We start from the raw sequence: 57671 nt of genomic DNA on the forward strand, positions 1-57671 counted from the left end.
AATAGCCCAGGCCGAAGCGGCCGCCGCCGCCGTGCGAGCCGACCTCGCGGCGGCCGTTCTGCTCGGCGATGACGGTGAGGGACAGGCGCACCAGCGGGCGCACGTCGGCGGCCAGGGTGCCGTCGGCGCGGGCCACCAGCACCACGTCCCACTCGCTGGCCAGGCCGGCCATGACCTGCACGACGCGCGGGTCCTTGGCGCGGGCCATCTTCTCGGCCTTCTCGAGCAGTTTCACCTTGGCGGTGCTGTCCAGGGTGGCGATGGGGTCGAGCCCGGGGTAGAGGGCGCGGCTGGCCGCGACCTTGCGCGCCGGCACCTTGACCCGGCCCTTGCCGGCGGCCGCGCCGATCGCGCGCACGGTGCGCGCGGCGTCCAGCAGCGAGGCCTCGGAGATGTCGTCGGAATAGGCGAAGGCGGTCTTCTCGCCGCTGACCGCGCGCACGCCCACGCCCTGGTCGATGCTGAAGCTGCCGGTCTTGACGATGCCCTCCTCCAGGCTCCAGCCCTCGCTGCGGGTGTACTGGAAGTACAGGTCGGCGTCGTCGACGCGGTGGCTGCGGATCTCGGCCAGCGCGCGCGCGAGGTGGGACTCGTCCAGGCCGAAAGGCTCCAGCAGCAGGCCGCGGGCGGTGGCCAGGCGTTCGAGGGTGGGTTCGCGAGAGATCATCGGGTGATTCCAGGAAGGTTCGGGGCCGCGACACGCGCGGCATGGCCTCAAGTCTGCACGAGGCGCTTGGAACGTGCGATCGACATGAGGATGCCCAGCGCCAGGCCCAGGGTGACCATGGCCGTTCCGCCGTAGCTGATGAAGGGCAAGGGCACCCCCACCACCGGCAGGATGCCGCTGACCATGCCCATGTTCACGAAGGCATAGGTGAAGAAGATCATGGTCACCGCCCCGGCCAGCAGCCGCGAGAACAGCGACGAGGCCTCCAGCGCGATGGTGAAGCTGCGCAGGATCAGGAAGATGAAGCCGGCGATCAGCAGCAGGTTGCCCACCAGCCCGAACTCCTCGGAGTAGGCGGCGAAGATGAAGTCGGTGGTGCGCTCGGGGATGAACTCCAGGTGGGTCTGCGTGCCCTGCATGAAGCCCTTGCCGAAGAGGCCGCCCGAGCCGATGGCGATCATGCCCTGGATGATGTGGAAGCCCTTGCCCAGGGGGTCGCGGGTCGGGTCCAGCAGGGTGCACACGCGCTGCTGCTGGTAGTCGTGCAGCAGCGGCCAGTCCACGCCCGGCGCGCACAGCTGCGGCTCGAACACCACCAGCAGCAGGATGCCCACGCCGCCCAGGACCACCGGCGGGATGATCAGCTTCCAGGGCAGGCCGGCGAAGAAGATCACCGACAGGCCGGCCGCCATCACCAGCAGCGAGGTGCCCAGGTCCGGCTGCTTCATGATCAGGCCCACCGGCACCGCCAGCAGCACGCCGGCGATGAGGAAGTCGAGCGGGCGCATCTGGCCCTCGCGCTTCTGGAACCACCAGGCCAGCATCAGCGGCAGGCCGATCTTGAGGATCTCGCTGGGCTGGATCACGACGCCCACGTTGACCCAGCGCCGGGCGCCCTTCTTGGTGATGCCGAACAGGGCCACGGCGATCAGCAGCGCCACCCCGATGAGGTAGATCGGCACGGCCAGGGTCATCAGGCGCTGCGGCGGCACCTGCGCCACCACGAACAGGATGAACCCGGCGATCAGCATGTTGCGGCCGTGGTCCATGAAGCGCGTGCCATGGTCGAAGCCGGAGGAAAACATGGTGACCAGCCCGGCGCACGCCAGCAGGAAGATGGCGAAGGCGAGCGGGCCGTCGAACCCCTCCAGCAAGGGCGCGGCGCGCCGCCAGAGCGGGGGTTTCTCGAACACGGCGGACATAAGCCGAAATTATCGCCGCTGGCATGATCGCCCCCATGACCTTCCACCCCCCGGGGCCTTCGCCCCAGCCGCCCGTGACGCATTTGCTGTACCTGCACGGTTTCCGCTCCTCGCCGCGCTCGGCCAAGGCGGTGAAGGTGGCGCAGCGGATCGCGCAGCGCCACCCCGGCGTCACGTGGTGGTGCCCGCAGATGCCGCCCTCCCCGCGCGAGGCGATGGCGCAGGTGATGGCGGGCATCGCCGGCTGGCCGCGCGCCACCCTGGGCGTGATCGGCTCCTCACTCGGCGGCTTCTATGCCACCTGCGTGGCCGAGGCCACCGGCTGCCGCGCCGTGGTGCTCAACCCCGCGGTCGACCCGGCACGCGACCTGGCGAAGTACATCGGTGAGCAGACCGCCTGGCACGACCCGGCCGAGCGCTTCTTCTTCGAGCCGCGATTCGTCGATGAACTGCGCGCCCTCACGCCGGGGCCGGGCGTGGGGGCCCCACTCACGCGCCTGGAGCGCTACTTCGCCGTCATCGCCCGGGGCGACGAGGTGCTGGACTGGCGCGAGATGGCGGCCCGCTACGCCGGCGCCCGCATCAAGCTGCTGCCGGCCGGCGACCATGCCCTGAGCGATTTCGACGACCACATCGACGAGGTCTTCGCCGCCCTCGGCCTGGGGCCGGCCGCCTAGGTGGCCCATGGGACAATCCGTCCCATGTTCGTATTGTTTGAAGAAGCCGGCAAATTCCAGGCCGGCCGGGTGCTGTCCGAGGCCGAGGCCTCGGCGCAGGTGGAGCTGGAGACCGGCAAGCGCGTCAAGGTCAAGGCCGCCCACATCCTGCTGAAGTTCGAGAAGCCCTCGCCCGCCGACCTGGTGGCGCAGGCCCAGGCCGTGGCCCAGGAGATCGAGCTGCAGCTGGCGTGGGAGTTCGCCCCCGAGGAGGAGTTCGGCTTCGCCGACCTCGCGCGTGATTATTTCAGCGCCAACGCCAGCCTCGAGCAGCAGGCCGGCGCCCTGTTCCGGCTGTTCGAGGCGCCGCACTATTTCCGCCGCGCCGGCAAGGGCCGCTTCCGCAAGGCCCCGGCGGAGGTCGTGCAGCAGGCCCTGGCCGCGATCGAGAAGAAGAAGCAGCAGCTGGCTCAGATCGCCGCCTGGGCCGGGGAGCTGGCCGAGGGCCGCTGCCCCGCCCCGATCCGCGAGCAGCTCTATCGCATCCTGTTCAAGCCGGACAAGAACGCGCCCGAGTACAAGGCCGTGGTCGAGGCCGCCCGCAGCACCCACCTGGCGCCGCTGGCGCTGCTGCAGCGGGCCGGTGCGATCGAGTCGGCCTACCAGTTCCACTGGAAGCGCTTCCTGTTCGAGCACTTCCCCAAGGGCACGGGCTTCCCTGCCCTCACGGCCCCCGCGATCACCGAGGACCTGTCGGTGGCCGCCGGCGTGCGGGCCTACTCGATCGACGACTCGCACACCACCGAGATCGACGACGCGCTGTCGGTGCAGGGCCTGGGCTCGGGCACGGTCACCGTCGGCATCCACATCGCGGCGCCGGGCCTGGCGCTGCAGCCGTCCACCCCGGCGGACGCGGTGGCGCGCCAGCGCCTGTCCACCGTCTACATGCCGGGCTACAAGATCACCATGCTGCCGGACGACGTGGTGCAGGCCTACACCCTGCAGGAGGGCCGGGACTGCCCCGCCGTCTCGCTGTACGTGCGTTTCGACGAGGCCACGCTGGAGATCCAGGGCAGCGAGACGAAGCTGGAGCGCGTGCCGATCGTGGCCAACCTGCGCCACGACCAGCTCGATGACAGCGTCACCGAGGCCTGGCTGACGGACCCGGCCCATGCCGGCGACGCCGTGCCGCCGGTGGCGGCGCAGGCGCGCGAGCCGCTGATGTTCCTGTTCCGCCTGGCGCGCGAGCTCAAGGCCCGGCGCGAGGTGGTGCGCGGCAAGCCCGAGACCTTCAACCGGCCCGACTACACCTTCCGCCTGGAAGGCAACGACGGCGCCGAGCCCACCGGCGCGGAGGCCGTGCGCATCGGCGTGCGCCGCCGCGGGGCGCCGCTGGACCTGATCGTGGCCGAGGCCATGATCCTCGCCAACAGCACCTGGGGCCAGTGGCTGGCCGACCTGGGCGTGCCCGGCATCTACCGCAGCCAGGCCAGCCTGGCGCCCGGCATGAAGGTGCGCATGTCGACCAAGGCCGCGCCGCACGCCGGCATCGGCGTGAAGTGCTACGCCTGGAGCACCTCGCCCCTGCGCCGCTACACCGACCTGGTGAACCAGTGGCAGATCATCGCCTGCGCCCGCCACGGCCGCACCGCCGCCCTGGCCGCGCCCTTCAAGCCGAAGGACGCGGAGCTGTTCTCCATCATCTCCGGCTTCGACGCCGCCTACTCCGCGTACAACGCCTACCAGGCCGGCATGGAGCGCTTCTGGACGCTGAAGTACCTGCACCAGAACGGCATCACCGAGCTGGTGGCCACCGTCTTCAAGGAAGGCCTGGTGCGCGCCGACGAGCTGCCCCTGGTGCTGCCGGTGATGGGCGCCAACGGCCTGGCGCGCGGCGCCAAGGTGCGGGTGAAGCTGGGCGAGGTCGACGAGATCGCGCTGGACGTGCACGGCACCGTGATCGAGCGCCTGGACGTGGAGCCCGCCGCCGATGCGGCGCAGGAGGACGCCGAGGACGACGAGGAGGCCGTGGCCGGCCCGATCGCCATCGCGGTGGACGTCAACGAGGCCGAGCCCGCGGCCGATAATCCGGCCTCGTGAAGCTCAAGCCCAAGCTCAGGTCCCTGACCACGCTGCAGGTCTCGCTGGCCGTTTCGGTGGCGGCCCATGCGGCCCTGCTGGCCGTGCGCTTCGTCGACCCCCAGCGCTTCGACCGCATGTTCCAGGACACGCCGCTGGAGGTGATCCTGGTGAATGCCCGCGGCAACGAGAAGGTGGACAAGGCCCAGGCCATCGCCCAGGCCTCGCTGGCCGGCGGCGGCGAGGCCGCGAAGGGCCGCGCCACCTCGCCCCTGCCCGCCTCCGCCCTGACCGAGCTGGGCGACGCGCCGGAGGAAGCGCAAAAGCGCGTGGAGGCGATGCAGCAGCAGCAGCAGATGCTGCTGGCGCAGGTGCGCCAGGCGCTGGCCAGCCTGCCGGTGCCCGACCCGCGCCAGCCCACCGACAACCCCGAGGGCCAGGCGCGCGAGGAAAAGCGCCGCCAGCTGGTCAAGCTGCTGGCCGAGATCGAGCGCCGGATCAACGAGGAAAACGCCCGCCCCAAGCGGCGCTACGTCAGCCCCTCGACGCGCGAGGAGGTCTACGCCGTCTACTACGACGCGCTGCGCCGGCGCATCGAGGACCGCGGCACGCAGAACTTCCCCGAGATGTCCGGCCAGAAGCTGTATGGCGAGCTGACCATGCTGCTCACGGTCAACCACGACGGCCGGGTGCTCGCGGCCGAGATCGTCGAGGGCTCGGGCAACGCCGCGCTGGACCGCCGCGCCCTGGGCATCGCCCGCGCCGCCGGGCCCTTCGGCCGCTTCAGCGACGGCATGCGCCAGCGGGCCGACCAGATCGTGGTGGTCTCGCGCTTCCGCTTCACGCACGACGAGACGCTGGAAACCAAGCTCACCAGCCGCTGACCCCCGGCCCCCCAAAAGAACCGCACAAGACAGACCCGCGAGGAACGACCATGGACCGCTTCTGCGTGATGGGCAACCCGGTGGCGCACAGCAAGTCGCCCTGGATCCACCACCGCTTCGCCGAACTCACCGGCCAGCCGATCGACTACCGCCACCACCTGGTGCCGCTGGACGGCTTCCAGCAGGCGGTGCGCGACTTCCGTGCCCAGGGCGGCCGGGGCTGCAACGTGACGGTGCCCTTCAAGTTCGACGCCTTCGCCGTGCCCGGCGTGCGCCACTCGGCCCGCGCCGAGCTGGCCGGCGCCTGCAACACGCTGAAGTTCGACGGCGAGCAGGCCTTCGCCGACAACACCGACGGGATCGGCCTGGTCCATGACATCACCGTCAACGCCGGCGTGCCCCTGGCCGGCGCGCGGGTGCTGCTGGTGGGCGCCGGCGGCGCGGCCTGCGGCGTGCTCGGCCCCTTCATCGAGGCGCGGCCCGCCGCCATCACCGTCGCCAACCGCACCCTGGACAAGGCCCAGGCCCTGGTCGAGCGCCACGCCGCGCTGGCCGCGGCCCAGGGCGTGCCGCTGCAGGCCTGCGCGCTGGACGACGTGGGCGCGGCCTATGACATCGTGGTCAACGGCACGGCCAGCAGCCTGGGCGGCGCCGAGGCGCCGGTGCCCGCGCGCGTGCTGCGCCCCGGCACGCTGGCGGTGGACATGATGTACGGCCCCGCCGCCGAGCCCTTCCTGGCCTGGGCCCGCGCCCATGGCGCAGTCGGCCGCGACGGCCTGGGCATGCTGGTGGAGCAGGCCGCCGAGTCCTACGCCATCTGGCGCGGCGTGCGCCCGCCCTCCGGGCAGGTGCTGCAGGAGCTGCGGGCCACGCTGGAGGCGGCGGCCGCATGAAGGCGCTGGCGCGCTGGCTGCTCCTGGCGGCGGCCGCCTTCCTGGCGCTGCAGCTGTATTTCGTCGGCCGCATCGCCCTGATGGCGGTGGTCGACCCGCAGTCCACCGCCTTCCAGCGCTCCGAGGCCTGGCGCATCGCCACCGAGAAGGGCCGCCTGCCCTGGCGCCAGCAATGGGTGCCCTACGCGCGGATCTCCGACAACCTCAAGCGCGCCGTCATCGCCGCCGAGGACGACAGCTTCGTCAACCACGAGGGCGTGGACTGGGAGGCGATGGAGAAGGCCTGGCAGAAGAACACCAAGGCCGAGGAGCAGGCCGCGCGCCGGGCCCAGCTCGCGCCCAACCGCGCCCGGCCGCCCAAGGTGGTGGGCGGCTCCACCATCACGCAGCAGCTGGCCAAGAACCTGTTCCTCTCGGGCGAGCGCACCCTGCTGCGCAAGGGCCAGGAGATCGTGCTGACCTTCGCGCTCGAGCGCCTGCTGTCGAAGGAGCGCATCCTGGAGATCTACCTGAACTCGGTGGAATGGGGCGAGGGCGTCTTCGGCGCCGAGGCCGCCGCGCAGCACTACTACCGCAAGCCCGCGGCGCGCCTCACGGCCTACGAGGCGGCGCGGCTGGCGGTGATGCTGCCGCGGCCGCGCTACTTCGAGAAGCTGCCCAACTCCGGTTACCTGGCCAGCCGGGCCTCGGTGATCGTGGGGCGCATGCCGAACGCCGAGCTGCCCTGAGGCAGCCCCGAGGCCGCCCTGAAGCCACCGGGCGGCCAGCCTGAGGCGGCGCCCCCCGGCCGGTGCCGCTCGCCGCCCGGCGAACCCGCCCCCGGTCACGACACGCCGCCCCCCGGCTTCCCCTGCCCCCCGGCCTTGGCAGGCGCCCCGCCGCTGCCCAGCACCGTGGCGACACGGTCCGTGACCGCCTTCATGTCGTACAGCGAGGGCGCCTGCTTCGGCCGCCAGGCCCGCCGCCCCGGCGCCAGCCACCAGCGGGCCTCGTCCAGCCGGAAGGCGTCGCGGGCCACATAGCCGGTCCGCGTCACCTGCCACGACAGCGCCTCGAAAAGGGCCAGGGCCGCGGCCGCGCCCTCACGGGACTCGACGCACCAGCCCGGCTGCGTCGCCGCCTCCCTGCGCTGCAGGGCGGCGATCTCGGCCTCGAGGTCGACCACGCCGAGCGCCCGGGTGGCGGCCGCGCCGCCCCAGCCGTCCTCGTCGTCGATGACGAGCACCGGGTCCTTCTTGCGCTGCAGCAGGGCCACGACCTCCTCGTGCCGGCGGCGCTGGCGCGCCAGGTCGCCGGCGGGCAGCAGCGCCCCCAGCTTGCGCAGCAGCCGGTCGATCGGCAGGTGCAGGATCGCGTCGCGGGCGTCGGCGTCGATCAGCCGCGGCGGGTCGGCGCGGGAGTACCAGGGGCAGCCGCTGGCGGCCACCTGGCGGCCGAAACTCAGGTCGTGGTCGAACGCCGTCACGCCGGCCGCGCCCTCGGCGTCCTGCCAGGCCACGTAGTTGCCCGGGTTCGGGTCGACCTCGCCGATCAGGGTATGCAGCCACTGCAGCCGGGTGAGCTCCCGGCGCAGGCGCGGCGCGCCGTAGTCGATCGCCGCCACGGCCCTGCGGGGCTCGAGCGCGACGGACCCCAGGCCCTTGCGTTCCGCGCGGTGCCCGTTGGTCAGGCTCAGGTGGTCCCGGGCCAGGACGCTCCCCAGCCACCCGAGGTCCTGCGCCAGGGTGGCGAGGGCCTGGGGGCGGCCCCGCAGGCGGGCGAGGTCGGCTGCAGGCAGCGTGAGCTGCAGGGCCCCCCGGACCTCGGGCGACTGGCCCGCCGCGAACGACATCAGCAGGCCCGGGATCGGCTTGCCGCCCTGCTCGCAGGTGGCCAGCGCGGTGAAGGGCAGCAGGTCGAAGCCCAGCGCCCGGTCCACCACGAACGCGGCGACGTTGCGCTCATTGCGCCGGGGCTGCGCCCCGTCGATGCCGGCGAGGCGGAAGGCCTCGGCGACGGCCTCGCCGGCGGGCGATCCGCCCGGAGGGGGCGGCGCCGCGGCCGTCCCGGCGAAGGGCCGGAACACCGCGCCGACGCGCTCGCTGCCGTCGAGGAACTCGATGCGGTAGACCCGGTTGTTCTCCCCCGCGCCCAGCTCACGGACCTGCGTGACGACGCAGGTCTCGTCACCGACCCGCAGCAGGTCCCGGCGCGGGGGCGGGACCTTGCCGGCCGGCGACGGCGGCGGCCGCGGCGGCGCGGCCGCCGGCAGGGACCTGGCTTCGCGCGCGGCCCGGAACGCGGTCCCGGGTCGGGCCGGGTCCTTGGCTTCGGGCTTGGCTTCGGGCTTGGCTTCGGGCTTGGCTTCGGGCTTGGCGTCCGGCTTGGCTTCGGGCTTGGCTTCCGGCTTGGCTTCGGGCCGCTGCGTCACGGTGCGGGGCATCGCGACGGAGGGCCGCGGCAGGCTGGAGGACGGCGGCTGCGGCACGCCGGGGGGGTGGGGCGGCGGCCGGGGCGGCAGCACGCCGGAGGAAGGCGGCTGTGGGCGTGGCACCTCGGGGCGTTGCGGCTGGGGGCGGGGCGCGCCGGAGGACGGCGGCAGGGCGCGGGCTGGCGCGGAAGACTTCATCGAGACCGCTCCCTCAGCCGGACCCTGCCCCGTCCTCCGACCGGGACGACTCGCTGCTGCGGCGCGGGCTGTCCGGGGTCATCGGCGTGGGTTCGCCGGAGCTGGACACGGTGACTTCGCCCGTGACCTGCAGCGCAGCCTGGACCGCACTGCCCTCGGCGCCATGGCCCTGCGCGCCGGCCGGCTGCGGCGGCAGGTGCCAGGTGGCCACGCTGCGCACCAGCGCCCCGCCCTGGCCGATGGGCCCGGCATCCTCCTCGTCCGACGCTTCGCCCGGGAGGCCGTTCGTGCCGGACTCGCCGTTCGCGCCCGGGGTGCGGAAGGCGGACGCCTCGGGTGCCTCGGCGCCGTCGCTGTCCTCCTCCGGATCGCCCAGGTCGCCCAGGTCGCCCAGGTCGCCCAGCGACAGCGGCACGATCAGGCCCGCCTGGGTCGGCGCCAGCCGCTGGCGCACCTCACGCAGCAGTTGCTCCATCTCGGGCTCGGCCCGCGAGTCGAGCAGGGGAATGCGCAGGCGGCCGAGGTAGGCCGAGAGGGACCGCTCCAGCTGCTCCAGGTGGGCCGTGTTGGTCTTCTCGAGGCGCGAGAGCGCGGTCGCGAGGTTGCGCTCGCCGACCACGCCCTTCGCGTCGGCGGGAGCGGCCCGGCACTGGGCCCGGTGCCGGAGGTACGCCACCAGGGCCGCGCGCATCTCGTCGTAGCGCCCGCCGCGGTGGGTGCCGGGCAGGGCGTCGAGCAGGAGCGGCAGGTCGTCCCGGTCGAGGAGGTGGGCCAGCGCCGGGTGGACCTGGCTCGCACCCGCCAGCCCGCCCGCGACGCCGACGCCGACGCCGCCCGCCAACCCGCCCCCGCCGTGCTTCGACTCGGCGACCGCCGCGGACCGGGGGGAGGCCCCGCCCTCCTGCGGTGCGACGCTGACCTGCCAGCGGCCGAACGCCACGTCGGCCTCCCGCGGCGAAGCGGGCGGCGAGGAGGTCGTCAGGGGCGGGTGCTGGGTCGTCGTGCCGGGGCTGCTGGTCGTCGTGCTGGAACTGCTGGTCGTCGACGGCGAAGCCTGCGTGCCCGGGGGACGCACGCCGCGGGGGCTGTGGATCATGGTGTCCTTTCCGGGCGGCGGAGGGCCGCCCGGCGGACTTATAGGACCGTGCGGGGCCGGGCCCGGCAGCTGCCGGCCGATGCCCGGACCACCGGTTCCCCGCGTCAGTCCTGCGGTGCCTTGCGCAGGATCTCGACGACCGGCCGGGTCAGCACCTCGCGCAGCCCCCACCAGCCGGCGGCCAGGGCCAGCAGGGCGCCGGCCGCGCCGCCGGCCAGCGGCACCAGGGGGGAGGCGCGCCACTCGAAGTCGAACGCGTAGCGCGCCAGGGCCCAGCCCACCGCGCTGGCCACCCCGCTCGCCAGCAGGCCCGCCAGCAGTCCCACCCCGGCGAGCTCCGCGCGCTGCACCTGCCGCAGCAGCGAGGCACGGGCGCCGACGGCGCGCATCACCGCGAACTCGCGCGCGCGCTCCTCGCGGGTGGCGGTGACGGCCGCGAACAGCACCACCACGCCCGCCGCCAGGGTGAAGCCGAAGAGGAACTCCACCGCGCGGATCACCTGGTCCAGCACCGACTGCACCTGCGTCAGCGTGGCCGACATGTCCACGCTGGTGATGTTGGGGAAGGCCCGCACCAGGGCGTTGTCGAAGCCGCGCTGCGCCGGGGCCCGGAACGAGGTCATGTAGGTGGACGGCGTGCCCGGCATCTCGGCGACCGGGAACATCACGAAGAAGTTGGCGCGCATCGAGCCCCAGTCCACCTTGCGCAGCGAGGTGATGCGCGACTCGTGCACCAGCCCGCCGATGTCGAAGCGCAGCGTGTCCCCCAGCTGCAGGCCCAGGGTGCGGGCCAGGCCCTCCTCCACGCTGGCGCCATCGCGCTCCTGCGGCACCCAGCGGCCGGCCACCACCGGGTTGTGCGGCGGCTGCGCCGCGCTGTGGGAGAGGTTGAACTCGCGGTCCACCAGGCGGCGCGCGCGGTCCTCGGCGTAGTCATCGGGCGAGACCGCGCGGCCGTTCACCGCGACGAGGCGGCCGCGGATCATGGGGTACCAGTCGTAGCGCGCCACGCCGGCCGACTCGAGCATGGCGCGGAAGGCGGCGGCCTGGTCCGGCTGCACGTTGATCACGAAGCGGTTGGGCGCGTCGGGCGGGGTGGCGCGGCGCCAGCTGTCGACGAGGTCGGTGCGAAGCAGCACCAGCAGCACCAGCGCCAGCAGGCCCACCGCCAGCGCGCTGACCTGCACCACCGCGTAGGCCGGGCGGGCCGAGACCTGGCGCGTGGCCAGCACCAGCCAGCGCGGCGCGGTGGCCTCGTTGACCACCGCGCGCAGCGCCTTCACCGCCACCCAGCCCAGGCCGGCGAACAGCACCACGGCGCCGGCGAAGCCGCCCACCGCGATGGCGCCCAGCTTCAGGTCGCTGCTGGCGGCCAGCAGCAGGGCGGCGAAGCCCGCCACACCCAGGCCCAGCACCGCCAGCGAGGCCGGCTTCAGCCCGCCCACGTCACGGCGGATCACGCGCAGCGGCGGCACCTGCGCCAGCTGCAGCACCGGCGGCAGGCCGAAGGCGGCCAGCAGGGTCAGGCCCATGCCCAGGCCGAAAACGGCGGGCCAGGCGCCCGGCGGCGGCAGGCCGGCGTCGACCAGCCCCGCGAGCAGCCGCACGAAGACGAAGTGCACCGCCCACCCCAGCGCTACGCCCAGCGCGCTGGCGCCCGCCCCGACCACGCCGAACTCGAAGGCGTAGGCCAGCGCGATGGTGCGCTGGCGCAGGCCCAGCACGCGCAGCATGGCGCAGTCATCGAGGTGGCTGGCGGCGAAGCCGCGCGCGGCCAGGGCCACCGCCACCGCGCTCAGGAGCGCGGCGAGCAGGGCCACGAGGTTGAGGAATTTCTGCGCGCGATCGAGCACCTGGCGCATCTCGGGTCGGCCGCTGTCCAGCGACTCCAGCCGCAGGCCGCGCAGGTCCTGCGCCTTGACCTGGGCCTGGGTCCAGTCGGAGAAGCGGCGCACCGCGGCGTCGGGGCCGGTCACGGCCAGGCGGTAGGTCAAGCGGCTGGCCGGCTGCACCAGGCGGGTGGCGGCGAGGTCGGCCTCGCCGATCATCACGCGCGGCGCGAAGCTCATGAAGCCGGCGCCGCGGTCGGGCTCCGTCACCAGGATCCGCGCGATGCGCAGCTTCGCATCGCCGAGCCACAGGGGCTGGCCCACCTGCAGGCCCAGCGCGTCGAGCAGCGGCGCGTCGACCCAGGCCTCGCCCGCGGCGGGCACCTCGCGCGTGGGCTCGGCCGGCGCGTCGGGCGCGGGGGCCACGGTGAGGCGGCCGCGCAGCGGGTAGCCGGGGGGCACGGCCTTGAGGGCGACGAGGCGGCTGGCGCCGCCCTGCGCGTCGTCGGCGCGGGCCATGGTGGGGAAGCTCACCGTGGTGGCGGCCTGCAGGCCCAGCGCCCTCGCCTGCTGCGCGAAGGCCGGCGGCGCCGGCTGGTCGCTGGCGACGACCGCGTCGCCTCCCAGCAGCTGGCGCGCGTCGCGCGCGAGGCCGGCCTGCAGCCGGTCGGCGAAGAAGCCCACCGCGGCCAGCGCGGCGACGGCCAGGGTCACGGCCACGATCACCAGGCGCAGCTCGCCGGCGCGCAGGTCGCGGCGCAGCGTGCGCCAGCCCAGGCGCCAGGAGGAGGTCGAAGTCATGGGACTGAAGGTACCCCAAAAGCAATGGGGGCCGCAGCGGCGGGGGCGGCGCCGTCGGCCTGCGCCAGCGCCCGCCGCAGGCCCTGCGCCAGCGCCTCCAGCCCCGGGCCGGCCATGACCTCCAGGTGGGCGCCCGGCAGCGGCACGACCTCGATCGCGCCGCGCACGCGCGCCTCCCAGCCCAGGCGGGGGCCGGCGGCGAGCTGGCGCAGGTCGGCGTCGCGGGCCTTGAACAGCCACAGCGGGCCCGCCCAGTCACCGGGGTCGTGGCGCGCCTGCAGGCCCATGAAATGGCGGTACAGGGACTCCTCCACCAGCTCCGGCGGCAGCGGCTCGCCGCGCGAGCGCAGGGCCTCGGCCTGGGCGTGGCGGGCCAGCGCCGGGCGGGCCGCCCGCTGGCGGGCGACCCAGGCGCGGGCGTGCTGCCAGGGCCGGCGGCGGGCCAGCCACAGCTTGCGCCAGGGCGCGATCGCGGCGCGCGCGGCGGCGGGCTCGAGGGTGTCGATCATTGCCAGCAGGTCCACGCCCTGGCCCCGGGCCTGCAGCTGCCGCGCCATCGCGAGGGCCACCAGCCCGCCGCCGGAGTAGCCGACGAGGCGGTACGGCCCCCGCGGCGCCACCGCGCGCAGCGCCTCCAGGTACTGGGCCGCCATGGCCTCGATGGACGCCAGCGGGGGCAGGCGGCCGTCCACGCCCTGGGCCTGCAGACCGTACACCGGCTGGTGTGCGCCGAGGCGGTCGGCCAGCGGGCGGAAGTTCAGCACGTGGCCGCCGGCGCCGTGGACGCAGAACAGCGGCGGCCGGGCGGGGTCGCCGGGCCGCAGGGTGACGAGGGGAGACCAGGGCGGCGGGGTGGCGGCGGGTGCGCGTGCCGCATCGCAGGTTGCTGGCGCTACCGGGGCTGCGGCCCCGGCCTGTGCCAGCCGGCGCGCCAGCCCGCCCAGGGTCGGCGCCTCGAACAGGATGGACAGGGGCAGGTCCACCCCGAACTGCCGGCGCAGGCGCGCGAACAGCCGCACCGCGACCAGCGAGTGACCGCCGAGCGTGAAGAAATCGTCGTGCCGCCCGGGATCCGCGACACCGAGCAGGTCGCGCCAGATCGCCGCAATGCCCGACTCCAGCGGGGTGAGGGCGGCGCACGGCGATGCCGGCCCTTCCGACGGGGCAGGCATGCGAGCCGGAACGTCGGCGCGCGAAGCGGCGGCGGGCGCTGTGGGCGCTGTGGGCGCTGTGGGCGCTGTGGGCGCTGTGGGCGCTGTGGGCGCTGTGGGCGATGTGGGCGATGTGGGCGATGTGGGCGATGTGGGCGATGTGGGCGATGTGGGCGATGTGGCGGCCGGGGCGGGGGCGGATGCGCGGCCTGTCCCGGCGTCGGCCGTCGGGAGCTCCTGCGCCGCCTCCCGCGCCGTGGCGATCACGAGCGGCGCGCCGGCCGCGAGCGCGCGCTCGAACAGCGCGGGTGCGTCGCCGGCCCGCAGCCCCTCGCCGAGCCGGGCCCGCAGCATCGAGGCCGGCCGCGCCGCGGGCATCGCCAGCACCGCGGGGTCGACCGCACGCAGGCGCAGGCCCTGCAGCGCGGCCAGGAGCGAGCCGCCGGGCGCGAACAGCCAGGCATCGAACGACGCGTCGCCGCCTGCCCCGGCGCCGCGGAGGCGGACGCGGCACTCGAAGCGCGCCGGCAGCGGGGCCCGCAGGACTGCGCGCTCGAGCGAGACCGGCGCGAACAGGCGGCCCTGGCCGGGCGCCGGCAGCAGGTGCAGCCCGAGGGTGGCGGCGGCGTCGAGCAGCGCCGCGTGGCAGGCGAAGGTGTCGAGGTCGCGGGCGAACGCGGCGGGCAGCGCGAGCCGGCCCTCGGCCGCCCAGGGGCCGAGGCGCTGCGCCTCCAGGCAGTCCCAGCGCGGACCGAAAGCCAGCGCCACATGCCCGCCCTGCGGCGCGCGCCCGGGGACCCAGGGGCCTTCCAGCGGCGGTGGCGGTTCGCCCTCACCCTTGCCCTTGCCCTTGCCCTTGCCCTTGCCCTTGCCCTCGCCCTTGCCCTCGCCCTCGCCCTCGCCCTCGCCCTCGCCCTCGCCCTCGCCCTCGCCCTCGCCCTCGCCCTCGCCCTCGCCCTCGCCCTCGCCCTCGCCCTCGCCCTCGCCAGCGCCCTCGCCAGCGCCAGCGCCCTCGCCAGCGGCAGCGGCAGCGGCATCACCCCCGGGCGCCAGCAGCGCGCGCGCATGGACCCGCCAGCCGGCCTCGCCGGGGCCGCGGCTGCGGGCCTCGAGGGCCAGGCCCTCGCCGGCCGGGCGCAGCAGCACCTGCAGGCGGCGCGGCGCGGCGTCGAACGCCAGCGCGGCGTCGAGCGCGAGCTCGCGCACCGCCAGCGGGCCGGGGCCGCGCAGCGCGGTCCAGGCGGCCCGAGCCACCTCCAGCCATGCCACGCCGGGCAGCACCGGCCGGCCGGCGACCCGGTGCTCGGCCAGCGGCCACAGGCGCGCCGGATCGGGCTGCGACTCGAAGGCGAGGGCCCCCTCCACCGGCTCACGGCGGGCGCCGAGCAGGGGGTGGGTGGCGGCTGGCGGCGGCGGGGCCATCGCCGCCGGCGCGAGGCCCCAGGCGCGCGCCGCCATGCCGGTGTCGGCCCACAGGCCCCAGCGCAGCACCCGCCCGTCGGGCCGGGCGCGGGCGACGGCCTCGGCACAGGCGTTGGCGGCGACGTAGTCCACCTGGCCGGGCGGCGCGAGGTCCACGCTGGTGGAGGAGAACACCGCGAACAGGTCCAGCGGCCGCGGCAGCAGTCGGTGCAGCACCCACGCGCCGCCGGCCTTGCCCGCGAGCAGCCGGTGCATGTCGGCCAGGGGCTTGGTGGCCAGGGGCGCATCGTCCACCTCGCCGGCGGCGTGGAACACACCATGCAGCGTTCCCCAGCGCGCGGCGGCGCCCGCCAGCACCTGCGCCATGCGGGCCGGGTCGGCCACGTCGGCCGCCTCGACCTGCACCTCGCCGCCGTCCCGCGTGATGGCCAGCAGGCGGCGCAGGAGGCGGGCCAGCGGCGCATCGTCGCCACGGGCCGCCAGCACCGCCCACTGCGCCGGCGGCGGCAACGCGCGGCGCGACACCAGCACGAGCCGCGCATGGCAGCGGCGCGCGAGCCAGTGCGCCAGCGCGAGGCCGAGGTCGCCCAGGCCGCCGGTGACGAGGTACACGCCGGCCTCGCGAAGGCCGGCCCCTGCACCTACACCTGCACCTACACCTGCACCTGCACCTGCACCTGCACCTGCACCTGCACCTGCACTGGCACTGGCACCCGCACTGGCACCGGGGACAGCGCCGGGACCGCCGGCCACCGCCCTCGGCGCGGCCAAGCGTTCCCGGCGCGGCGTCCAGCGCTCGCCGTCGCGCCAGCCGGCGAGGGCCGGCCCTTCGACGCGGCCGGAGGCGAGGTCGGAGGCCTCGGCCAGGAGATGGCGCGCCGCACCCGCCGCGCCCGCTGCAGGATCGAGGTCGACCATGCGAGCCCCCAGCCCCGCGACTTCACGCGGCGCGACCCGGGCCGGCCCCAGCGCCAGCGCCTGCAGCGGCGACACGGGGGCCTGGCCCGCCACCGCCTGCGCCCCGGCGGTCGCCACCAGGAGCCGGGGCGGCTGCGCGAGGTCCAGCCACTGCAGGGCGCGCGCGAGCCGCACCGGGCCGTCGAACGCCTCGGCCCGCAACGGCAGCGGCTCCCCGGGCCGGCGCAGCGGCGCAAGGGCTCCGGCATGGACCACGATGTCGGGCAGTCGGCCCTCGGCCTGCAGTGCCTCCAGCACCTGCCGCAGGTCGTCCTCGCCGCCGGGCGCGATGCACCAGTGCGACGGGCCGAGGCGCACGAAGCCCCCGCCGTGATCGGCACGCAGCAGCTCGCGGCCCGGGCCGCGGAAGCGGCGGCCCAGCGCGCGCGCGAGCGAAGGTCCGGCACCGACGAGGAGCCAGCGGCCCCGGGGCGGCACGACGGCGGTCAGGTCCTCGCGCCCCCACCGCTCGGTGGACAGCCGGCTGGGCGGATCCCCCGCGGCGGGAGCGGTCGCGGCAGGCCCACCCGCCGGGGCGCCGCCGGCGGCAGGGGGACCGGCAGGCGTTTCGGCGGCATCGGGATCGGCATCGGCGCCGTCGAAGCCGGGACCGGACGGCTCGACGGGGGCCGGCGGCTCGATCCAGTGCCTCGTCGACTCGAACGCGCAGGTCGGCAGCGGCTGCCGCCGGCGCCGGCCCGTCCCCCCCACCGCTCGCCCGTCGATCGCGACACCGCGGCACCACAGCGCGCCGGCGCTGGCCAACATGACCGGCAGGTCCTCCCCGGGCGCACCTGCCGCACCTGCCGCACCTGCCGCACCTGCCGCACCTGCCGCACCTGCCGCACCTGCCGCACCTGCCGCACCTGCCGCAGCTGATGCACTGGATGCACGGGCCGCGGCCCGCGTGCTGGCGAGCACCTCGCGCGAGCGGCCCGGCCCCTGCGCGCGGGCGAGTGCGGCCAGCCCCTGCCCCGGCCCCACCTCCACCCACACCGCGCCCGGCAGCGAACGCCGCAGCAGCCGCAGCGCGCGGGCGAAGCGCACCGGCTCGCGCAGGTGGCGCGGCCAGTAGCCGGGTGGCAGGGCCTCGCCCGGCCGGACCCAGCAGCCCGTGACGGCGGAGAGGAACGGCCGCTGCGCGGGCCGCGCGGCGAGCGTGCGGGTGAACGCCTCCAGCTGCGGGAGCAGCGGCTCGACCGCGCGCGAATGCGCCGGCGCGCCCACCGGAAGCCAGCGCGCCTCGACGCCCTCGGCCTCGAGCTGCGCCGCCAGACGCGCCAGCGCCGGCCCGGGACCGCTGGCGGTGCACAGCGCGGGCGCGTTGAGGGCAGCGAGGTCCAGCCCCAGCGGCGCGAGGCGGGGCCGCAGCAGGGCCTCGGGCAGGGCCACCGCCAGCAGCCCGCCCGGCGGCGCGGCCTCGAGCAGGCGGCCGCGCAGGCAGGCCAGGGCCAGCGCGTCCTCCAGCGACAGCAGGCCCGCAAGGCAGGCCGCAGCCACCTCGCCCGCGCTGTGGCCGAGGACGGCAGCCGGCTGCACGCCCCAGTGCGCCCACAGGGCCGCCAGCGCGAACTGCAGGACGAACAGTGCGGGCAGCGCGAGGTGCGGCTGCTGCAGCCAGTGGGTCCCCCCTGCGGCCCCGGCACCGCGGCCATCCGCCCCGGGCCCCAGCAGCGCCTCGCGCACCCGCGGCCCGACCTCGGCGGGCAGCGCCCGGCAGCAGGACGCCACGGCCTCGCCGGCGGCCGGCCACGCCAGCAGGTCCAGCGCCGCGCCGGGGAACTGCGCTCCCCCGCCGGGCAGCAGGAAGGCCACGGGCGGGGACGCACCGGCCGGCGCGGCGGAAGCGGCCGGGACCCGCGCCCGCAGCGCCTCGCGCAGTCCCGCCGCGTCGCGCGCGACCAGGGCGACGCGGTGCGGGAAGGCCCGGCGGCCGATGCGGGTGGTGAAGGCCGCGTCGGCCAGCGCGAAGTCGGCCGGCGGGTCGTCCAGGAAGGCGCACCACTTCGCGGCCAGCGCCTGCAGCGAGGCCTCGCTGCGCGCCGACAGCGTGAACAGCTGCCAGGCCAGGGCGGCCTCGGCCGGCGCCTGCGGCGCCTCCTCCAGCACCAGGTGGGCGTTGGTGCCGCCCACGCCCAGCGAATGCACCGCCGCGCGCCGCACGCGCGGGCCGCGGGGCCAGGGGCGCGGCGCCACGGGCACGGTGAACGGCAGGCCCTCGTGCGCCCAGCGCGGGTTGGGCCGCCGGAAATGCAGTTGCGCCGGCCACAGCCCGTGGCGCAGCGCAAGGCAGACCTTGACCAGCGAGGCCGCGCCGGCGGCGGTGTCCAGGTGACCGATGTGCGCCTTCAGCGAGCCGAGCGCGATGGTGCCCGGCGCCGCCGCGCCATAGGCCTGCGCCAGCGCCGCGACCTCGATCGGGTCGCCCACCGCGGTGCCGGTGCCGTGGGCCTCGACCGCGTCGATGTCGGCGGGGCGCAGGCCGGCGACCGCCAGGGCCTCGGCGGCGCAGCGCGCCTGCCCGTCGACGCCGGGCGCCAGGTAGCCGGCCTTGCCACGGCCGTCGTTGTTGACGGCGCTGCCGCGGATCACGGCATGGATGAAGTCGCCATCGGCCAGCGCGTCCTCCAGCCGGCGCAGCACGACGACCGCGACGCCGCTGCCGAAGACGGTGCCCGCCGCGTCGGCATCGAAGGCGCGGCAGCGCCCGTCGGGCGAAAGGATCTCGCCAGGCGCGTGGCGGTAGCCCGCGCGGTGCGGCAGCTCGATGCTGGCGCCGCCGGCCAGGGCCAGGTCGCACTCGCCGGCCAGCAGGGCCTGGCAGGCCAGGTGCACCGCCACCAGCGAGGTGGAGCACGCGGTCTGCACCGCCACGCTGGGGCCGCGCAGGTCCAGCAGGTACGACACGCGCGAGGTGAGGAAGTCCTTGTCGTTGCCGGTGTGCCGCAGCAGGAACAGGCCCATGGACCGCAGCAGCGCCGCGTGGGGCAGCAGGTGGCGCGCGAAATACAGCTGCGCGCCGCAGCCGCCATACACGCCGATGGCGCCGGTCCCGCCGCCGAAGGTCTCGGGCAGGTGGCCCGCATCCTCCAGCGCCTCCCAGGCGCATTCGAGGAAGTGGCGGTGCTGCGGGTCCATCACCGCGGCATCACGCGGCGCCAGGCCGAAGAAGCCGGCGTCGAAGTCCTCCATGCCGGCCAGCGGCAGGCAGGCGCGCACGTAGGCCGGGTCGGCGGCCTCGGCGGGCGGCACGCCGGCGGCGCGCAGTTCGGCGTCGGTGGGGCGGTGGGTCGCGTCGCGGCCCTCGCGCAGCAGGCGCCACAGCGCCGCGGCGTCGGGCGCGCCGGGAAAGCGCCCGGCCAGGCCGATGATGGCGACGGCCCCGGCCGGGGCCTCAGGCGGCCGGGACATGGGCGCGGCGCTGGCGGCGCGCCTGGGCGCGGTCCTGGCCCTGCGCCACCGCCCCCGGGCCCACCGGTGCGCCCGCGGCCGGCGTGCCGCGCGAGGCGAGGTGCCGGGCCAGCGCGGCGACCGTGGTGTGGCGGAACAGGTCGGCCACCCCCAGCTCGCGGCCGGTGGCCTCGCGCAGGCGGCGCTGCACCTGGACCACGGCCAGCGAGTGGCCGCCCAGGTCGAAGAAATTGCAGTCGCGGCCGACCTCGTCGACGCCGAGGACCTCGCGCCAGGTGGCGGCGACGAGCCGCTCCAGCGCGCCAGCCGTCTCATGCGCTTCATGCGCTTCACGCGTGCCTTGCGTGCCTTGCGTGCCTTGCGTGCCTTGCGTGCCTTGCGTGGCGCGTTGCGCCAGCGCGAGCCGGTCGACCTTGCCGTTGGCATTGAGCGGCAGGCGCGCGACCACCGTGAGCGAGGCCGGCAGCATCGCCTCGGGCAGTTCGAGCGCGAGCCGGCGGCGCAGCGTGCGCGGCTCGGGCGGGCGGCCAGGGTCGCCCGCCGTGACCCAGGCCCGCAGCGACGGGGCCTGCCCGCCCTCCGCGCCGACGACGACCACCGCCGCCTCGCGCACGCCGGGCTGGCGCGCGAGCGCGGCCTCGACCTCGGCCGGCTCGACGCGGTGGCCGCGGATCTTCACCTGCTGGTCCAGCCGGCCGAGGAACTCGAGGCGGCCGTCCGGGTGGCGGCAGACGCGGTCGCCGGTGCGGTACAGGCGCCGCCCCGGGTGCGCCGGGTCGGCCACGAAGCGCTGCGCCTGCAGCGCCGGCAGGCCGACATAGCCGCGCGCCACGCCCGCGCCGCCGATCCACAGCTCGCCGGGCACCAGGGCCGGGCATTCCTGCCCCCAGGCATTGCGCACGTGCAGCGTGGTGTTGGCCAGGGCCTCGCCCAGCGGCACGAAGCCATCGGCCGGCCCCAGCTCGCCGACCTCGCCGCAGGCCGACCACACCGTGGTCTCGGTGGGGCCGTACATCTGCAGCACGCGGCCCGGCACCAGCGCGCGCAACTCGCGCGCCAGCGGCACCGGCAGCGCCTCGCCGCCCACCAGCAGCACCGACAGCCGCCGCAGCGCCTCGCGCCCCGTCTCGTCGGCCACCAGCAGCGCCGCCAGCGAGGGCGTGCATTGCAGGTGGGTGATGCCCTCGCTGCGCATCTGCGCGGCGACGTCCGCGACGTCCCCAACACCACCAACACCACCAACACCACCAACACCACCAACACCACCAACACCACCAACACCACCAACACCACCAACACCACCAACACTCGCAGCACCCGCAGCACCGTCCGACCCTTCCGCCCCCCCCGCAACCGTGGCACCCGCGGCACCCTCCGTCCCCTCCGCACCCGCGGCACCCGCGGCACTCCCTTGCGCATGCGAAAGCGGCGGCGGCAGGCGCCGGGGCCGCTGGGCCAGGGCCATCAGGCGGCGCAGGTCCTCGAGGTGGGCGAGCACGGTGTCCTCGGGCAGGCCGAAGTCGATGAGGCAGGCGATCTCGTCGACGCCCGCGGCACGGAGCCGGCGCACCAGCGGCAGGCAACGCTCCGGGCTGCCGATGAGGGCGCCGCCGTCGGCGTAGCGGCGGAACGCGTGTTCGAGCAGGGCCTCCATCTCGTCGTCCTGCAGCGGCTGCGCCTGCATCACCTCCAGCGGCGTGCGGCCGTCCGCGGCGGCGCGCTGCACGAAGGTGGGGAAGGTCCAAGCGGCTTGGCGCACCAGGTCCACCGCGTCGCGCAGGTAGGCCTTCATCGGGCCGCGCGCGGCCTCGCGCGCCGCCTCGTGGTCCTCGCCGACGAAGGCATGGACCATGAGCGTGACCTGCCCGCGCCCGGGATGGCCCGCGGCCCGCCGCGCCGCGCGGTAGGCCGCCACCTTGGCCGCGACCTCCTCCACCGTCTGCCCCAGCAGGTGCGTGAGCACGTGGCAGCCGGCGCGGCCCGCCGACTCGAAGGTGGCAGGGTGCGAGGCGGCGGTGATCCACACCGGCAGCTCGGACTGCACCGGCGCGGGCAGCGCGCGCAGGCGCAGCGCCTCGCCCTGCGGCCCGGCGCAGGCGAGGGCCTCGCCGCGCCACAGCGCGCGCACCGTGTCGACGCCCTCGAACAGCAGGCGCCGGCGCTCGGCGAAGGCCTGGGGCGCGAGCGCGAAGTCCTGCGGCTGCCAGCCCGAGGCGAAGGCCACGCCGGCGCGGCCGCCCGAGAGGTTGTCGACCACGGCCCACTCCTCGGCGACGCGCAGCGGGTGGTGCAGCGGCAGCACGCAGCTGCCGGCGCGCACCTTGACGCGGGTGGTGATGGCGGCGACCGCGGCGCCGGTGACCGCCGGGTTGGGGTAGAGGCCGCCGAAGGCATGGAAGTGGCGCTCCGGCGTCCACACCGCCTCGAAGCCGTGGCGGTCGGCGAAGCGCGCGGCCTCGAGCAGCAGGCGGTAGCGGTCGCCGCCGCCGGGCGCCTGCGAGGCATCGCTGGCAAAGTGGAATAGGCTGAACGCGGGGCCCGCCGGACGCCCGGGTGGGTCAGCCCTCGCCCCCTCGTGTGTCCCATGTGCCCCCTGTTCACCCTGCGCACCCCGCGTGCCCTGCGTGCCCTGCGTGCCCTGCGTGCCCTGCGTGCCCTGCGTGCCCTGCGTGCCCTGCGTGCCCTGGGTGTCGTGTGCCCCCTCGCCCGCAACGTCGTGTGCACTGGTGCGCGGGCCGGGCGCGAGGACCACGGTGAATCCGCGCGAGAGCGTCCACAGCAGTTCAAGCACGGCAATGTCGAACGACAGCCGCGTGACCGCGAGCCAGCGGCCGCCGCCCGCGTGCGGCACGCGCGCGTCCAGCCCGGCGAAGAGATTGAGCAGGCCGGCGTGGGTGACGGCCACGCCCTTGGGACGGCCGGTGGAGCCGGAGGTGTAGATCACGTAGGCCTCGTGGCCGCCCTCGACGCGCGGCCAGGGGACGCCTTCGCCTTCGCCCTCGCCCTCGCCCTCGCCCTCGCCCTCGCCCTCGCCCTCGCCCTCCGCTGCACCTGCACCTGCACCTGCACCTGCACCTGCACCTGCAAAGGGGTCCCGGCCGTCGTCCACGTCCCCCGGCACCACCACGGCCTCCTCCGGCACCCCCAGCAGGGCCGCGGCCTGCGCATGGCCCACGACCAGGCGCACCCCGGCATCCTCCCGCATCAGGCGCAGCCGCGGGGCCGGCTGGTCCGGGTCCAGCGGCACCCACGAAGCGCCGCAACGCAGGAGGGCCAGCAGGGACGCCACCAGGTCCGGCGTGCGGGTCAGGCACACGCCGACGCGGTCGCCGGGCCCGGCGCCGCGCGCGCGCAGCGCCCGGGCGAGCACCAGCGCGCGCCGCTGCAGCGCCGCCTGCGTGACGCGCTCGCGCCCCCAGGCGATGGCGGTGGCGCCGGGCCGTGACTGCGCGGCCCGGGCCACGGCCTCGTGCACGCCCAGGCCCATGTCCACCGCCAGCGCGGTGTCGTTGGCGGCCAGGCACTGCGCGGCCTCGATCGGCGGCTGCAGCGGGACCTCCCCCACCCGGCCGTCGGCGCGGGCGAACGCCTGCAGCCAGGCTTCCAAGTGGCGCGCCATCACATGGGCCACCGGCGGCGCGAAGGCGGCGGCGTCGACATGCAGGGCCAGCGGCTGGCCCGGCGCGGCGGCATGCAGCACCAGCGCCAGCCCGGGGACCGGGCCGCGCCCGCCCAGGCAGAGACCGGCGCGCAGCGGACCGGCGCTGCCGGCCGCGCGCCCCAGCCGCAGCGGCAGGTCACGCGTCATGGGGCCGGCGTCACGGGCGCGGGCGACGTGCACCGCGGCCCGCGCCCGGGCATGCCGCACGCGGCGCGCGGCCGGCGTGCGCAGCACCAGCGGCACCCAGGCCGAGGCCCAGGGCTCCAGGCCCTCGGCCTGGCCGGCGAGGACGGCATCGGTGTAGAACACCCCCACCGCATCCTGCCCGGTGAGCGCCGAGAGCCAGGCGCAGAAGGCAGCGACGGTGTCGCTGCCGGCCTCGGCCGCATCCAGCGGCAGGCGCAGCGGCGAGGGCAGGCCGGCCGGCGCGCCAGCCGCCGCACGCCGGTACGGCAGTTCCAGCGGCGGCAGGTCCTCGAGGGCGCGCCGCCAGGGCACCTCGGCCCGCGCCAGGCGCGGCTGGGCCTGGGCCAGGCGTTCGCGCAGCGCGGGATCCAGCGCGGGCAGCACCTGCCCCGCGGCCAGGCCCCGCAGCGGCGGCGACGGGTCCGCATCGAGCGCGCGCAGGCCCTCCACGCGCAGCACGCCCTGCGCGGTGGCCACGCGCAGGCCGCCGTCCTCCACCGCCAGCACCGTGCCGGGCACGACGCGCGGGGCCTCGGCCGCGCCGGCAGGCCCCGCGCTGGCCCGGCCCACCGCCAGCAGGCGCGTGCCGGTCCACAGCTTGGGCAGGGCCAGCGGGTTGGGGTAGTCCTCCACCGTCAGCCCGCGCACCAGCGCGCACAGCTGCGGCGCGCGCCAGCTCCAGTCGAGGGTGGCCAGGGCCGGCGGGCGCAGGTGGCGGCCGAAGCCGCTGGCGGGGCCGCGCTGCGGCGCGAGTACGGCCCCGCCCGCGGCGAGGTCGTCCATGAGCGCGAGGAAGGTGGTGAAGCCAGCCTCGTAGCAGCGCGCGTTCAGGCTCTGCGCGGTTTCGTCCGGTGCGAGGTCGAACAGCTGCTGGCGGGCGATGCGGCCGCGGTCCACCGCCTCCGTCATCTCGTGCCAGGTGACGCCGTGGCGGGTCTCGCTGCAGATCAGGGCCCAGTGCGGGGCATGCAGTCCGGCATAGCGCGGCAGCGGGCCATCGTGGAAGTTGAAGGCCTGCCGCGCCCGGCGCAGCAGCGCCGGCGGCAGCACGCGCAGGTTGGCGACGCTGAACAGGCAGTCGGCCTCGGGCAGGCTGGCGGCCTGCGCCAGGGGACCGGCCGGCAGCGCACGGCCCCGGGCCCAGCCGAGCACGGCCGCGTCGGCGCTGGCGACCGCCGCCACCGCATGCCCGGCCGCGAGCCAGGCCTCGGCGCATCGGACCAGGAGCGTGCCGTCACCGATGAAGACGGCCCGGATCGCAGCAGACATCGCATCGCCTCCCTGCAGGAGCGCGCATCGTAGGCATCCGCCCTGCCGGAGTCCGGGCCGCGCTTACAACTGGAAATGCCTTTTTGGTGAACCCTCGCCTGCTTGGCCGCTCTCGCCCGCGCCGGGCCTCGTTCACGTGCGGAAGTGCATGTTCTTGCCCAGCAATTGGCAAGGCCTTGTCCGACGTTTCGATACGCTTGTTGCCGACACGAGAATCCGGCCTCGGGCCACAGGATTCGCGGGCCCTCACTGCTTGCCCGCCATGACCCACCCTCCCGCGCCGTCCACGGCTGGCCTTCCTCCGCCCCCCATCCTGCGCTACGGCCAGGTCGCGCCGATGCCCGCAGGCGTGGAGCGCAACCAGTGGCCCTCCACCCCGCCCGAGGAGTTCGCCCAGCAGATGGGCTGGCTGCGCGAGGCCGGCTACACCGCCCTGGCCATGCGCGACCTGGAGCCCTACCTGCGCGGCGAGCGCAGCGGCCGCGTGGTGGGGCTGGCGGTGGATGCGGCGGTGTCCGCCACCGAGCATGTGCTGCCGGTGCTGCGCAAGCACGGCTTCACCGCCACCGGCTTCGCGGTCAGCGCCCGCCTGGGCGAGACCTGGGACGGCAACCGGGGCGGCCCGCCCTATCCCATGATGGACGCGCGGCAGCTGCGCGACTGGGTGGCGGCCGGCCAGGAGGTGGGCGCGCACAGCCGCCACCACGTGGACCTGCGGACGCTGGACGAGTGGTCCGCCTGGTCCGAGATCGCCGGCTGCAAGGACGACCTCGAGTGCGCCGTGGGCCTGCCGGTGCGGCACTACTGCTACCCCTTCGGCCGCGTCGCCCCCGTGCTGGCGGCGATGGCGCGCGCGGCGGGCTATGCGACCGCGGCCACCGTCGTGCCGCACCGCCCCGGCCGAGCGCACGACCTGTTCGCGCTGCCGATGCTGGCGGTGGGGTCCACCCCGGCGCCGGCGGCGGTGTGGCTGCGCCTCACGCTGGGCATCGAGGCGGCCGAGGGCGGCGCGACGGCCCCGGCGCCGCCCGCGACGCGCTGAAGCGCTGACGCCGGAGCCGGAGCCGGAGCCGGAGCCGGAGCCGGACCCCGGCCCGTCAGGCGCGTCGCCCGGCCAGCTCCGGCTGCAGCAGCAGGCGCTGCGGCGCCGAGTAGCACAGGAAGTGCCGGTTCGTGGCGCGGCCGATGGCGCACAGTCCGAGCTGCTGCGCGACCTGGTGGCCCATCTGGGTGATGCCGCTGCGCGAGACCACGAGGGCCACGCCCATCTGGGCCGACTTGATCACCATTTCGCTGGTCAGGCGGCCGGTGGTGTAGAAGACGAAGGGCGCCTCGGGCGCGGCGCCGGAGGTCTCCACGCCGTGCATCCACATCCAGCCGGCGATGGTGTCGATGGCGTTGTGGCGGCCCACATCCTCGACGAAGACCAGCATCTCCTCGCCCCGGAACAGCGCGCAGCCGTGCACCGAGCCGGCCGACTTGTACGTGCTCTCCTGCAGCCGGATCGCGTTGACGATGGCGTACAGCTGCGCCTGCGTGAGCCGCGCCTGCGGCAGCGCGATCGAGGCCACGTCGTCCATCAGCGCGCCGAACACGCTGCCCTGGCCGCAGCCGGTGGTGACCACGCGGCGCGCGGTGCGCTCCTCGATGCGGTCGATGCCGGCGCGGGTCTTCACCGCCGCCGACTGCACCTCCCAGTCCACGGTGACCGACTCCACCTCGGCGGCCGAGGCGACGAGGCGCTGGTTGCGCAGGTACCCCAGGACCAGCCACTCGGGGTGGGCGCCCAGGGTCATGAGGGTGACCAGCTCGCGCTTGTCGACGTAGACCGTGAGGTCCCGCTCGGCGGGGATCTGCAGCGGCTCGCGCTCGCCGTGCTCGTTGACCGCCTCGATCTCGCGGGTGAGCGGGGCGCGGGCTTCGGTGAGGCGGGGCAGCGGCATGGCGGGCAGGCTACAGCAAAAAGGGCCAGCCGATGCCGGCTGGCCCTGGGATGGAAGCGGGAACGCTCAGGCCTTCTTCGCCGAGGCCGGGGCCGCAGGCTTGGAGGCCGCCGGGGCCGAAGCGCCCGCCGCGGGCGCGGCGGTGTAGACGAAGGGGCCCGGGTCCGCGCAGGGCGCCGGCGCGGCCGCGGCGGGCGCCGCAGCGGCGGACGCACCGGAAGCCGGCTTGGCGGCCGGTGCGGCCTTGGCCACCGGCGCGCCCTTGCGGTAGTGCGCCGCCACCTTGTCCTGCGACTTGCAGAGCTGGAAGGCGTCGACCTTGGCCTGCCAGGCCGTCTTGGCGGCGGCCTCGGCGGCCTTGGCCTTGGCCGCGTCGTCGGGCGCGGGCAGCTTGGCCAGCGCCAGCGGCGCGGCGGCAGCGATCAGCAGGGGAACGAGGAGCTGTTTCATCGGTGTCTCTCTTCTCAAGCGCTCAAGCGGCGCGCGTGTCGCCGGCCGGCGCGGCCGGGCCCGGCAGCGCGCTGCGCTGCGCGGGGATCTTGCCGGCCTTGACGTCGTCGTACCAGTACTCGTGGTGTTCCTTGGCCCAGGTCTCGTCGACATAGCCGGTGCGCATGGCGCTGTAGGCGCCGCGCATGCCGAGGGTGCCCATGTAGATGTGGCCCAGGAACATGGCCATCATCAGCACGGTGGCCACCGCGTGGACCATGTGGGCCACCTGCATCGTGGCGCGCTCGTAAATCAGGCCGGGGATCAGCTTGTCCAGCACCAGGCCGGAGGCGACGACGATCGCGCCCAGGAGGAACACGCCGCCCCAGAACAGGCCCTTCTCGCCGGCGTTGAAGCGGTGCGAGGGCACCTCCTTGCCGCCGAACAGGCCGCCAGCGCGCAGGATCCACTGCAGGTCGCCGCGGCCCGGCAGGTTGTCCTTGACGAAGGTGATGAAGACGATCACCAGCGACACGACGAACAGCGGGCCGACGAAGTTGTGCACGTTCTTCAGCACGTACGTCAGCCACCCGAACAGGGTGCCGCCGATGACGGGCTGGATGAAGAACTTGCCGAAGGCCATCACGATGCCCGAGACGGCCAGCGCCACGAAGGCGATGGCGTTGGTCCAGTGGGCCGCACGCTCGAACGGGGTGAAGCGCTCGATCTTGCGGCCGGTCTCCGCGCCGTGCAGCTCGATGGTGCCCTTGCCGAAGTAGAACAGGCCCAGGGCCAGCACCACGATGGCGAGCAGCGCCGCGCCGTAGGGAATGATCCACTGGTTGCGCACCTGCCGCCAGGCCTCGCCGGCGGTGGTCAGGCGCGAGCCCGGGTACTGCACGAACGGCTGGATCAGCACGCCGGCCTCGGGCGCATCGGCCTTGGGCAGGCTGGTGTAGCCCTCGACCCCGCTGCCCACCGCGCGCCACATGGGCGCGTTGTTGCCCGGCTGGACCCGGGCCCGCTCGGCGTTGGACTGCTTGAGGTAGTTGGGGTCCTGGCTGGCCTCGGGCTTCACATCCATGATGTTCTGCCCCTGGATGCCAGGCATGGCCGCCGCCGCAGCGGCGGGGGCGGCCGCAGCCGCAGCCTTGTCCTGGGCGAATGCCGCACCCGCGGCCCCGCCCGCGATCAGCAGGCCGGCCGCCAGGGCGCGCGCCGCGCGCAGCAGGGTGTCACTGGGCCTTTGCATAGTCGTTCTGCCCCTGGCCACGGGTCTTGAGCTGCTGTTCCCAGCTGGTCTTGTCGCCGGGCTTCCAACCGGGCGCGGTGAAGTTCGAGCCGGTGCCCTGGAAGGCGGGCACGTCGGACTTCACGCCGCCCAGCGTCTGCGGCTTCTCGGAGCAGCCGGCCAGCGCCAGCAGCGAGGCGATGAGTGCGAGGGTGCGGATCACGACTTGCCTCCTTGCGGGGGCTGGCCCGCGGTCTTGCTGCCATAGGCCGTGCCCCAGCCCCAGACCTCGGCGCCGGTGCCGCGCTTGACCACGCGCGAGCGCAGCACGTCGGCCACCATGTCGCCGTCGCCGGCGAGCAGGGCCTTCGTCGAGCACATCTCGGCGCAGGCCGGCAGCTTGCCTTCGGCCAGGCGGTTGCGGCCGTACTTCTCGAACTCGGCCTGCGAGCCGTTGGCCTCGGGGCCGCCGGCGCAGAACGTGCACTTGTCCATCTTGCCGCGCACGCCGAAGGTGCCCTTGGAGGGGAACTGGGGCGCGCCGAAGGGGCAGGCGTAGCTGCAGTAGCCGCAGCCGATGCAGATGTCCTTGTCGTGGAGCACCACGCCTTCGTCGGTCTTGTAGAAGCAGTTGACCGGGCACACCGCCATGCAGGGCGCGTCCGAGCAGTGCATGCACGCGACGGAGATGGACTTCTCGCCGGGGACGCCGTCATTGAGCGTGACCACGCGGCGGCGGTTCACGCCCCAGGGCACCTCGTGCTCGTTCTTGCAGGCGGTGACGCAGCTGTTGCACTCGATGCAGCGCTCGGCGTCGCAGATGAATTTCATTCGTGCCATGTGCGCTGTCTCCTTACGCCGTGGCGCGCTCGATGTTGCAGATCGTGGTCTTCGTCTCCTGCATCATCGTCACGCTGTCATAACCATAGGTCGTGGCCGTGTTGACGGCCTCGCCGCGCACCACCGGCGCGGCGCCGGCGGGATAGTGCGCGAGCATGTCCGCACCCTGCCAGCGACCCGAGAAGTGGAACGGCATCCACACCGTCTCGGCGTCGACGCGCTCGGTCACCAGGGCCTGCACGTTCAGGCGCGCGCCGGTGGGGCTGACCAGCCACACGCGCTCGCCGTTGCGGATGCCGCGGGCGGCGGCGGCCTTCGGGTTGATCTCCACGTAGGCCTCCTGCTGCAGTTCCGCCAGCCAGGGGTTGGAGCGGGTCTCCTCGCCGCCGCCCTCGTACTCGACCAGCCGGCCGGAGGTGAGGATCAGCGGGAATTTCTCGTGCAGCTTGTCCTGGACGTTCTTGGCCTGAACCGACTTGTACAGGGTGGGCAGGCGCCAGAAGGCCTTGCGGTCGTCGTGCGTCGGGTACTTGGCCACCAGGTCCGGGCGGGTGGAGTACAGCGCCTCGCGGTGCTGCGGGATCGGGTCCGGGAAGTTCCAGACCACGGCGCGCGCCTTGGCGTTGCCGAAGGGGTGGCAGCCATGCTTCATGGCCACGCGGATGATCGCGCCCGAGGGGTCGGTCTTCCAGTTCTTGCCCTCGGCCGCGGCCTGCTCCTCGGCGCTGAGGTCGCCCCACCAGCCGAGCTTCTTCAGCAGCACGTGGTCGAACTCGGGGTAGCCGGTGGTGATCTCGCAGCCCTTGGAGAAGGAGCCGTCGGCCGCCAGCAGGCTCTGGCCGTCACGCTCCACGCCGAAGTTCGCGCGGAAGTTGCCGCCGCCGTCCATCACGTGCTTGGAGGTGTCGTACAGGTTGGGCGAGCCGGGGTGCTTGAGTTCCGGCGTGCCGTAGCAGGGCCAGGGCAGGCCGAAGTAGTCGCCGGTGGTGTCGTAGCCCGTCTCCTTGTCGACGCCGCCCTTGGACTTGAGCGTCTTCACGTCGAACAGGTGCATGTTGCGCATGTGCGCCTTCAGGCGCTCGGGCGACTGGCCGGTGTAGCCGATGGTCCAGACCGACTTGTTGATCTCGCGCAGGATGTCCTCGACCATGGGCTCGTCCATGCCCTTGACCTTCTGCATCTTGTAGTTCTTGACCAGCTCCTTGCCGAAGCCGAGCTTGTCGGCCAGCTGGTACATGATCATGTGGTCGCTGCGGCTCTCCCACAGCGGCTCGATCACCTTCTCGCGCCACTGGATGGAGCGGTTGGACGCGGTGCACGAGCCCGAGGTCTCGAACTGCGTGGCGGCCGGCAGCAGGTACACGGCGCGGTTGGGGTTGCGGTCCTCGGGCTTGCCGGGCATGGCCGCCATGGCGGCGGTGGCCGAAGGGTACGGGTCCACCACGACCAGCAGGTCCAGCTTGTCCATGGCCCGCTTCATCTCCAGGCCGCGGGTCTGCGAGTTGGGCGCATGGCCCCAGAAGAACACCGCGCGCAGGTTCGGGTCCTGGTCGATGTTCTCGTTCTTCTCCAGGATGCCGTCGATCCAGCGCGAGACGGTGATGCCGGGCTTGCCCATCATCGCCGGGCTGGCGAAGCGGCCCTTGATCCAGTCGAACTCGACGCCCCAGGTCTTGGCGAAGTGCTTCCACGAACCTTCGGCCAGGCCGTAGTAGCCGGGCAGCGAGTCGGGGTTGGGGCCCACGTCGGTGGCGCCCTGCACGTTGTCGTGGCCGCGGAAGATGTTGGCGCCGCCGCCGGACACGCCGATGTTGCCCAGCGACAGCTGCAGCAGGCAGGAGGCGCGCACCATCGCGTTGCCGATGGTGTGCTGGGTCTGGCCCATGCACCACACGATGGTGCCGGGGCGGTGCTCGTGCATCTGCTTGGCGACGTCGAACATCACCGCCTCGGGCACGCCGCAGGCCTCCTCGACCTTGTCGGGCGTCCACTTGGCGAGGACTTCCTCGCGCACCTTCTCCATGCCCCAGACGCGGTCGGCGATGTACTTCTTGTCCTCCCAGCCGTTCTTGAAGATGTGGTACATCAGGCCGAACAGGAAGGGGATGTCCGAACCGGAGCGGATGCGGACATGCTGGTGCGCGCGGGCGGCGGTGCGGGTGAAGCGCGGGTCGACCACGATCCAGCGCGCGCCGTTCTCCTTGGCGTGCAGCATGTGCATCATCGACACCGGGTGCGCCTCGGCCGCGTTGGAACCGATGTACAACGCCAGCTTGGTGTTCTGCATGTCGTTGTACGAGTTCGTCATCGCACCGTAGCCCCAGGTGTTGGCAACACCGGCCACCGTGGTGGAGTGGCAGATGCGCGCCTGGTGGTCGCAGTTGTTGCTGCCCCAGTAGCTGACGAACTTGCGAAGCAGGTAGGCCTGCTCGTTGTTGTGCTTGGACGAGCCGATCCAGTACACCGAGTCGGGGCCGCTTTCCTTGCGCAGGGCCTGCAGGCGCTCGGTGATTTCCTTGAGCGCCTGGTCCCAGGAGATGCGCTGGTACTTGCCGTCCACCAGCTTCATCGGGTAGCGCAGGCGGTACTCGCCGTGGCCGTGCTCACGCAGGGCCGCGCCCTTGGCGCAGTGGGCGCCGAGGTTGATCGGGGAGTCGAACACCGGCTCCTGGCGCACCCAGACGCCGTTCTCGACGACGGCATCGACCGCGCAGCCCACCGAGCAGTGGGTGCAGACGGTGCGCTTGACCTCGATCTTGCCCTTGCCCTCGAGCGGCGCGCCGCCGGCGGCGTGCGACTTCTTCACCAGGGTCAGGGACGAGGCGGCGATGCCCGCGCCCACGCCCAGGCCGGAGCGGCGCAGGAAGGCGCGGCGATCCATCGTGGGAATGGCATGCGCGAGGCCGCGCTGCAGGCTGTGGACGAAGGACGGGCGGGCACTGCCGGCGGCAGCGCCCGATTTCTTGGTTAGCAACATGGAACGCTCCAAACCCGGGGGCCGGTCAGATGCGGGTGGTCTTGAAATAACGCTGGACGTGCTCGGTCAGCTGGTAGCCGCCGCCCCGCTCGGGAGGGGCCTTGGGCGTGGGCGCCTGCGCGGATTCGCGCGCGGCAGGCAGCAGGCTCGCGGCCGCAGCCAGCGCGCCGGCAGTGCCGGCACCCGCGAACACGACGCGCCGCGACACCTTGGGGGCGGATTGGGTCATCTGATCTCCTCGTCTTGGCTATGCAGTCAAGTGCATAGCATTCGCTAAATGTAATTCCCTGCTGAGCGCGCGGCAATTAAGGCGCACCCTGATAGCTGATGAGCGTAAACATTCGAATTAGCAATTGGCGTCCTCGTGTCGCAGCCGGGACACGAAACGCGGGCAGGCGTCACGCCAGCATGTCGAAACCCTGCTGCTCGACGTTCATGAAGGCCTGCGCGAAACCGGCCAGGGCGGCGAAGAAGCGGGCCCGGGGATGGGCCGCGACGGCCTCGCACAGGGCCATCACCCAGGGCTGCAGGTGGGCGCCGAAGAACTCGCGCTGGCGGGTGAGGTTGGACACGGTGACATCGTCGCCGGCGATCAGGTAGCGCATCACCTCGCACAGGTAGGCGATGTGGTCCTCGGTCTCGGGCATGGCCTCGTCGCGCGTGAGGCCCAGGGCGGCCAGGTCGTCGCGCAGGGCGGCCAGCGGGCGCTCGTTCAGGAAGCCGGTGAGGTAGTGCGACCCGAACAGGTAGACCTCGGGCTTGCCGACGCCGCCGAACAGCGCGTCGAACTCGGCCGCCACCTCGGCGTCGCCCATCGCCCGGGCCAGGCCCACCAGCGCGCGCCAGGGCTCCTCCAGGAAGCCGCCGGCGGCGGGCGCCTCGGTGGGCGCCACGCGCAGGGCCGCCAGGAGCTCGGGCGCGGGCGGCGCGTAGAACAACTGCGCCAGCAGGCCGTAGATCTCGGCGCGCGCGGTCTCCTCGTCGAGCGCAGTGGAGGTCGGAGGGGTCTGGCTCATAGGTCGGTGATCTTGGTTTCGTTCTGGCTGGAGTAGATGTCGATGACGCGGCAGTCACCGCACATCTTGAGGCGCTCCAGCGCGGCGCCCTGGAACATGGCGTGGCCGGCGAGCTTGGCCATCATGGCCTCGACGCCCTTGAGCGTGCCGAAGGGCTTGCCGCAGCGGATGCAGCCATAGGGCTGGGCCTCGTTCAGCACGCGCGCCTGCTTGCGCTCGGGCGCCAGCGACAGGCGCGGCTGCAGGGTGATGGCCTTCTCGGGGCAGGTGCCGGCGCACAGGCCGCACTGCACGCAGTTCTTCTCGATGAAGCGAAGCTGCGGCAGCTCGGTGTTGTCCTGCAGCGCGTTGGCCGGGCAGGCGCCGACGCAGGACAGGCACAGCGTGCACTTGTCCTTGTCCACCTCGATCGCGCCCAGCGGCGCGCCGGCGGGCAGCGCGATGGCCTCGGGCGTGAGCCGGGCCTGCGCGATCAGGTGGTCCAGCGCGAGTTCGAGCGTGGGGCGCTTCTCGCCGGTGAGGGCGAAGCGGCCGGCCGTGGCCGGCACCGCGCCCAGGCGGGCGGCGAGCAGCTGCAGCGCCTGGTCCAGGTCGGCGGGGTGGCGGCTTCGCAGCAGGCTGAAGTGCGTGCCCTCGTAGCCCAGGCCGGCGAGGATCGCCTGCGCCACGGCCATCTGCTGCTCGATCGCCTCGAGGTACTGCGGGGCCTCTTCCGCGGTGGCGAGCACCGCGACATGGCGCGCGCCGCCGGCCACCGCCGCGAGCCACAGCTCCAGGCCGGTGCTGGCGGTGTGCCACAGCGCCATCGGGATCACGTTGGCCGGCACGCCGTGGGCGGCACCCACGCGCGCGGCGCGGCCCAGGCCCTCGACCAGGGCGGTGCCCGCCTCCTGCGAATGCAGCAGCAGCACCGCCTCGCGGCCGCCGGCGCGGGCATAGGTGTTCAGGAGCGTGCGGATCTTCGTGCCCTGCTCGCTGGGGCGCGGGTAGGCATAGGTCAGCGCGCCGCTGGGGCAGGCGGTGGTGCAGGCGCCGCAGCCCACGCACAGGCTGGGGTTGACCTTGATCTGCTGGAGCGCCTTGTCCGAGCCCACCGCCTCGGCGGAGCAGATGTCGATGCAGGCGCTGCAGCCGACCCGGCCGTTGCGCGAGTGCGCGCACAGCGAGGGCTTGTAGGTGAAGAACTTGGGCTTCTCGAACTCGCCCACCCACTCGCGCAGCGCGAGCACGGCGGCCAGGCGCTCGTCGGGCGTGGCCGAGGGCGGCAGGTGCCGGTAGCCCTGCGGCTTGGCATGCTGCAGGAAGGCGGGCTGCTCGCGCAGGTCCAGCACCACGTCGAAGGACTGGGTGTCCGCGGCCGGCTCGCGCGAGAAGTCGATCGCTCCGGCGGCGCCGCAGGCCTTCACGCAGGCGCGGTGGCCGGTGCAGGCGGCGAGGTCGACCTGGTAGTCGAAACCGATCGCGTTCTCGGGGCAGGCCTCGATGCAGGCATTGCAGCGGGTGCACAGGTCCAGGTCGATCGGGTTGCCCTGCGTCCACGCCAGCTCGAAGGCGCCGAGCCAGCCGGTGAGGCGGTCGATGCGGCCGGACAGCACCGGCCAGCGGCGTGCCTGCGCGCCCTCCCCGCCCTGGGCGAAGAGGGTGACCTGCAGGGTGTCGTCCAGCGAGGCGGCGAGCTTCTCGGCAGCGTCGAGCGGGCCGATCACCAGGGCGCGGCCCTCGCTGCGGTAGGTGACGGTGGGCACCGGCTCGGGGTCGGGCAGGCGGGCGGCAGCCAGCAGCGCGGCGATCTTGGGCGTGGCGGCCCGGGCATCGCGGCTCCAGCCGCCGGTCTCGCGGATGTTGACGAAGCGCAGCGGCGCCCAGGCCGCGCCGCCCTGGGGCAGCTCGGTCTGCGCGGCGACCTCGGTGAACAGGGCCTGCTCCTGGGTGCAGGCCACCACCACCGTCTCGCCGCCCTGCACCGCCTGCTGGAAGGCGCCGGCCTCGCGGCGGCACAGGGTGGTGTGGAGCGTCAGCGCCTCATCGAGCGCCGTCCCCAGGGCCTTGGGGTCCAGGGGCTGGGTCTTGTTGCAGTCGCAGATCAGGGTCGGCATCGGTGGCGGGCGGGTCGGAAACCGCAGGGGCGGGAGCAGGAACGGCGGCGGGGGCAACGGGGTGGGCTGCGGGCGCGGCGGGTGCCGCGGCCTCGCCCTCCCCGCGATTGTCCTCGCGGAACAGGCCGAGGAATTCGGCGCTGGCCAGCGATTCGAGCATGCGCGTGGGAATCGGGTCGGGCTTGCCGTAATCGTCGATGTAGATGTCGAGCCCGTCCATCACATTGAAGTGCGGGTCGGCGAACAGCTTCTTCATCGCGGCGTTCTTCACCTCGGGCGTCACGTCGGCGGCGACGAAGCGGGTGAAGTCGGATTCGGGCGTGAGCGAGGCCACGTCGTCCAGGGTCGGTGGCGGGGCGGGGGCGGCCTCGGCCCGCGATTCGGCCCCGGGCACGGCGGCGGGCACGGCAGCGGGCGCCGGGGCAGCCACCTTAGCGGGGGCCGGCGCCGGCGGGTCCGCCTCCACCGGGCGGCCCTCCTTCACGTCGAGCTTGCGGCGGGACCAGCGCCCCAGGAAGCCGTCAGCCATGGCCGCCTCCTCTGCGGGTCTTGTCGGTGCTGACCGAGGCCGGGTTGCCGAAGCGGTCCGTCAGCGGCTGGAAGCTGGCCGGGCGCTTGCGCTTCTTCGGCTCCGGCACGTAGTTCGCCTCGGCGAACTCGCGCATCCAGGCCACCACCTCGGGCGGCGCGGGCACCTGTTCGACCGTCTCCTGCGCGTCGAGCCAGCGGCCGGCGTCGTGGTAGCTGACGGTGACGATCTCGGGCTTGGCGATCGGCTCGCTGGCGATGCGGGCCTCTTCCTCCATGCGCCACATCACGAACCAGCACGGGGCCTCGGTGGTGGCATTGAGGTAGTAGCCCTCGGCATCGTCGCGGAACAGTTCCACGGTGAAGCCGGGGTGCAGCCACAGCTGCGTCTGGCCGTCGTCGACCAGGAGGCGCGGCGCGTCGCCGAAGGCGGGCTCGTGCGGCACCACGTCGTGCAGCACCCAGCGCACCGGCTGCCAGCGGTTGTCGAGGATCTCGCGGCGCATCACCACCGCGACCTGGAGGCTGGGACGGGTCATGACAGCAACCTCACCGCGCAGTACTTGAACTCGGGAATCTTGCCGAACGGGTCCAGCGCCGGATTCGTCAGCAGGTTGGCCGCGGCCTCCCGGAACGCGAAGGGCATGAACACGGTGGCGTCGGGCGTGCCGTCGTCGCGGCGCAGGCGGCAGCGCACCTCACCGCGGCGCGATTGCAGCGTGACCTCCTGCCCCGCGACCAGGCCCAGGCGCTCCAGCTCGCGGCCGTTGAGGCTGCAGGTCGCCACCGGCTCCAGCGCGTCGAGCACCGTGGCACGGCGCGTCATGCTGCCGGTGTGCCAGTGCTCCAGCTGCCGGCCGGTGATCAGCACCAGCGGGTAGTCCGCGTCCGGCCGCTCGTTGGCGGGCAGCCGCTGCGTGGGCACCAGGTGCACCCGGCCGTCGTCGGTGGCGAAGTGCTCGGTGAACACCACCGGCTGGCCCGGGTCGTCCTCCGACAGGCAGGGGTAGACCACCGCGCCTTCGCGCTGCAGCCGCTCCCACGTGATGCCGGCGATGGCCGTGTGCATGGCCTGGCGCATCTCCTCGTAGACGGCGGCCACGCCGGCATCGGGGCCCTCGTAGCGCCAGTCCAGGCCCATGCGCCGGGCGATCTGCTGCACCAGCCAGAGGTCGGGCCTGGCCTCGCCCGGGGGCTCGATGGCCTGGCGCCCCAGCTGCACCAGCCGGTCGGTGTTGGTGACCGTGCCGGTCTTCTCCGGCCAGGCGGTGGCCGGCAGCACCACGTCGGCCAGCCAGGCGGTCTCGGTCAGGAAGATGTCCTGCACCACCAGGTGTTCCAGTGCTGCGAGGGCCTCGCGCGCGTGGTTCAGGTCGGGATCGCTCATCGCCGGGTTCTCGCCGGCGATGTACATGCCGCGCACCTTGTGCGGATCGGACTCGGGCGCGAGCGCCTTGTCCATGATCTCCACCACGGTGTAGCCGGGCGCGGCGTCGAGCTTCGCGCCCCAGAAGTCCTCGAACCAGGCATGGGCCTGCGGATTCGTCACCCGCTGGTAGTTGGGGAACATCATCGGGATCAGGCCGGCGTCGCTGGCGCCCTGCACGTTGTTCTGCCCGCGCAGCGGGTGCAGCCCGCTGCCGGGCTTGCCGATCTGGCCGGCCACCGTGCACAGCGCGATCAGCGCGCGCACGTTGTCGGTGCCGTGCACGTGCTGGCTCACGCCCATGCCCCACAGGATCATCGCGGACTTCGCGGTGGCAAAGGCCCGCGCCACCTCGCGGATGGTGGCCGCCGGGATGCCGCAGTCAGCCTGCACGGCCTCGGGGCTGAAGGCGGCGACGGCCGCCTGGATCGCCTCGTAGTTGCGGGCGCGCCGGGCGATGAAGGCCTGGTCCGCGAGCCCCTCCTCGATGACCGTGTGGACCATCGCGTTGACCAGCGCCACGTCCGCATCGGGCGTGAACTGCAGGGTGCGCCAGGCCAGGCGGCCGAGGTCGGTGACGCGCGGGTCGGCCAGCACGATCCTCGTGCCGCGCCGGGCCGCGTTCTTCATCCAGGTGGCGGCCACCGGGTGGTTGGAGGTCGGGTTGGAGCCGATCACCAGGACCAGCTCGGCCTGCTCCACGTCCATCACCGGGTTGCTCACCGCGCCCGAGCCCACGCCCTCGAGCAGGGCCGCCACGCTGGAGGCATGGCACAGGCGGGTGCAGTGGTCCACGTTGTTGCTGCCGAAGCCGGTGCGCACCAGCTTCTGGAACAGGTAGGCCTCCTCGTTCGTGCCCTTGGCCGAGCCGAAGCCGGCCAGCGACTTGGGGCCGTGGGTGTCGCGCAGGACCTTCAGGCCGTTCGCCGCCAGGTCCAGCGCCTCGTCCCAGCTGGCTTCGCGGAACACCTCGCGCCATTGCGAGGGATCGCGCAGCACGTTCGTGTCCTTGGGCACGCCGGGCTTGCGCACCAGGGGCCGGGTGAGCCGGTCGGCGTGGTGCACGTAGTCGAAGCCGAAGCGGCCCTTGACGCACAGGCGGCCGTGGTTGGCCGGGCCGTCACGGCCCTCCACGCCCACGATCCGGTTGTCCTTGACCTGGTAGGTGAGCTGGCAGCCCACGCCGCAGAAGGGGCAGACCGAGGCGACCGCGCGGTCCACCTGCGGTTGCTCGATCCTCGACTTGGGCATCAGCGCCCCGGTGGGGCAGGCCTGCACGCACTCGCCGCAGGCCACGCAGGTGCTCTCGCCCATGGCGTCGCCCTGGTCGAAGACGATGCGGCTGTGGGCGCCGCGGCCGGCGTAGCCGATCACGTCGTTGACCTGCTCCTCGCGGCAGGCCCGCACGCAGCGGGTGCACTGGATGCAGGCGTCGAGGTTCACCGCCATGGCGGGGTGGGACAGGTCGGGCGCGGGCTGCTCGCGGCGCAGGGCGGTGAGCGCGGGGCGCGGGGTGACGCCCAGCGCGTTCGCCCAATGCGAGAGTTCGCCGTGCGGGGCCTCGGCCTCGGGCCGGTGGCCCGCCTCGGGCAGGTCCGCCAGCAGCATCTCCACCACCATCTTCTGGCTCTTGCGGGCGCGCTCGCTGGTCGCCCTGACGTCCATGCCGGGCACGACCGCGCGGCAGCAGCTGGCAGCCAGGGTGCGCTCGCCGGCCACCTCGACGACGCAGGCGCGGCAGTTGCCGTCGGGCCGCAGGCCGTCGGAGAAGCACAGGTGCGGGATGTCCACGCCGGCGCGCCGCGCGGCCAGGAGGATGCTCTCGCCCTCGACGGCCTGCACCGTGCGGCCGTCCAGCGTGAAGTCCACGAGCGGGAGGTCAGGCGACTTCATCGGGGAAATACTCCTGCACGCAGCGGATCGGGTTCGGGGCGGCCTGGCCCAGGCCGCAGATGGAGGCATCGGCCATGACCTGCGAGAGGTCGGACAGCAGCGCCTGGTCCCACTGCGGGGCCTGCATCAGCGTGGCCGCCTTGTCCGTGCCCACGCGGCACGGCGTGCACTGGCCGCAGCTCTCGTCGGCGAAGAAGCGCATCACGTTCAGCGCCGCGTCGCGCGCCTTGTCCCGGTGGCCCAGCACGACCACCGCGGCGGAGCCGATGAAGCAGCCATGCGGCTGCAGGGTGTCGAAGTCCAGCGGCACGTCGGCCAGGCGCGCGGGCAGGATGCCGCCGGAGGCGCCGCCGGGCAGGTAGGCGTACAGCGCGTGGCCCTCGGCCATGCCGCCGCAGTACTCGTCGACCAGCTCGCGCAGGGTGATGCCGGCCGGGGCCAGCTTCACCCCCGGCTGCCTGACCCGCCCGCTGACGCTGAAGGAGCGCAGTCCCTGGCGGCCGTGGCGGCCATGGCCGGCGAACCAGCCGCCGCCCTGCTCCAGGATCTCGCGCACCCAGTGCAGGGTCTCGAAGTTGTGTTCCAGCGTGGGCCGCCCGAACAGGCCCTTCTCGGCGATGTAGGGCGGGCGCAGGCGCGGCTCGCCGCGCTTGCCCTCGATCGACTCGATCATGGCCGACTCCTCGCCGCAGATGTACGCGCCCGCGCCCCGGCGCAGGTGGATGGCGGGCAAGGGGCACGGCGGGTCGGCCTGCAGCCTGGCCAGCTCGCCTTCGAGCAGGCGGCGGCAGTCGTGGTATTCGTCACGCAGGTAGATGTAGACCGCATCGATGCCCGCCACCGAAGCGGCGATGAGCGCGCCCTCCAGGAAGCGGTGCGGGTCGCGCTCGAGGTAGGTGCGGTCCTTGAAGGTGCCGGGCTCGCCCTCGTCGATGTTGATCGCCATCAGGCGCGGGGCGGGCTGGGCGCGCACGATGCGCCACTTGCGCCCGGCCGGGAAGCCCGCGCCGCCCAGGCCGCGCAGGCCGGCGTGTTCGAGCGTGGCGATGACCGATTCATGATCGCGCTCGCCGCGCGCCACGGCGGCGGCGAGCTGGTAGCCGCCGGCGGCGCGGTAGGCCTCATAGCCGAGGGCGGCGGGCACCGGGTCGGCCCGCCCGGCCAGGGCGTCCTGAACCCGCTGCGGCGTGGCCCGCGGCACGGCCACCTGCCCGGCGAGGGCGGCGGGGGCCTGCTCGCAGCGGCCGATGCAGGGTGCGGCGATGACCTTCACCTCGCGACCGAGGATCGCGGGCAGCCGGTCCAGGAGCTCGCGCGCGCCGGCCAGCTCGCAGGACAACCCCTCGCACACGCGCACGGTGAGGGCCGGGCCCGGCTCGCCCTCGCCCAGGATCTCGAAGTGGTGATAGAAGCTCGCGACCTCGAACACCTCGGCCTGGCCCAGGCGCATCTCGTGCGCCAGCGCCGCGAGGTGCCGCGGCTGCAGGCCGTGGAAGCGGTCGTTCAGGCGGTGCAGGAACTCGATCAGCAGGTCCCGCGCATGGCCGTCCGCCGGCCGCGGCCCGAGGAGGGCGCGCACGTCCTCCAGGGCGGCGGACTCGAGCTGCCGGCCCTTGAGGTGGCCGGCGCGTTCGCCGCGGCGCGGCATGCGAACCGGCGCTTGCTGCATCAGGTGTCCTTGGAGACGGTGATGGTCGGGAACTTCGCGGAGAAGTCCTTGGCCTTGGCGGCGATGCGGATCGCCACCTGGCGGGCGATGTCCTTGTAGATGCCGGCGACCTTGCCTTCGGGGTCGGCCACCACGGTGGGCTGGCCGCCGTCGGCTTGCAGGCGGATCTGCATGTCCAGGGGCAGCGCGCCCAGGTAGTCGATGCCGCGCTCGGCGGCGTAGCGCTGGCCGCCGCCCTCGCCGAAGATGTGCTCCACGTGGCCGCAGTTCGTGCAGACATGGGCCGCCATGTTCTCCACCAGGCCGAGGATGGGAACGCCCACCTTCTCGAACATGGCCACGCCTTTGCGGGCGTCGAGCAGGGCGATGTCCTGCGGGGTGGTGACGATGACCGCGCCGGTCATGGGCACGCGCTGCGAGAGCGTGAGCTGGATGTCGCCGGTGCCCGGGGGCATGTCGACCACGAGGTAGTCGAGGTCGCGCCAGTTGGTCTGGCGCAGCAGCTGCTCCAGCGCCTGGGTGGCCATGGGGCCGCGCCAGATCATGGCCTGGTCGGGGTCGACCAGGAAGCCGATGGACATGACCTGCACGCCGTGGTTTTCCAGCGGGTCCATGGTCTTGCCGTCGGCGCTGGCGGGGCGGCCTTCGATGCCCATCATCATGGGCTGGCTGGGGCCGTAGATGTCGGCGTCCAGCACGCCGACCGAGGCGCCCTCGGCGGCCAGGGCCAGGGCCAGGTTGGCGGCGGTGGTGCTCTTGCCCACCCCGCCCTTGCCGGAGGCCACGGCGATGATGTTCTTCACCTGGGGCAGCAGCTGCACGCCGCGCTGCACCGCGTGGGCCAGCACCTTGGTGGCGAGGTTCGCCTGCACCTCGGTCACGCCGGCGACGCTGCGGGCGGCGGCCACCAGGGCCTGGCGCAGGGCGGGAACCTGGCTCTTGGCGGGGTAGCCGAGCTCCACGTCGAAGCTCACGCGGCCGCCGTCGACCTTCAGGTTCTTCAGGGCCCTGGTGGACACGAAGTCCTTGCCGGTGTTGGGATCGATGACGGCGGCAAGGGCCGCGAGGAGCTGGTCAGGGGTGGCCATGGTGGGAGCAATCTACAACCGGCCAGTGTAACGAGGCCTCGCCTGTCTGCCCGAGGGTAGGGTTACGGCGGAGACACAGCCTAAAATCGCCGGTTCCCTTCCGGTAGCCCCCATGTCCAAGCGCAAGCTCTTCGTCACCACCGCCCTGCCCTACGCCAACGGCAAGTTCCACATCGGCCACATCATGGAGTACATCCAGGCCGACATCTGGGTGCGGTTCCAGCGAATGCAGGGCCACATGGTCCACTTCGTGGGGGCGGACGACGCGCACGGCGCGCCGATCATGATCGCCGCCGAGAAGGCCGGCGTCAGCCCGCAGGAGTTCGTGGGCGCGATCGCCGCCGGCCGCAAGGAGTACCTCGATGGTTTCCATGTGCGCTTCGACAACTGGCACTCCACCGACAGCGCCGAGAACACCGAGCTGGCCCAGGGCATCTACAAGGCCCTGAAGGCCAACGGCATGATCGCCACGCGCACGATCGAGCAGTTCTACGACCCGGTCAAGGGCATGTTCCTGCCCGACCGCTACATCAAGGGCGAGTGCCCCACCTGCCACGCCAAGGACCAGTACGGCGACAGCTGCGAGGTGTGCTCCAGCGTCTACTCGCCCACCGACCTGATCTCGCCCTACTCCACCCTCACCGGCGCCACCCCGGAGCTGCGCAGCTCCGAGCACTTCTTCTTCCGGCTCTCCGACCCGCAGGTGGTGGACTTCCTGAAGTCGTGGACGCAAGACGGCAAGCTGCAGGCCGAGATGGCCAAGAAGGCCAGCGAGTGGTTCGAGGCCGGCATGGCCGACTGGGACATCTCCCGCGAGGCGCCCTACTTCGGCATCGAGATCCCCGACGCCCCGGGCAAGTACTTCTACGTCTGGCTGGATGCGCCCGTGGGCTACCTCGCCAGCCTGAAGAACCACTTCGACAAGGGCCAGGCCAAAAACCACTGGCACGAGGCCTCCCGCACCGACGCCAGCTTCGACGACTTCGTGGCCGACCCCGCGGTGGAACAGGTCCACTTCATCGGCAAGGACATCGTGTACTTCCACACGCTGTTCTGGCCCGCCATGCTGAAGTTCTCCGGCCGCAAGACGCCCAGCCAGGTGAACGTGCACGGCTTCATCACCGTCAGCGGCGAGAAGATGTCCAAGAGCCGCGGCACCGGCATCGACCCGCTCAAGTACCTCTCCCTCGGCATGAACCCCGAGTGGCTTCGCTACTACATCGCCGCCAAGCTCAATGGCCGCGTGGAAGACGTCGACTTCAACCCCGACGACTTCGTGGCCCGCGTCAACGCCGACCTGGTCGGCAAGTACGTGAACATCGCCTCGCGCGCGGTGAAGTTCATCCCCGAAGGCAAGCTGGTCGCCAACGACGCCGCCAGCCTGAACCCCGCCAAGCTGGTCGATAGCGTGGCCCACCTGTACGAGACCCGCGAGTACGGCAAGGCCCTGCGCGAGATCATGGCCTACGCCGACGAGGTCAACCTGCGCTTCGACGGCGCCGCCCCCTGGAAGCTGGTCAAGGAAGGCAAGGGCGCCGAGGCCGCCGCCATCTGCTCCGAGTGCGTGGAGCACTTCAAGGTGCTGACCGCCTGCCTGAAGCCGGTGCTGCCCGCCCTGGCGGCCCAGGCCGAGGCCTTCCTGCAATGCGCCCCGCTGGACTTCACCAACGCCGCCACCCCGCTGCCCGCCGGCCACCAGGTCGGCGCCTACCAGCACCTGATGCAGCGCGTGGACCCCAAGCTGCTCGACGCCCTGTTCGAGCCGCCGGCCCCCGCGGCCCCCGAAGTCACCGTCCCCGGCGGCGAGGAGCTGGCCCCCACCATCTCCATCGACGACTTCGCCAAGGTCGACCTGCGCATCGCGCAGATCGTCAACTGCGAGCCGGTGGAAGGCTCCACCAAGCTGCTGCGCCTCACGCTGGACGTGGGCGAAGGCAAGACCCGCAACGTCTTCTCCGGCATCGCCTCGGCCTACAAGCCGGAGGACCTCGTGGGCAAGCTGACCGTGATGGTGGCCAACCTCGCCCCGCGCAAGATGAAGTTCGGCATCTCGGAGGGCATGGTGCTGGCCGCCAGCCACGCCGACGAGAAGGCCAACCCCGGCATCTACGTGCTCAATCCCTGGCCCGGCGCGCAGCCCGGCATGCGGGTGCGCTAACGATGCGCCGCCTCATGACCCTGCTCGCGGCCGCCCTGCTGGCGGCCGGCCTCGGCGGCTGCGCGGTGATCGCGGTCGCCGACGCCGCCGTCAGCGTGACCGCCGGCGCCGTGGGCCTGGCGGCTGACGCCGCCATCGGCACCGCGCGCATCGCCGGCAAGGCGGTGGGCGCCGCAGCCGACGCGGTGATCCCCGCCAAGCCCTGAGCCCAGCGCGCCAGCCCCGGCGGGCCGCCGCCCGCCCGGCCGGGGTCCGCCGCGCTTGATCCACAATGGGGGCATGGCCTTTTCCTTCCCCCTGGCCGCCTTCCGGCCACGCATCGCCGCGGCCCTGAAGGACTACGGTGGCAAGACCCTCCAGAACGACCTCGGCGCCGGCCTCACCGTCGCCATCGTCGCCCTGCCCCTGGCCATGGCCTTCGCCATCGCCTCCGGCCTCTCGCCCCAGGCCGGCCTGTGGACCGCGATCATCGCGGGCGCCCTGGTGGCAGTGCTGGGTGGCTCCAACGTGCAGATCGCCGGGCCGGCGGGGGCCTTCATCGTCATCGTCTACGGCATCGTCGAGCGCCACGGCCTGGCCAACCTGCTGATCGCCACCGCCTGCGCCGGCGTGCTGCTGTTCCTCCTGGGCCTGCTGCGACTGGGCAGCCTGGTGCGCTACGTACCGGTGAGCATCGTCGTGGGCTTCACCAACGGCATCGCGGTGCTGATCGCGCTGTCCCAGGTGAAGGACTGGCTGGGCCTGCAGGTGGCCCGGATGCCGGCCGACTTCTTCGCCCAGATCGGCGTCATCGCCAGCCACATCGGCAGCTTCAACCCCTGGGCCTTCGCCCTGGGCACCGCCTGCTTCGCCGGCCTGTGGCTGTGGCCGCGCCTGTGGGGCACGCGGGCCGCCGCCCCGCCCGCGGCGGACCAGCCGCTGGCGCACAGCATCGCGGTGGTGGGCGCGCGCATCCCCGGCCCGATCGTGGCCCTGGTCACGCTGACCGGCCTGGCCTATGCGCTGCACCTGCCGGTGGAGACCATCGGCTCGCGCTTCGGCGGCATCCCGCAGACCCTGCCCGCCTTCGCCCTGCCCGCGTTCTCCTGGGAGGGCGTCAAGCAGCTGGTCTCGCCGATCCTCACCATCGCCCTGCTCGGCGCGATCGAGTCCCTGCTATGCGCGCGGGTGGCCGACCAGGTCAGCGACCTGCCCCGGCACGACCCGAACCAGGAGCTGATGGCCCAGGGCGTGGCCAACCTGGTGGTGCCCTTCTTCGGCGGCATGCCCGCCACGGGCACCATCGCCCGCACCGTGACCAACGTGCGCGCCGGCGCCCGTACGCCGGTGGCCGGCCTGTTCCACGCCGTCGCCCTCGCCGCCGTGGTGCTGCTGGCCGCGCCGCTGGCGCTGCACGTGCCCCTGGCAGTCCTCGCCGGCATCCTGCTCTCGGTGGCGATGAACATGGGCGAGTGGCACGAGTTCGCGCAGCTGCGCCGCCACAGCCGCCATTACCGGGTGGTGATGCTCGGCACCTTCTTCCTGACCGTGGTGTTCGACCTCACCGTGGCCCTGGAGGTGGGGCTGGTGGCGGCCTGCGCCCTCTTCATCCGCAGCATGGGTTCGCAGTTCCGGGTGGAGCCGGCGCCGGCCGAGGGGCGCGCCCTGCGCTTTCGCCTCTATGGCTCGCTGTTCTTCGGCGCGGTGACGCAGATCGACCGCGCGGTGCAGGCGGTCGAGGCCGGCCCGGACTGCGCCGAGGTGACGCTGGACGCCTTGCAGCTGGTGTACGCGGACGTCACCGGCGTCGACGCCCTGCGCCAGTTGCACCGGGTGGTGCTGCAAAAGGGCGGCACCCTGGCGGTGGTGAACCTGCAGGAGCAGCCCGCCGACACGTTCGCGCGCACCGGCTTCGCCGACGAACTGCGCCGGCACGCCCCCTCGCAGGACGTCACGGCCTGACCCCGGGCCCGCCGGGGGCGCGCGCCCCCGCCCGGTAGAATTCGGCGCAGAGAGGAACCCCGCCATGGCCTTGCTGCGCATCTTCCGCCGCCCCGACTACAACTCCGAGATCACCCGCTTCATTTCCGACCTCAAGGCCGCCAAGCCGGACCTGGAGGCCCAGCAGCGCGCCGGCCGCGCCCTGCTCTGGGACAAGCACCCGGACCCGGAACTGCGCAAGGAGTTCAGCGCCGGCCGCGTCGCCCAGAAGCCGTACGTCTACGGCAGCTACGGCGACCGGTAAGCAGCCCCGCCCCGCACGATGAGCGACACCCCCGCCGCCCCCGACACCCTGCCGGCCCCGCCCGCCGACGGCGTGCCGGGCCTGCCCGAGGTAGTGGACCAAGTCGCCATCGCCCGCCTCTACGGCGAGCCCCTGTTCCAGGTCCCCACCGACCTGTACATCCCGCCCGACGCGCTCGAGGTGTTCCTCGAGGCCTTCGAAGGCCCGCTGGACCTGCTGCTGTACCTGATTCGCAAGCAGAACTTCAACATCCTCGACATCCCGATGGCGGGCGTGACCCGCCAGTACCTGCAGTACGTCGACGAGATTCGCAGCCGCAACCTGGAGCTGGCCGCCGAGTACCTGCTGATGGCGGCGATGCTGATCGAGATCAAGTCGCGGATGCTGCTGCCGCCCAAGAAGACGGCGCAGGGCGAGGAGCCCGAGGACCCGCGCGCCGAGCTGGTGCGCCGCCTGCTCGAGTACGAGCAGATGAAGCTGGCCGCCGCCCGCCTGAACGAGCTGCCCCACATGGGCCGCGACGTGCTCAAGGCCCAGGTCTACATCGAGCAGTCGCTGCAGCCTCGCTTCCCGGACGTGAGCATCGGCGACCTGCAGGAGGCCTGGCGCGACATCCTCAAGCGCGCCCGCCTGGTGCAGCACCACAAGATCTCGCGCGAGGAGCTGTCGGTGCGCGAGCACATGTCCATCGTGCTGCGCAAGCTGCAGGGCCGCAAGTTCATCGAGTTCGAGCACCTGTTCGACACCAGCCGCGGCGTGCCGGTGCTGGTGGTCACCTTCATCGCGATGCTGGAGCTGGCCAAGGAATCGCTGGTCGAAGTGACCCAGGCCGAGGCCTTCGCCCCCATCTACGTGCGCCTGGCCTACCAGCCGGCCTGACCTTCCCTTTCCCCTGCTTCCCATGCCCGAGAACCCGTCGCTGGACTTCGACGTCCTCATCGTCGGCAGCGGCCTGGCCGGCCTGTCCGCCGCCCTGCACCTGGCGCCCACGCGCCGCGTCGCCCTGATCACCAAGCGCCAGCTGGCCGACGGCTCCAGCGGCTGGGCCCAGGGCGGCATCGCCGCGGTGATGGACCCGGCGGACACCGTCGAGTCCCATGTGCAGGACACCTTCATCGCCGGCGCCGGCCTGTGCGACCCCGCGGCCACCCGCTTCGTGGTCGAGAACTCGCCGCCCAGCATCGCCTGGCTGCAGTCGCTGGGTGTGCCCTTCACGCTGGAGGGCGACCACCTGCACCTCACGCGCGAAGGCGGCCACAGCGCGCGGCGCATCGTGCATGCCGACGACGCCACCGGCGCCGCGGTGCAGCGCACGCTGATCGAGCGGGTCAAGGCCACGCCGAACATCACGGTGTTCGAGCGGCACATGCTGGTCGACCTGGTCACCACCGGCAAGCTGGGCGTATCGCCCCAGCGCTGCGTAGGCCTGTACGCGCTGGACGAGGCGCGCGACGAGGTCGTCACCCTGCGCGCGCCGCACACCCTGCTGGCCACCGGCGGCGCGGGCAAGGTGTACCTCTACACCACCAACCCCGACACCGCCACCGGCGACGGCATCGCCGCCGCCTGGCGCGCCGGCTGCCGGGTGACGAACATGGAGTTCATCCAGTTCCACCCGACCTGCCTGTACCACCCCCACGTCAAGAACTTCCTGATCTCCGAGGCGGTGCGCGGCGAGGGCGGCCGGCTGCTGCTGCCCGACGGCACCCGCTTCATGCCCGCGCACGATGCGCGCGGCGAGCTGGCCCCGCGCGACATCGTGGCCCGCGCCATCGACTTCGAGATGAAGAAGCAGGGCCTGGACTGCGTGCACCTGGACATCTCGCACCAGCCGCCGGAGTTCGTCCGCGCGCATTTCCCCATGATCCACGCCCGCTGCCTGGAGCTGGGGATCGACATCACCCGCGAGCCGATCCCGGTGGTGCCGGCGGCCCACTACACCTGCGGCGGCGTGCACACCGACCTGGCCGGCCGCACCGACCTCGAGGGCCTCTACGCCATCGGCGAGACCGCCTACACCGGCCTGCACGGCGCCAACCGCCTCGCCAGCAACTCGCTGGTGGAGTGCATGGTCTTCGCCCGCTCGGCGGCGCAGGACATCCTGGCCAAGCCGGCCCCCGCGCTGCCCGCCGTGCCGGCCTGGGACGAGAGCCGCGTGACCGACGCCGACGAGGCCGTGGTCATCTCGCACAACTGGGACGAGCTGCGCCGCTTCATGTGGGACTACGTGGGCATCGTGCGGACCAACAAGCGCCTGGAGCGCGCGGCGCACCGCATCGCGCTGCTGCAGCAGGAGATCCAGGAGTTCTACGGCGCCTTCCACGTCACCAGCGACCTGCTGGAGCTGCGCAACCTGGTGACCGTGGCCGACCTGATCGTGCGCAGCGCGCAGCAACGCCGCGAGAGCCGCGGGCTGCATTACAGCCGCGACTACCCGCAGACGCTGGACGAGGCGAAGCCGACGACGCTGCGGCCCTGACCGCGGGCCGCAGGCAGGGGCCGGTCCGCAGCCCTCAGGCCGCGCCGATGTTGGGCACCAGCGCGCCGGCCGGACGGCCGTCCTTGAGGGCGGCGGTGAAGGCCAGCATCCGGTCGATCGGCAGTCGGGCGCGATCGATCAGCGCCGGGTCGACCTGGATCTCGTTCAGGCCCTTCTCCAGCACCTCGGCCACGCCGGCCAGGCCGTTCATGGCCATCCAGGGGCAGTGCGCGCAGCTCTTGCAGGTGGCGCTGTTGCCGGCGGTGGGCGCCTCGATGAACACCTTGCCGGGGTTCAGCGTGCGCAGCTTGTGCATCATGCCGTTGTCGGTGGCCACGATGAACTCGCGCGCGTCCAGCTCGCGCGCCGCCTTCAGGATGGCGGAGGTCGAGCCCACGGCGTCGGCCAGGGCCACCACCTCGGCGGGCGACTCCGGGTGCACCAGCACCTTGGCGCCCGGGTGCTCCTTGATCAGGGCCTCCAGCTCGAAGGACTTGAACTCGTCGTGCACGATGCACGAGCCGTTCCAGAACACCATGTCGGCGCCGGTCTCGCGCTGGATGTAGCCGCCCAGGTGGCGGTCGGGGGCCCACAGGATCTTGTGGCCCTTGGCATGCAGCTCGCGCACGATGTCCAGCGCGCAGCTGGAGGTGACGAGCCAGTCGGCGCGCGCCTTGACCGCGGCGCTCGTATTGGCATAAACCACCACGGTGCGGTCCGGGTGCGCATCGCAGAAGGCGCTGAACTCGTCGATCGGGCAGCCCAGGTCCAGCGAGCAGGTGGCGTCCAGGTCGGGCATCAGGACCCGCTTCTCGGGCGAGAGGATCTTGGCCGTCTCCCCCATGAAGCGCACGCCCGAGACCACCAGGGTCTGGGCCGGATGGTTGCGGCCGAAGCGGGCCATCTCCAGCGAGTCGCTGACCAGGCCGCCGGTTTCCTCGGCCAGGTCCTGCAGGTCGGGGTGCACGTAGTAGTGCGAGACCATCACCGCATTGCGCTCCTTCAGCAGGCGGCGGATGCGGTCCTTGAGAGCGGCGCGCTCGGCCTGCGAAGGCTCGGGCGGCACGCGGGCCCAGGCGTGCTTGGTGCTGCAGGCGTCACCCTGCGGCTGCTCGTACTCGACATCGACGATCGGGATCACGGCGCTCATGAAAATTCCTCTACCCCGGATTGTCGCCGCTGGGACGCCTGCCCCCGCGCACTGCGCCAGAATGCCCGCATGAACAGCGCATTCCCCACCTCGTACGCCGAGGACGAGCCTGCCCGCGAGGCGGTCGACGCCCTGCCGGGCACCACGGTCCTGGAGTTCGGCGCGGACTGGTGCGGCTGGTGCCAGGGCGCCCAGCCCCACATCGCGCAGGCCCTCGCGGGACAACCGGGTCTTCGCCACATGAAGGTGGCCGATGGAAAGGGCAAGCCCCTGGGCCGGTCCTTCCGCGTGAAGCTGTGGCCCACGCTGGTCTTCCTGAAGGACGGCCGGGAGGTCGCCCGGGTGGTGAGGCCCGCCGGGCCGCAGCCCCTGCGCGAGGCGCTCGCGCAGGTCACGGGCTGATCCGGGCGCGGGGGCTCAATGCTCGGGCCGGGCCTCTCGGCCCATGAGGGCCGCCAGGCCCTGGGCCGGCGTGAGCTGGCCATCGAGCAGGGCCACCACGGCGCTGGCGATCGGCATGTCCACCCCCAGCTGCGCGGCGCGCTGCACCACGGTGCGGGCGCAGTACACGCCCTCGGCCACATGCCCGAGCGACTCCACTGCCTGCGCCAGGGTCTTGCCCTCGGCCAGCAGCAGGCCCACCTTGCGGTTGCGACTGAGGTCACCGGTGGCGGTGAGCACCAGGTCGCCCAGGCCGGACAGGCCCATGAAGGTCTCGGCGCGCGCGCCCAGCGCCAGGCCCAGGCGGGTGATCTCAGCCAGGCCACGGGTGATCAGCGCGGCGCGGGCATTCAGCCCCAGGCCCAGGCCGTCGCACAGGCCGGTGGCGATGGCCAGCACGTTCTTCACCGCGCCGCCGACCTCGACGCCGGGCAGGTCGTCGTTGGCGTAGACACGCAGGCTGGGGTTGTGGAAGCCGGCCACCAGCGCGTCGCGCACGGCGGCGTGGCGGCTGGCCGCCACCAGGGCGGTGGGCTGCCCGCGCGCCACTTCCTGGGCGAAGCTGGGACCGCTCAGGGCGCCCCCCAGCAGGCGGGGCGCGACCTCGGCCTGGATCTCGTGGCCGAGGCGGCCGGTGCCGGCCTCGAAGCCCTTGCACAGCCAGGCCACCGGCACGCCGGCGTCCTTCAGCTGCGACAGCATGCCGCGCAGGCCGGCCATGGGCGTGGCCACGATGGCCAGGTCATGCCGGCGCGCCAGCGCGGGCACGTCGGCCTCGTCGCTCACCGCCAGGCGCGGCGGCAGGGCCGCGCCGGGCAGGTAGCGGCGGTTCTCGCCGTCGGCGCGCAGGGCCGCGGCCTGCGCGGGATCGCGCAGCCACAGGGTGAGGTCGTGGTGGGCGGCGGCGTTGACCGCCAGGGCCGTGCCCCAGGCGCCGGCGCCGAGGACCAGGATCTTCATCGCGGGGCGGCCCGGACGCCGATCAGGCCTGGGTGATGATGCCGGAGCCTTGCTGGGCGGCCTGCTGCTGCTCGTACATGGCCTGGAAGTTGATCTCGGCCAGGTGCACCGGCGGGAAGCCGGCGCGGGTGATCAGGTCGGCGACGCTGGCGCGCAGGTAGGGGTAGACGATCTGCGGGCAGGCGATGCCCATGATCGCGCCCATCTGGGATTCGTCGATGTTGCGGATCTCGAAGATGCCGGCCTGCTTGCACTCGGCCAGGAACACGGTGCGGTCCTTGATCTTCGTGGTGACGGTGGCGGTGACGGCCACTTCGAACATGCCCTCGGCGGCCTGGCCGGCTTCCACGCCCAGCTGGATGTCGACGGTGGGCTGCTCCTGCTCCAGCAGGATCGCGGGCGAGTTCGGCTGCTCGAGCGAGGCCTCCTTCAGGTAGACGCGCTGGATCTGGAACACGGGTTCTTGGTTGTCGGCCATGGATTGCTTTCTTTTATGTAGAAACAGCCCGCCCGGCGAGCCGGACGGGCTGTGAACGGGGTTTGCAGCGGGCGATTATGTCAGGCGCCCTGCAGCAGAGGGACGAGGCCCCCGCGGCCGTCCAGGGCGATCAGGTCGTCGCAGCCGCCGACATGGGTGTCGCCGATGAAGATCTGCGGCACGGTGCGGCGGCCGGTGATCTGCATCATGTGGTCCCGCTGGGCGGGGTCGGTGTCGATGCGGACCTCCTCGATCTGCTCGACGCCCTTGGACTTGAGGACCTGCTTGGCGCGGATGCAGTAGGGGCACACGGCCGTCGTGTACATCTTCACGGCTTGCATGGCGTCCCCCTCAGGCCTTCTCGACGGGCAGGTTGGCCTCGCGCCAGGCACGCAGGCCGCCGGCCAGCACCTGGGCCTTCTCGTAGCCCAGGCCGCGGGCGATGCCCGCCGCGCCCTTGGCGCGCGTGCCGGTGCCGCACACCAGCACCAGGGGGACGGTCTTGTTCTTGGCGACTTCGGGCAGGCGGGCCTGCAGCTGCGACAGCGGCACGTTGCGCGCGCCGGCCACGTGGCCGGCGGCGAATTCCTGGGGCTCGCACACGTCCACCACGACCGCCTTCTCGCGGTTGATCAGTTGGACTGCGGCGTTGGGGTCCAGGCCGCCGGCGCCGCCGCGGGTGATGACGGGCCACAGCAGCATGCCGCCGGAGAGGAGCGCCACCGAAATCAGCGCCCAGTTGTCGATCAGGAACTTCACGAAATCTTCCCTGCAAAGGTTGGTCAGCCCGCGATTTTAAAATCTCGGCTCTTTCCCTCCATTGAACAGGCGCTTGCCCATGTACAAACTCGTGCTGATTCGCCACGGCGAATCGACCTGGAACCTCGAAAACCGCTTCACCGGCTGGACCGACGTGGACCTCACGCCCACCGGCGTCGAGCAGGCCAAGTCCGCCGGCCGCCTGCTGCGCGCCGAGGGCTACGACTTCGACCTGTGCTACACGAGCGTCCTCAAGCGCGCCACCCGCACCCTGTGGCACACCCTGGACGAACTCGATCGCACCTGGCTGCCGGTGGTCCACTCCTGGCGCCTGAACGAGCGCCACTACGGCGCCCTGCAGGGCCTGAACAAGGCCGACATGGCCAAGCAGTACGGCGACGACCAGGTGCTGGTCTGGCGCCGCAGCTACGACACCCCGCCGCCGGCCCTGGAGCCGACCGACCCGCGCTGTGAGCGCGGCGACGTGCGCTACGCCGGCCTGGCGGCCCACGAGGTGCCGCTGACCGAGTGCCTGAAGGACACCGTGGCCCGCGTCCTGCCGTTCTGGAACGAGCACATGGCGCCTGCCATCAAGTCCGGCAAGCGCATCGTGGTGGCCGCCCACGGCAACTCGATCCGCGCCCTGGTCAAGTACCTGGACGGCATCTCCGACTCGGACATCGTCGGCCTGAACATCCCCAACGGCATCCCCCTGGTCTACGAGCTGGACGCGTCCCTCAAGCCGATCCGCCACTACTACCTGGGCGACGCCGAGGCCGCCGCCAGGGCCGCCGCGGCCGTGGCCAGCCAGGGCAAGGCCTAAGCCGAATCCCTAAGGAGGCACTGCCTACATCCCTAGGCGGACGGGGCCGGCGGCGTCCAGACTGGAGCCATCGGTTCTCCCTAGTCTCCTCCTTGTGGGTTTGCCCGGGATCAGACGGCCCCCGACGGCCGCCAGACCCGGGCATTTTTTTGCCCTGGTAATACCAGCGTCGGCAGGGGAACCACTCGACGCCAGCGGCGTCTGACGCTCATCGCGGGTGTATATTGCCCGCCCAGAGGACACGCCTTTCCCATGAGCCAGAAACTCAAGATCGCCGGTTGGATTTCCGTGGGCGCGCTCGCCGGCGCGCTCACCACGGTCTCGCTGCAGACCGTGGCCCGCGGCTCCTTGGCCCCCCTGCCCCTGGAGGAGCTGCAGCAGCTCGCCGCGGTGTTCGGCATGGTCAAGACCGATTACGTCGAGCCGGTCGACGAGAAGAAGCTGATCACCGACGCCATCTCCGGCATGGTCGCCAGCCTCGACCCGCACTCCCAGTATTTCGACAAGAAGTCCTTCAAGGAATTCCGCGAGGGCACCTCGGGCCGCTTCGTCGGCGTGGGCATCGAGATCACCCAGGAAGACGGCGTGGTCAAGGTGGTCTCCCCGATCGAGGGCTCGCCCGCCTTCCGCGCCGGCCTGCAGCCCGGTGACCTGATCACCAAGGTCGACGACACCGCGGTCAAGGGCCTGTCCCTGAACGAGGCCGTCAAGCGCATGCGCGGCGAGCCGAACACCAAGGTGACCCTGACCATCTTCCGCAAGGACGAAAACCGCACCTTCCCGGTCACCATCACCCGCGAGGAAATCAAGACCGTCTCGGTCAAGGGCAAGGTGGTCGAGCCGGGTTACGGCTGGATCCGCCTGTCCCAGTTCCAGGAGCGCACCGTCGAGGACTTCGTGCGCAAGGTCGAGGAGGTCTACAAGGCCGAGCCCAACCTCAAGGGCCTGGTGCTGGACCTGCGCAACGACCCGGGCGGCCTGCTCGATGCCGCCGTCGCCGTGTCCGCCGCCTTCCTGCCCGAGGGCGTGCCGGTGGTCTCCACCAACGGCCAGCTGGCCGAGAGCAAGTTCACCTACAAGGCTGCGCCGGAGTTCTACCAGCGCCGCCCCGGCAATGACCCGCTGCGCCGCCTGCCCGCCGCCCTCAAGTCCGTGCCCCTGGTGGTCCTGGTCAACGAAGGCTCGGCCTCGGCCAGCGAGATCGTGGCCGGCGCCCTGCAGGACCACAAGCGTGCCACCATCCTGGGCAGCCAGACCTTCGGCAAGGGCTCGGTGCAGACCGTGCGCCCGCTCGGCCCCGATACCGCGCTGAAGATCACCACGGCCCGCTACTACACCCCCAGCGGCAAGTCCATCCAGGCCCGCGGCATCGTCCCCGACGTCCTGGTCGACGAGAGCCCGGAGGGCAACATCTTCGCCGCCCTGCGCACCCGCGAGGCCGACCTCGACAAGCACCTGACCTCCGGCCAGTCCGCCGAGCAGAAGGACGCGGCGCTCGAGAAGCTGCGCGAGGAGGCCCGCAAGAAGGCCGAACTCGAGGCGCTGAAGCCGCCGTCCGAACGCCTCAAGGTGCCCGAATTCGGCAGCGACAAGGACTTCCAGCTCGCCCAGGCCCTCAACCAGCTCAAGGGCCGCCCGGTGATCGTGAGCAAGACCCAGGTCATCGAGCGCAAGGACGAGAAAAAGGAAAACTGATCGTCCGGTATGCTCGGCAGGGCCGGCCTTCGCGAGAGGGCCGGCCCTTTCCATTGGCCCCGCTCCCACACGCGCCCGCACGCCCCATGACCGACGACGACCTGCTGCGCTACTCGCGCCATATCCTGCTGGAGGAGGTGGGCGTCGAGGGCCAGGAGCGCATCACGGCCGCCCGCGCGCTGGTGATCGGCGCCGGCGGCCTGGGCTCGCCGGCGGCCCTGTTCCTGGCCAGCGCCGGCGTGGGCCACCTCACCCTGGTCGACGCCGACGTGGTGGACCTCACCAACCTGCAACGGCAGATCGCCCACAGCATGGACCGCATCGGCCAGCCCAAGGTGCAGTCCGCGCGCACCGCGATCGCCGCGCTCAACCCCGGCATCGAGGTCCAGGCCGTGGCCCGCCGCGCCGACGCCGCGCTGCTCGACGAACTCGTGCCGCAGGCCCAGGTGGTGCTCGATTGCACCGACAACTTCAGCACCCGCCACGCCATCAACGCCGCCTGCGTGCGCCACCGCGTGCCCCTGGTCTCGGGCGCGGCCATCCGCTTCGACGGCCAGCTGGCCGTGTTCGACCCGCGCGACGCCGCCGCCCCCTGCTACGCCTGCATGTTCCCGCCGCAGCAGGCCTTCGAGGAGACGCGCTGCGCCACGATGGGCGTGTTCGCGCCGCTGGTGGGGGTGATCGGCAGCCTGCAGGCCGCCGAGGCGCTCAAGCTGCTGGCGCACGCCGGCACGCCCATGACCGGCCGCCTGCTGATGCTCGACGGCCTGCGCATGGAGTGGAACGAGATCCGGGTGCCGCGCGACGCCGGCTGCCCGGTGTGCGGCTCAGCGCCGGCCGCCTGAAGCGGGCGCCGCCGCGGCCGGCGCCGCGGCCTGCCGCAGCACGGCGGCGCAGTCCACGTCCTTGCCCGGGCCGGTCTCCACCGTGGCCGCCAGGCCGAGCAGCGGGTTGATCGCACCCAGCGCCAGGGCCACCCCCGCCCGGGCCGCGACGGCACCCGCGTCGACCCCGGCCTGCGGCCGGCCCAGGGTGCCCGTGAGCACCAGGGGGGAGCGCAGGGTGAGGAAGCTCGGGTCCTTGGGCCGGGGCCGGAACGTCAACGCCAGGGTCTCGTCGGCCAGGCTGATGCGGCCCTCGCCCCAGATCACGGTGTCCGTGGTGTCCAGCACCAGCGTGCGCGCCGCCATCACGCCCTCGCGCACCACGAAGCCGGCGGCCGCGCAGCGCAGGCCGACCTGCTGGTCCCGGCCGCCGAGGAAGGCCAGGATCTCGGCCCCGTCCAGTCCTGCCAGTTCCAGCAGCAGGTTGCTGATGCGGCCCGGCCCCATCAGCAGCGAGACCTCGCCCTCGGAACGCCCCAGCATCTGCGCGAGGTGGGCGCCGCGCCCGGACAGCTGGATGCGCCCCTGCAGCTGGCCGGCGCTGGCCCGCGTCAGCGGCTCGCCGGGCAGCAGCCGGGGCAGTTGCAGGTCCTGCGCGCGCAGGTCCGCCTCGAGCGTGGCGGGCGGCTCGCGGCCATCCACCCGCAGCCGCCCCGCCAGGCGCCCGCCGGCCACGCCGACCTCCAGCGGGTCGAGCAGCAGGTCCCCGGCCTGCAGCCGCACCAGCGCGGACACCCAGTCCAGCGGCAGCTGGCGCACGTTCACCAGCCGCCGCGCGGTGTAGCGGACATCGGCATCCATGGCCCGCAGGCGCTGCGTGTCCAGGGGCACCCGCGGGAGCACGCGCCCGTCCTCCCGCTGCGCGCGCACCCGCTCCAGCCGCGGCGGCCAGCGCAGGCCCACCAGCGGCGCGAGGTCGTCGAAATCCAGCTGGCGGGAGGCCAGCTCGCCCGTCAGCCGGGGCACTGGCATGCCGGCGTCGAAGGTGAGGCGGCCCGTGACGTCGGAGCGGCCGAGGCGGCCCTCCAGGCCGGTGGCGAACCAGCGCACGCCCTGGCGCTGGAGGCGGCCGGCCACGACGTAGGGCGGCGTGGCCGGCAGGACCAGCCCGGCGACCGGGTACAGGTCGGCCAGGTTGCGCCCCTGCAGCCGCACCTGCAGGTCGCTGCCCTCGAAGCCGGCGAGGCTGGCGAGCGTCCCGTTCGCGCGCAGGCTGGTCGCCCCGGCCCGCGCCTCCACCTCCATCGGGAAGGGCTCGCCGTCGCGCCGCGACTGCAGCGCCAGGATCCCGCCGGTGCGGCCGGAGGCCTGGAAGGCCATGCCGCGCCAGCGGCCCTCGACCCGGAACCGCAGGGGCATGGCGGCGGCGCCAGCGCCCTCGTCGGTGGCCAGGCGGGCCACCAGGTCGGCGGCCAGATGGGGGGCGAGGAAATGCACCTCGCCGCCATCCACCTGCAAAGCTTCGACCCGCACCGGCATCGGTCCCTGCGTGCCCTGCGCCCCCAGCCGCCAGGTCTGGCGGCCATCGGCCATCGACTGCAGCCCCAGGCGGGGGCCGGTCAGCCGGGCGTGCTCGATCTCCAGGCGCCCGCGCAGCAGGGGCAGCCACCGCAGGCGCACCTGCGCGGCCTCCACCCGCAGCAGGTCCCGGTCACGGGCCCAATCGGGGTTGCCGACCACGAGGCCCTCGAGGCGGACATGCAGGCGGGTGC

43 protein-coding genes (2 of these 43 only partly in view) are annotated in these 57671 nt (G+C 73.3%); 16 read left to right on the forward strand and 27 right to left on the reverse strand.

Going from position 1 to position 57671, the window contains the following annotated elements:
* On the reverse strand, positions 1-667 hold the 5' portion of the coding sequence (gene tldD, locus ACT80S_RS08540) for a metalloprotease TldD (protein ID WP_377415086.1). Its footprint begins 794 nt before the window's first position; only the first 667 of its 1461 coding nucleotides appear in the window; the start codon lies at positions 665-667; its stop codon lies off the left edge, out of view.
* Positions 668-714: 47 nt separating this feature from the next.
* Positions 715-1869, reverse strand: a complete 1155-nt coding sequence (gene rodA / locus ACT80S_RS08545; protein ID WP_377415088.1) for a rod shape-determining protein RodA — start codon at positions 1867-1869, stop codon at positions 715-717.
* Between the two features lie 35 nt (positions 1870-1904).
* Between rodA and ACT80S_RS08550 the strand changes: the two genes are divergently transcribed.
* The 5 genes from ACT80S_RS08550 to mtgA are packed head-to-tail and all read left to right on the forward strand — an operon-like array spanning position 1905 to position 7109.
* Positions 1905-2546: a YqiA/YcfP family alpha/beta fold hydrolase gene (locus ACT80S_RS08550; RefSeq protein ID WP_377415091.1), complete on the forward strand. Its 642-nt coding sequence runs from the start codon at positions 1905-1907 to the stop codon at positions 2544-2546.
* 24 nt (positions 2547-2570) lie between these two features.
* Positions 2571-4625 (forward strand): ribonuclease catalytic domain-containing protein, encoded by a 2055-nt coding sequence (locus ACT80S_RS08555; protein ID WP_377415093.1) that lies wholly within the window; start codon positions 2571-2573, stop codon positions 4623-4625.
* Positions 4622-5488, forward strand: coding sequence for an energy transducer TonB (locus ACT80S_RS08560; protein WP_377415095.1), 867 nt, complete (start codon positions 4622-4624; stop codon positions 5486-5488). The genes ACT80S_RS08555 and ACT80S_RS08560 overlap by 4 nt, the downstream gene beginning before the upstream one ends.
* A 50-nt stretch (positions 5489-5538) precedes the next feature.
* Positions 5539-6381: a shikimate dehydrogenase gene (gene aroE, locus ACT80S_RS08565; RefSeq protein ID WP_377415097.1), complete on the forward strand. Its 843-nt coding sequence runs from the start codon at positions 5539-5541 to the stop codon at positions 6379-6381.
* Complete coding sequence (gene mtgA, locus ACT80S_RS08570) at positions 6378-7109, forward strand: monofunctional biosynthetic peptidoglycan transglycosylase (RefSeq protein ID WP_377415099.1); 732 nt, start codon at positions 6378-6380, stop codon at positions 7107-7109. The genes aroE and mtgA overlap by 4 nt, the downstream gene beginning before the upstream one ends.
* 95 nt (positions 7110-7204) lie before the next feature.
* Here mtgA and ACT80S_RS08575 read toward each other — a convergent pair whose 3' ends face one another.
* The 5 genes from ACT80S_RS08575 to ACT80S_RS08595 all read right to left on the reverse strand — a co-directional run bounded on the left by ACT80S_RS08575 (position 7205) and on the right by ACT80S_RS08595 (position 24772).
* Positions 7205-8989, reverse strand: a complete 1785-nt coding sequence (locus ACT80S_RS08575) for a hypothetical protein (protein WP_377415102.1) — start codon at positions 8987-8989, stop codon at positions 7205-7207.
* Positions 8990-9002: 13 nt separating this feature from the next.
* On the reverse strand, positions 9003-10085 hold the full coding sequence (locus tag ACT80S_RS08580) for a hypothetical protein (RefSeq protein ID WP_377415104.1): 1083 nt from the start codon (positions 10083-10085) through the stop codon (positions 9003-9005).
* Between the two features lie 104 nt (positions 10086-10189).
* Entirely contained in the window at positions 10190-12715 is a 2526-nt protein-coding gene (locus ACT80S_RS08585) for an ABC transporter permease (protein WP_377415106.1), read from the reverse strand.
* On the reverse strand, positions 12712-19656 hold the full coding sequence (locus ACT80S_RS08590) for a beta-ketoacyl synthase N-terminal-like domain-containing protein (protein WP_377415108.1): 6945 nt from the start codon (positions 19654-19656) through the stop codon (positions 12712-12714). The genes ACT80S_RS08585 and ACT80S_RS08590 overlap by 4 nt, the downstream gene beginning before the upstream one ends.
* On the reverse strand, positions 19640-24772 hold the full coding sequence (locus ACT80S_RS08595) for a MupA/Atu3671 family FMN-dependent luciferase-like monooxygenase (RefSeq protein ID WP_377415110.1): 5133 nt from the start codon (positions 24770-24772) through the stop codon (positions 19640-19642). Before ACT80S_RS08595 ends, ACT80S_RS08590 begins: the two co-directional genes overlap by 17 nt.
* Before the next feature lie 262 nt (positions 24773-25034).
* Here ACT80S_RS08595 and ACT80S_RS08600 point away from each other — a divergent pair, with 262 nt between their 5' ends.
* Entirely contained in the window at positions 25035-25814 is a 780-nt protein-coding gene (locus ACT80S_RS08600) for a polysaccharide deacetylase family protein (RefSeq protein ID WP_377415112.1), read from the forward strand.
* Between the two features lie 55 nt (positions 25815-25869).
* Here ACT80S_RS08600 and ACT80S_RS08605 read toward each other — a convergent pair whose 3' ends face one another.
* The 14 genes from ACT80S_RS08605 to apbC form a co-directional block, all read right to left on the reverse strand.
* Entirely contained in the window at positions 25870-26715 is an 846-nt protein-coding gene (locus tag ACT80S_RS08605; protein ID WP_377415115.1) for a formate dehydrogenase accessory sulfurtransferase FdhD, read from the reverse strand.
* Positions 26716-26781: 66 nt separating this feature from the next.
* Entirely contained in the window at positions 26782-27165 is a 384-nt protein-coding gene (locus tag ACT80S_RS08610; protein WP_377415117.1) for a hypothetical protein, read from the reverse strand.
* A gap of 22 nt (positions 27166-27187) precedes the next feature.
* Positions 27188-28396, reverse strand: coding sequence for a formate dehydrogenase subunit gamma (locus ACT80S_RS08615; RefSeq protein WP_377415120.1), 1209 nt, complete (start codon positions 28394-28396; stop codon positions 27188-27190).
* A complete protein-coding gene (locus ACT80S_RS08620) occupies positions 28380-28598 on the reverse strand; it encodes a hypothetical protein (protein ID WP_377415122.1) in 219 nt (72 codons plus the stop codon). The genes ACT80S_RS08615 and ACT80S_RS08620 overlap by 17 nt, the downstream gene beginning before the upstream one ends.
* Positions 28595-29215: a formate dehydrogenase FDH3 subunit beta gene (gene fdh3B / locus ACT80S_RS08625; RefSeq protein ID WP_377415124.1), complete on the reverse strand. Its 621-nt coding sequence runs from the start codon at positions 29213-29215 to the stop codon at positions 28595-28597. The genes ACT80S_RS08620 and fdh3B overlap by 4 nt, the downstream gene beginning before the upstream one ends.
* Before the next feature lie 13 nt (positions 29216-29228).
* Positions 29229-32192 (reverse strand): formate dehydrogenase subunit alpha, encoded by a 2964-nt coding sequence (locus ACT80S_RS08630; protein ID WP_377415126.1) that lies wholly within the window; start codon positions 32190-32192, stop codon positions 29229-29231.
* Between the two features lie 25 nt (positions 32193-32217).
* The gene (locus ACT80S_RS08635; RefSeq protein ID WP_377415128.1) at positions 32218-32421 is read right to left on the reverse strand and encodes a formate dehydrogenase; all 204 of its coding nucleotides are present in this window, start codon (positions 32419-32421) and stop codon (positions 32218-32220) included.
* Between the two features lie 169 nt (positions 32422-32590).
* On the reverse strand, positions 32591-33208 hold the full coding sequence (locus ACT80S_RS08640; protein ID WP_377415130.1) for a TorD/DmsD family molecular chaperone: 618 nt from the start codon (positions 33206-33208) through the stop codon (positions 32591-32593).
* Positions 33205-35304, reverse strand: a complete 2100-nt coding sequence (locus ACT80S_RS08645) for a 4Fe-4S binding protein (protein ID WP_377415133.1) — start codon at positions 35302-35304, stop codon at positions 33205-33207. Before ACT80S_RS08645 ends, ACT80S_RS08640 begins: the two co-directional genes overlap by 4 nt.
* Positions 35231-35833 (reverse strand): DUF3306 domain-containing protein, encoded by a 603-nt coding sequence (locus ACT80S_RS08650; RefSeq protein WP_377415135.1) that lies wholly within the window; start codon positions 35831-35833, stop codon positions 35231-35233. Before ACT80S_RS08650 ends, ACT80S_RS08645 begins: the two co-directional genes overlap by 74 nt.
* Positions 35826-36371 (reverse strand): DUF3305 domain-containing protein, encoded by a 546-nt coding sequence (locus ACT80S_RS08655; protein ID WP_377415138.1) that lies wholly within the window; start codon positions 36369-36371, stop codon positions 35826-35828. The genes ACT80S_RS08650 and ACT80S_RS08655 overlap by 8 nt, the downstream gene beginning before the upstream one ends.
* Positions 36368-39151: a formate dehydrogenase subunit alpha gene (gene fdhF, locus ACT80S_RS08660; RefSeq protein WP_377415141.1), complete on the reverse strand. Its 2784-nt coding sequence runs from the start codon at positions 39149-39151 to the stop codon at positions 36368-36370. Before fdhF ends, ACT80S_RS08655 begins: the two co-directional genes overlap by 4 nt.
* Positions 39138-40820 (reverse strand): NADH-ubiquinone oxidoreductase-F iron-sulfur binding region domain-containing protein, encoded by a 1683-nt coding sequence (locus ACT80S_RS08665; protein WP_377415143.1) that lies wholly within the window; start codon positions 40818-40820, stop codon positions 39138-39140. Before ACT80S_RS08665 ends, fdhF begins: the two co-directional genes overlap by 14 nt.
* Positions 40820-41908, reverse strand: coding sequence for an iron-sulfur cluster carrier protein ApbC (gene apbC, locus ACT80S_RS08670; RefSeq protein ID WP_377415145.1), 1089 nt, complete (start codon positions 41906-41908; stop codon positions 40820-40822). Before apbC ends, ACT80S_RS08665 begins: the two co-directional genes overlap by 1 nt.
* Positions 41909-42020: 112 nt before the next feature.
* Here apbC and metG point away from each other — a divergent pair, with 112 nt between their 5' ends.
* The 6 genes from metG to nadB all read left to right on the forward strand — a co-directional run bounded on the left by metG (position 42021) and on the right by nadB (position 48769).
* Entirely contained in the window at positions 42021-44066 is a 2046-nt protein-coding gene (gene metG, locus ACT80S_RS08675; protein ID WP_377415148.1) for a methionine--tRNA ligase, read from the forward strand.
* 14 nt (positions 44067-44080) lie between these two features.
* Positions 44081-44272, forward strand: coding sequence for a hypothetical protein (locus ACT80S_RS08680; RefSeq protein WP_377415150.1), 192 nt, complete (start codon positions 44081-44083; stop codon positions 44270-44272).
* Positions 44273-44345: 73 nt separating this feature from the next.
* Positions 44346-46007 (forward strand): SulP family inorganic anion transporter, encoded by a 1662-nt coding sequence (locus ACT80S_RS08685; RefSeq protein ID WP_377415152.1) that lies wholly within the window; start codon positions 44346-44348, stop codon positions 46005-46007.
* Positions 46008-46080: 73 nt separating this feature from the next.
* Positions 46081-46290 carry a DUF3460 family protein gene (locus ACT80S_RS08690; protein ID WP_377415253.1) on the forward strand — a complete coding sequence of 70 codons (210 nt, stop codon included), beginning with the start codon at positions 46081-46083 and terminating at the stop codon, positions 46288-46290.
* Between the two features lie 18 nt (positions 46291-46308).
* Positions 46309-47169 (forward strand): segregation and condensation protein A, encoded by an 861-nt coding sequence (locus tag ACT80S_RS08695; protein ID WP_377415155.1) that lies wholly within the window; start codon positions 46309-46311, stop codon positions 47167-47169.
* Positions 47170-47191: 22 nt separating this feature from the next.
* A complete protein-coding gene (nadB, locus tag ACT80S_RS08700) occupies positions 47192-48769 on the forward strand; it encodes an L-aspartate oxidase (protein WP_377415158.1) in 1578 nt (525 codons plus the stop codon).
* A gap of 34 nt (positions 48770-48803) precedes the next feature.
* On the opposite strand, the gene nadA is transcribed toward nadB, so the two are convergent.
* Positions 48804-49919: a quinolinate synthase NadA gene (gene nadA / locus ACT80S_RS08705; RefSeq protein WP_377415161.1), complete on the reverse strand. Its 1116-nt coding sequence runs from the start codon at positions 49917-49919 to the stop codon at positions 48804-48806.
* Positions 49920-49988: 69 nt separating this feature from the next.
* On the opposite strand from nadA, the gene ACT80S_RS08710 reads away from it, so the two are divergent.
* Positions 49989-50321: a thioredoxin family protein gene (locus ACT80S_RS08710; RefSeq protein ID WP_377415164.1), complete on the forward strand. Its 333-nt coding sequence runs from the start codon at positions 49989-49991 to the stop codon at positions 50319-50321.
* A gap of 15 nt (positions 50322-50336) precedes the next feature.
* Here ACT80S_RS08710 and ACT80S_RS08715 read toward each other — a convergent pair whose 3' ends face one another.
* The 4 genes from ACT80S_RS08715 to ACT80S_RS08730 form a co-directional block, all read right to left on the reverse strand.
* On the reverse strand, positions 50337-51320 hold the full coding sequence (locus tag ACT80S_RS08715) for an NAD(P)H-dependent glycerol-3-phosphate dehydrogenase (protein ID WP_377415166.1): 984 nt from the start codon (positions 51318-51320) through the stop codon (positions 50337-50339).
* Between the two features lie 22 nt (positions 51321-51342).
* Positions 51343-51798, reverse strand: coding sequence for a protein-export chaperone SecB (gene secB / locus ACT80S_RS08720; protein ID WP_377415168.1), 456 nt, complete (start codon positions 51796-51798; stop codon positions 51343-51345).
* Between the two features lie 80 nt (positions 51799-51878).
* Positions 51879-52139, reverse strand: a complete 261-nt coding sequence (gene grxC / locus ACT80S_RS08725; RefSeq protein ID WP_377415170.1) for a glutaredoxin 3 — start codon at positions 52137-52139, stop codon at positions 51879-51881.
* Positions 52140-52149: 10 nt separating this feature from the next.
* Positions 52150-52557 (reverse strand): rhodanese-like domain-containing protein, encoded by a 408-nt coding sequence (locus tag ACT80S_RS08730; protein ID WP_377415172.1) that lies wholly within the window; start codon positions 52555-52557, stop codon positions 52150-52152.
* A gap of 79 nt (positions 52558-52636) precedes the next feature.
* Between ACT80S_RS08730 and gpmA the strand changes: the two genes are divergently transcribed.
* The 3 genes from gpmA (at position 52637) to ACT80S_RS08745 (ending at position 55920) form a co-directional block, all read left to right on the forward strand.
* Complete coding sequence (gene gpmA, locus ACT80S_RS08735; RefSeq protein WP_377415174.1) at positions 52637-53380, forward strand: 2,3-diphosphoglycerate-dependent phosphoglycerate mutase; 744 nt, start codon at positions 52637-52639, stop codon at positions 53378-53380.
* Between the two features lie 252 nt (positions 53381-53632).
* On the forward strand, positions 53633-55075 hold the full coding sequence (locus tag ACT80S_RS08740) for a S41 family peptidase (protein ID WP_377415177.1): 1443 nt from the start codon (positions 53633-53635) through the stop codon (positions 55073-55075).
* An 86-nt stretch (positions 55076-55161) separates the two neighbouring features.
* Positions 55162-55920 carry a HesA/MoeB/ThiF family protein gene (locus tag ACT80S_RS08745; RefSeq protein WP_377415179.1) on the forward strand — a complete coding sequence of 253 codons (759 nt, stop codon included), beginning with the start codon at positions 55162-55164 and terminating at the stop codon, positions 55918-55920.
* Here the strand turns inward: ACT80S_RS08745 and ACT80S_RS08750 are convergent.
* On the reverse strand, positions 55903-57671 hold the 3' portion of the coding sequence (locus tag ACT80S_RS08750) for an AsmA family protein (protein WP_377415181.1). The gene runs 178 nt beyond the window's last position; only the last 1769 of its 1947 coding nucleotides appear in the window; the start codon falls outside the window, past its right edge — the gene reads right to left on this strand; the stop codon is at positions 55903-55905. The two genes, ACT80S_RS08745 and ACT80S_RS08750, sit on opposite strands and share 18 nt — an antisense overlap.

This window comes from Ramlibacter sp. MAHUQ-53 (assembly GCF_052600055.1).

What these genes read in the sequence shown, in the direction of transcription:
- rodA (WP_377415088.1), bottom strand. Translation starts at nt 1,869, where the DNA reads ATGTCCGCCGTGTTCGAGAAACCCCCGCTCTGGCGGCGCGCCGCGCCC.
- ACT80S_RS08550 (WP_377415091.1), top strand. Translation starts at nt 1,905, where the DNA reads ATGACCTTCCACCCCCCGGGGCCTTCGCCCCAGCCGCCCGTGACGCAT.
- ACT80S_RS08555 (WP_377415093.1), top strand. Translation starts at nt 2,571, where the DNA reads ATGTTCGTATTGTTTGAAGAAGCCGGCAAATTCCAGGCCGGCCGGGTG.
- aroE (WP_377415097.1), top strand. Translation starts at nt 5,539, where the DNA reads ATGGACCGCTTCTGCGTGATGGGCAACCCGGTGGCGCACAGCAAGTCG.
- mtgA (WP_377415099.1), top strand. Translation starts at nt 6,378, where the DNA reads ATGAAGGCGCTGGCGCGCTGGCTGCTCCTGGCGGCGGCCGCCTTCCTG.
- ACT80S_RS08575 (WP_377415102.1), bottom strand. Translation starts at nt 8,989, where the DNA reads ATGAAGTCTTCCGCGCCAGCCCGCGCCCTGCCGCCGTCCTCCGGCGCG.
- ACT80S_RS08580 (WP_377415104.1), bottom strand. Translation starts at nt 10,085, where the DNA reads ATGATCCACAGCCCCCGCGGCGTGCGTCCCCCGGGCACGCAGGCTTCG.
- ACT80S_RS08585 (WP_377415106.1), bottom strand. Translation starts at nt 12,715, where the DNA reads ATGACTTCGACCTCCTCCTGGCGCCTGGGCTGGCGCACGCTGCGCCGC.
- ACT80S_RS08590 (WP_377415108.1), bottom strand. Translation starts at nt 19,656, where the DNA reads ATGTCCCGGCCGCCTGAGGCCCCGGCCGGGGCCGTCGCCATCATCGGC.
- ACT80S_RS08595 (WP_377415110.1), bottom strand. Translation starts at nt 24,772, where the DNA reads ATGTCTGCTGCGATCCGGGCCGTCTTCATCGGTGACGGCACGCTCCTG.
- ACT80S_RS08600 (WP_377415112.1), top strand. Translation starts at nt 25,035, where the DNA reads ATGACCCACCCTCCCGCGCCGTCCACGGCTGGCCTTCCTCCGCCCCCC.
- ACT80S_RS08605 (WP_377415115.1), bottom strand. Translation starts at nt 26,715, where the DNA reads ATGCCGCTGCCCCGCCTCACCGAAGCCCGCGCCCCGCTCACCCGCGAG.
- ACT80S_RS08610 (WP_377415117.1), bottom strand. Translation starts at nt 27,165, where the DNA reads ATGAAACAGCTCCTCGTTCCCCTGCTGATCGCTGCCGCCGCGCCGCTG.
- ACT80S_RS08615 (WP_377415120.1), bottom strand. Translation starts at nt 28,396, where the DNA reads ATGCAAAGGCCCAGTGACACCCTGCTGCGCGCGGCGCGCGCCCTGGCG.
- fdh3B (WP_377415124.1), bottom strand. Translation starts at nt 29,215, where the DNA reads ATGGCACGAATGAAATTCATCTGCGACGCCGAGCGCTGCATCGAGTGC.
- ACT80S_RS08630 (WP_377415126.1), bottom strand. Translation starts at nt 32,192, where the DNA reads ATGTTGCTAACCAAGAAATCGGGCGCTGCCGCCGGCAGTGCCCGCCCG.
- ACT80S_RS08635 (WP_377415128.1), bottom strand. Translation starts at nt 32,421, where the DNA reads ATGACCCAATCCGCCCCCAAGGTGTCGCGGCGCGTCGTGTTCGCGGGT.
- ACT80S_RS08640 (WP_377415130.1), bottom strand. Translation starts at nt 33,208, where the DNA reads ATGAGCCAGACCCCTCCGACCTCCACTGCGCTCGACGAGGAGACCGCG.
- ACT80S_RS08645 (WP_377415133.1), bottom strand. Translation starts at nt 35,304, where the DNA reads ATGCCGACCCTGATCTGCGACTGCAACAAGACCCAGCCCCTGGACCCC.
- ACT80S_RS08650 (WP_377415135.1), bottom strand. Translation starts at nt 35,833, where the DNA reads ATGGCTGACGGCTTCCTGGGGCGCTGGTCCCGCCGCAAGCTCGACGTG.
- ACT80S_RS08655 (WP_377415138.1), bottom strand. Translation starts at nt 36,371, where the DNA reads ATGACCCGTCCCAGCCTCCAGGTCGCGGTGGTGATGCGCCGCGAGATC.
- fdhF (WP_377415141.1), bottom strand. Translation starts at nt 39,151, where the DNA reads ATGAAGTCGCCTGACCTCCCGCTCGTGGACTTCACGCTGGACGGCCGC.
- ACT80S_RS08665 (WP_377415143.1), bottom strand. Translation starts at nt 40,820, where the DNA reads ATGCAGCAAGCGCCGGTTCGCATGCCGCGCCGCGGCGAACGCGCCGGC.
- apbC (WP_377415145.1), bottom strand. Translation starts at nt 41,908, where the DNA reads ATGGCCACCCCTGACCAGCTCCTCGCGGCCCTTGCCGCCGTCATCGAT.
- metG (WP_377415148.1), top strand. Translation starts at nt 42,021, where the DNA reads ATGTCCAAGCGCAAGCTCTTCGTCACCACCGCCCTGCCCTACGCCAAC.
- ACT80S_RS08680 (WP_377415150.1), top strand. Translation starts at nt 44,081, where the DNA reads ATGACCCTGCTCGCGGCCGCCCTGCTGGCGGCCGGCCTCGGCGGCTGC.
- ACT80S_RS08685 (WP_377415152.1), top strand. Translation starts at nt 44,346, where the DNA reads ATGGCCTTTTCCTTCCCCCTGGCCGCCTTCCGGCCACGCATCGCCGCG.
- ACT80S_RS08695 (WP_377415155.1), top strand. Translation starts at nt 46,309, where the DNA reads ATGAGCGACACCCCCGCCGCCCCCGACACCCTGCCGGCCCCGCCCGCC.
- nadB (WP_377415158.1), top strand. Translation starts at nt 47,192, where the DNA reads ATGCCCGAGAACCCGTCGCTGGACTTCGACGTCCTCATCGTCGGCAGC.
- nadA (WP_377415161.1), bottom strand. Translation starts at nt 49,919, where the DNA reads ATGAGCGCCGTGATCCCGATCGTCGATGTCGAGTACGAGCAGCCGCAG.
- ACT80S_RS08710 (WP_377415164.1), top strand. Translation starts at nt 49,989, where the DNA reads ATGAACAGCGCATTCCCCACCTCGTACGCCGAGGACGAGCCTGCCCGC.
- ACT80S_RS08715 (WP_377415166.1), bottom strand. Translation starts at nt 51,320, where the DNA reads ATGAAGATCCTGGTCCTCGGCGCCGGCGCCTGGGGCACGGCCCTGGCG.
- secB (WP_377415168.1), bottom strand. Translation starts at nt 51,798, where the DNA reads ATGGCCGACAACCAAGAACCCGTGTTCCAGATCCAGCGCGTCTACCTG.
- grxC (WP_377415170.1), bottom strand. Translation starts at nt 52,139, where the DNA reads ATGCAAGCCGTGAAGATGTACACGACGGCCGTGTGCCCCTACTGCATC.
- gpmA (WP_377415174.1), top strand. Translation starts at nt 52,637, where the DNA reads ATGTACAAACTCGTGCTGATTCGCCACGGCGAATCGACCTGGAACCTC.
- ACT80S_RS08740 (WP_377415177.1), top strand. Translation starts at nt 53,633, where the DNA reads ATGAGCCAGAAACTCAAGATCGCCGGTTGGATTTCCGTGGGCGCGCTC.
- ACT80S_RS08745 (WP_377415179.1), top strand. Translation starts at nt 55,162, where the DNA reads ATGACCGACGACGACCTGCTGCGCTACTCGCGCCATATCCTGCTGGAG.